51 protein-coding genes, 1 tRNA gene and 1 pseudogene (2 of these 53 running past the window's edge) are annotated in these 57340 nt (G+C 64.6%); 20 read left to right on the top strand and 33 right to left on the bottom strand.

What is annotated here, in order from left to right; all coding sequences use genetic code 11:
* Positions 1-663: the 3' portion of a nitrogen regulation protein NR(I) gene (gene ntrC, locus BRAD3257_RS20315; protein ID WP_122403283.1), read on the top strand. It extends 780 nt beyond the left edge of the window; 663 of the gene's 1443 nt are visible here — the last part of the coding sequence; the start codon falls outside the window, past its left edge; the stop codon is at positions 661-663.
* Positions 664-1145: 482 nt separating this feature from the next.
* Here ntrC and BRAD3257_RS40360 read toward each other — a convergent pair whose 3' ends face one another.
* Entirely contained in the window at positions 1146-1292 is a 147-nt protein-coding gene (locus BRAD3257_RS40360) for a hypothetical protein (protein WP_164936889.1), read from the bottom strand.
* A 178-nt stretch (positions 1293-1470) separates the two neighbouring features.
* Here BRAD3257_RS40360 and BRAD3257_RS20310 point away from each other — a divergent pair, with 178 nt between their 5' ends.
* The 5 genes and pseudogenes from BRAD3257_RS20310 to BRAD3257_RS41755 all read left to right on the top strand — a co-directional run bounded on the left by BRAD3257_RS20310 (position 1471) and on the right by BRAD3257_RS41755 (position 7285).
* Positions 1471-3822, top strand: a complete 2352-nt coding sequence (locus BRAD3257_RS20310) for a sensor histidine kinase (RefSeq protein WP_122403282.1) — start codon at positions 1471-1473, stop codon at positions 3820-3822.
* 17 nt (positions 3823-3839) lie between these two features.
* Positions 3840-5210 carry a nitrogen assimilation response regulator NtrX gene (ntrX, locus tag BRAD3257_RS20305; protein ID WP_036039494.1) on the top strand — a complete coding sequence of 457 codons (1371 nt, stop codon included), beginning with the start codon at positions 3840-3842 and terminating at the stop codon, positions 5208-5210.
* Between the two features lie 243 nt (positions 5211-5453).
* Complete coding sequence (hfq, locus tag BRAD3257_RS20300; protein WP_007591126.1) at positions 5454-5702, top strand: RNA chaperone Hfq; 249 nt, start codon at positions 5454-5456, stop codon at positions 5700-5702.
* Between the two features lie 11 nt (positions 5703-5713).
* The gene (hflX, locus tag BRAD3257_RS20295; RefSeq protein WP_162500281.1) at positions 5714-7090 is read left to right on the top strand and encodes a GTPase HflX; all 1377 of its coding nucleotides are present in this window, start codon (positions 5714-5716) and stop codon (positions 7088-7090) included.
* Between the two features lie 49 nt (positions 7091-7139).
* Positions 7140-7285 (top strand): annotated as a pseudogene (locus tag BRAD3257_RS41755) (GDCCVxC domain-containing (seleno)protein).
* Positions 7286-7296: 11 nt separating this feature from the next.
* On the opposite strand, the gene mazG reads toward BRAD3257_RS41755, so the two are convergent.
* Positions 7297-8121, bottom strand: coding sequence for a nucleoside triphosphate pyrophosphohydrolase (gene mazG, locus BRAD3257_RS20290; RefSeq protein WP_122403280.1), 825 nt, complete (start codon positions 8119-8121; stop codon positions 7297-7299).
* A 127-nt stretch (positions 8122-8248) separates the two neighbouring features.
* Here mazG and queC point away from each other — a divergent pair, with 127 nt between their 5' ends.
* A complete protein-coding gene (gene queC / locus BRAD3257_RS20285; protein WP_122403279.1) occupies positions 8249-8965 on the top strand; it encodes a 7-cyano-7-deazaguanine synthase QueC in 717 nt (238 codons plus the stop codon).
* Between the two features lie 163 nt (positions 8966-9128).
* Here the strand turns inward: queC and BRAD3257_RS20280 are convergent, their stop codons facing one another.
* From BRAD3257_RS20280 to nthA, 3 genes are read right to left on the bottom strand one after another with little or no spacing between them, the layout of a single operon-like run.
* Entirely contained in the window at positions 9129-9509 is a 381-nt protein-coding gene (locus tag BRAD3257_RS20280) for a nitrile hydratase accessory protein (protein WP_162500280.1), read from the bottom strand.
* Positions 9509-10168 (bottom strand): nitrile hydratase subunit beta, encoded by a 660-nt coding sequence (gene nthB, locus BRAD3257_RS20275; RefSeq protein WP_122403277.1) that lies wholly within the window; start codon positions 10166-10168, stop codon positions 9509-9511. Before nthB ends, BRAD3257_RS20280 begins: the two co-directional genes overlap by 1 nt.
* Entirely contained in the window at positions 10165-10791 is a 627-nt protein-coding gene (gene nthA, locus BRAD3257_RS20270; RefSeq protein ID WP_122403276.1) for a nitrile hydratase subunit alpha, read from the bottom strand. Before nthA ends, nthB begins: the two co-directional genes overlap by 4 nt.
* Before the next feature lie 62 nt (positions 10792-10853).
* On the opposite strand from nthA, the gene BRAD3257_RS20265 reads away from it, so the two are divergent.
* The 8 genes from BRAD3257_RS20265 (at position 10854) to BRAD3257_RS20230 (ending at position 20923) form a co-directional block, all read left to right on the top strand.
* A complete protein-coding gene (locus BRAD3257_RS20265) occupies positions 10854-11612 on the top strand; it encodes a hypothetical protein (protein WP_122403275.1) in 759 nt (252 codons plus the stop codon).
* 128 nt (positions 11613-11740) lie between these two features.
* A complete protein-coding gene (locus BRAD3257_RS20260) occupies positions 11741-13213 on the top strand; it encodes a DASS family sodium-coupled anion symporter (protein ID WP_122406674.1) in 1473 nt (490 codons plus the stop codon).
* A gap of 234 nt (positions 13214-13447) precedes the next feature.
* On the top strand, positions 13448-14587 hold the full coding sequence (locus BRAD3257_RS20255; RefSeq protein ID WP_174221581.1) for a methionine ABC transporter ATP-binding protein: 1140 nt from the start codon (positions 13448-13450) through the stop codon (positions 14585-14587).
* Positions 14577-15242 carry a methionine ABC transporter permease gene (locus BRAD3257_RS20250; protein ID WP_122403274.1) on the top strand — a complete coding sequence of 222 codons (666 nt, stop codon included), beginning with the start codon at positions 14577-14579 and terminating at the stop codon, positions 15240-15242. The genes BRAD3257_RS20255 and BRAD3257_RS20250 overlap by 11 nt, the downstream gene beginning before the upstream one ends.
* Before the next feature lie 518 nt (positions 15243-15760).
* Positions 15761-17749 (top strand): TonB-dependent siderophore receptor, encoded by a 1989-nt coding sequence (locus tag BRAD3257_RS20245; protein ID WP_162500600.1) that lies wholly within the window; start codon positions 15761-15763, stop codon positions 17747-17749.
* A gap of 56 nt (positions 17750-17805) precedes the next feature.
* Entirely contained in the window at positions 17806-19098 is a 1293-nt protein-coding gene (fsrB, locus tag BRAD3257_RS20240) for a siderophore utilization protein FsrB (RefSeq protein WP_122403272.1), read from the top strand.
* An 86-nt stretch (positions 19099-19184) separates the two neighbouring features.
* Positions 19185-20000 (top strand): hypothetical protein, encoded by an 816-nt coding sequence (locus BRAD3257_RS20235; RefSeq protein WP_122403271.1) that lies wholly within the window; start codon positions 19185-19187, stop codon positions 19998-20000.
* A gap of 233 nt (positions 20001-20233) precedes the next feature.
* Positions 20234-20923, top strand: coding sequence for a DUF4956 domain-containing protein (locus BRAD3257_RS20230; protein ID WP_122403270.1), 690 nt, complete (start codon positions 20234-20236; stop codon positions 20921-20923).
* A 120-nt stretch (positions 20924-21043) separates the two neighbouring features.
* Here the strand turns inward: BRAD3257_RS20230 and BRAD3257_RS20225 are convergent, their stop codons facing one another.
* A complete protein-coding gene (locus BRAD3257_RS20225) occupies positions 21044-22243 on the bottom strand; it encodes a M24 family metallopeptidase (protein WP_122403269.1) in 1200 nt (399 codons plus the stop codon).
* A gap of 452 nt (positions 22244-22695) precedes the next feature.
* On the opposite strand from BRAD3257_RS20225, the gene BRAD3257_RS20220 reads away from it, so the two are divergent.
* Genes BRAD3257_RS20220 through BRAD3257_RS20210 form a run of 3 tightly spaced genes read left to right on the top strand, consistent with a single transcriptional unit; the run spans position 22696 to position 27304 of the window.
* Entirely contained in the window at positions 22696-23727 is a 1032-nt protein-coding gene (locus tag BRAD3257_RS20220; protein ID WP_122403268.1) for a TRAP transporter substrate-binding protein, read from the top strand.
* A gap of 15 nt (positions 23728-23742) precedes the next feature.
* Complete coding sequence (locus BRAD3257_RS20215; protein ID WP_122403267.1) at positions 23743-25632, top strand: TRAP transporter large permease; 1890 nt, start codon at positions 23743-23745, stop codon at positions 25630-25632.
* Positions 25633-25654: 22 nt separating this feature from the next.
* Positions 25655-27304 carry an acyl-CoA synthetase gene (locus BRAD3257_RS20210; protein ID WP_162500278.1) on the top strand — a complete coding sequence of 550 codons (1650 nt, stop codon included), beginning with the start codon at positions 25655-25657 and terminating at the stop codon, positions 27302-27304.
* Between the two features lie 338 nt (positions 27305-27642).
* Here BRAD3257_RS20210 and BRAD3257_RS20200 read toward each other — a convergent pair whose 3' ends face one another.
* From BRAD3257_RS20200 to BRAD3257_RS20175, 6 genes are all read right to left on the bottom strand, one after another.
* Positions 27643-28440, bottom strand: a complete 798-nt coding sequence (locus BRAD3257_RS20200) for an MBL fold metallo-hydrolase (RefSeq protein WP_122403265.1) — start codon at positions 28438-28440, stop codon at positions 27643-27645.
* A 13-nt stretch (positions 28441-28453) separates the two neighbouring features.
* Positions 28454-29230, bottom strand: a complete 777-nt coding sequence (locus BRAD3257_RS20195; RefSeq protein ID WP_122403264.1) for a TatD family hydrolase — start codon at positions 29228-29230, stop codon at positions 28454-28456.
* Positions 29231-29243: 13 nt separating this feature from the next.
* Positions 29244-31217, bottom strand: coding sequence for a methionine--tRNA ligase (gene metG, locus BRAD3257_RS20190; RefSeq protein ID WP_122403263.1), 1974 nt, complete (start codon positions 31215-31217; stop codon positions 29244-29246).
* A gap of 110 nt (positions 31218-31327) precedes the next feature.
* Entirely contained in the window at positions 31328-32374 is a 1047-nt protein-coding gene (locus BRAD3257_RS20185) for a DNA polymerase III subunit delta' (RefSeq protein ID WP_122403262.1), read from the bottom strand.
* Positions 32371-33057: a dTMP kinase gene (gene tmk / locus BRAD3257_RS20180; RefSeq protein ID WP_122403261.1), complete on the bottom strand. Its 687-nt coding sequence runs from the start codon at positions 33055-33057 to the stop codon at positions 32371-32373. The genes BRAD3257_RS20185 and tmk overlap by 4 nt, the downstream gene beginning before the upstream one ends.
* Positions 33058-33059: 2 nt before the next feature.
* Positions 33060-34322, bottom strand: coding sequence for a D-alanyl-D-alanine carboxypeptidase family protein (locus BRAD3257_RS20175; protein WP_162500277.1), 1263 nt, complete (start codon positions 34320-34322; stop codon positions 33060-33062).
* Positions 34323-34475: 153 nt separating this feature from the next.
* Here BRAD3257_RS20175 and BRAD3257_RS20170 point away from each other — a divergent pair, with 153 nt between their 5' ends.
* Positions 34476-35432 (top strand): alpha/beta fold hydrolase, encoded by a 957-nt coding sequence (locus BRAD3257_RS20170; protein ID WP_122403259.1) that lies wholly within the window; start codon positions 34476-34478, stop codon positions 35430-35432.
* Here the strand turns inward: BRAD3257_RS20170 and BRAD3257_RS20165 are convergent.
* The 3 genes from BRAD3257_RS20165 to BRAD3257_RS20150 form a co-directional block, all read right to left on the bottom strand.
* Positions 35426-36352, bottom strand: coding sequence for a septal ring lytic transglycosylase RlpA family protein (locus BRAD3257_RS20165; RefSeq protein WP_122403258.1), 927 nt, complete (start codon positions 36350-36352; stop codon positions 35426-35428). The genes BRAD3257_RS20170 and BRAD3257_RS20165 overlap by 7 nt on opposite strands.
* Positions 36353-37099: 747 nt before the next feature.
* A complete protein-coding gene (locus tag BRAD3257_RS20155) occupies positions 37100-37414 on the bottom strand; it encodes a hypothetical protein (protein ID WP_376707307.1) in 315 nt (104 codons plus the stop codon).
* Positions 37415-37500: 86 nt separating this feature from the next.
* Complete coding sequence (locus BRAD3257_RS20150; RefSeq protein WP_162500276.1) at positions 37501-37821, bottom strand: DUF1476 domain-containing protein; 321 nt, start codon at positions 37819-37821, stop codon at positions 37501-37503.
* Between the two features lie 247 nt (positions 37822-38068).
* Between BRAD3257_RS20150 and BRAD3257_RS20145 the strand changes: the two genes are divergently transcribed.
* Positions 38069-38263 (top strand): hypothetical protein, encoded by a 195-nt coding sequence (locus BRAD3257_RS20145; RefSeq protein WP_122403256.1) that lies wholly within the window; start codon positions 38069-38071, stop codon positions 38261-38263.
* A 124-nt stretch (positions 38264-38387) separates the two neighbouring features.
* On the opposite strand, the gene BRAD3257_RS20140 is transcribed toward BRAD3257_RS20145, so the two are convergent.
* From BRAD3257_RS20140 to pncA, 18 genes are all read right to left on the bottom strand, one after another.
* Complete coding sequence (locus BRAD3257_RS20140; RefSeq protein WP_122403255.1) at positions 38388-38579, bottom strand: hypothetical protein; 192 nt, start codon at positions 38577-38579, stop codon at positions 38388-38390.
* Between the two features lie 212 nt (positions 38580-38791).
* Complete coding sequence (locus BRAD3257_RS20135) at positions 38792-39499, bottom strand: endonuclease/exonuclease/phosphatase family protein (RefSeq protein WP_122406671.1); 708 nt, start codon at positions 39497-39499, stop codon at positions 38792-38794.
* Positions 39499-41628 carry a VTT domain-containing protein gene (locus tag BRAD3257_RS20130; RefSeq protein ID WP_244607652.1) on the bottom strand — a complete coding sequence of 710 codons (2130 nt, stop codon included), beginning with the start codon at positions 41626-41628 and terminating at the stop codon, positions 39499-39501. Before BRAD3257_RS20130 ends, BRAD3257_RS20135 begins: the two co-directional genes overlap by 1 nt.
* A gap of 50 nt (positions 41629-41678) precedes the next feature.
* Entirely contained in the window at positions 41679-41975 is a 297-nt protein-coding gene (locus tag BRAD3257_RS20125; protein WP_122403254.1) for a hypothetical protein, read from the bottom strand.
* 721 nt (positions 41976-42696) lie between these two features.
* On the bottom strand, positions 42697-43092 hold the full coding sequence (locus BRAD3257_RS20120) for a hypothetical protein (protein ID WP_129143479.1): 396 nt from the start codon (positions 43090-43092) through the stop codon (positions 42697-42699).
* Positions 43093-43333: 241 nt separating this feature from the next.
* A tRNA-Ser gene (locus tag BRAD3257_RS20115) sits at positions 43334-43423 on the bottom strand.
* Between the two features lie 274 nt (positions 43424-43697).
* Positions 43698-44021, bottom strand: a complete 324-nt coding sequence (locus BRAD3257_RS40080) for a hypothetical protein (RefSeq protein ID WP_162500275.1) — start codon at positions 44019-44021, stop codon at positions 43698-43700.
* A 325-nt stretch (positions 44022-44346) separates the two neighbouring features.
* Positions 44347-44664: a hypothetical protein gene (locus BRAD3257_RS20105; RefSeq protein ID WP_122403251.1), complete on the bottom strand. Its 318-nt coding sequence runs from the start codon at positions 44662-44664 to the stop codon at positions 44347-44349.
* Between the two features lie 399 nt (positions 44665-45063).
* Positions 45064-46914 (bottom strand): dihydroxy-acid dehydratase, encoded by a 1851-nt coding sequence (gene ilvD, locus BRAD3257_RS20100; protein WP_122403250.1) that lies wholly within the window; start codon positions 46912-46914, stop codon positions 45064-45066.
* A 267-nt stretch (positions 46915-47181) separates the two neighbouring features.
* Complete coding sequence (locus tag BRAD3257_RS20095; RefSeq protein ID WP_122403249.1) at positions 47182-48105, bottom strand: ABC transporter permease; 924 nt, start codon at positions 48103-48105, stop codon at positions 47182-47184.
* Positions 48102-49031, bottom strand: coding sequence for an ABC transporter permease (locus BRAD3257_RS20090; protein ID WP_162500274.1), 930 nt, complete (start codon positions 49029-49031; stop codon positions 48102-48104). Before BRAD3257_RS20090 ends, BRAD3257_RS20095 begins: the two co-directional genes overlap by 4 nt.
* The gene (locus BRAD3257_RS20085) at positions 49031-50011 is read right to left on the bottom strand and encodes an ABC transporter ATP-binding protein (RefSeq protein WP_122403247.1); all 981 of its coding nucleotides are present in this window, start codon (positions 50009-50011) and stop codon (positions 49031-49033) included. Before BRAD3257_RS20085 ends, BRAD3257_RS20090 begins: the two co-directional genes overlap by 1 nt.
* Entirely contained in the window at positions 50008-50991 is a 984-nt protein-coding gene (locus BRAD3257_RS20080) for an ABC transporter ATP-binding protein (RefSeq protein WP_122403246.1), read from the bottom strand. Before BRAD3257_RS20080 ends, BRAD3257_RS20085 begins: the two co-directional genes overlap by 4 nt.
* Position 50992: 1 nt before the next feature.
* Complete coding sequence (locus BRAD3257_RS20075; RefSeq protein WP_122403245.1) at positions 50993-52630, bottom strand: ABC transporter substrate-binding protein; 1638 nt, start codon at positions 52628-52630, stop codon at positions 50993-50995.
* A 29-nt stretch (positions 52631-52659) separates the two neighbouring features.
* On the bottom strand, positions 52660-53475 hold the full coding sequence (locus BRAD3257_RS20070) for a sugar phosphate isomerase/epimerase family protein (RefSeq protein ID WP_122403244.1): 816 nt from the start codon (positions 53473-53475) through the stop codon (positions 52660-52662).
* A 528-nt stretch (positions 53476-54003) separates the two neighbouring features.
* Entirely contained in the window at positions 54004-56037 is a 2034-nt protein-coding gene (locus tag BRAD3257_RS20065; RefSeq protein ID WP_122403243.1) for an NAD(+) synthase, read from the bottom strand.
* 140 nt (positions 56038-56177) lie between these two features.
* Positions 56178-57293: an alpha/beta fold hydrolase gene (locus tag BRAD3257_RS20060; protein WP_122403242.1), complete on the bottom strand. Its 1116-nt coding sequence runs from the start codon at positions 57291-57293 to the stop codon at positions 56178-56180.
* Positions 57294-57309: 16 nt separating this feature from the next.
* Positions 57310-57340, bottom strand: partial view of a bifunctional nicotinamidase/pyrazinamidase gene (gene pncA, locus BRAD3257_RS20055; RefSeq protein ID WP_122406669.1) — the 3' end only. The gene runs 596 nt beyond the window's last position; the window shows 31 of its 627 coding nt (coding positions 597-627); its start codon lies beyond the right edge, outside the window; it ends in the stop codon at positions 57310-57312.

The following is a 57340-nucleotide window of genomic DNA, read 5'->3' as shown; positions in this document are numbered from 1 at the left end:
TACACGACGGTCGGCGGCCGCACCCCGATCAAGACCGACGTGCGCATCGTCGCCGCCTCGAACAAGGACCTGCGCGTCCTGATCCAGCAGGGCCTGTTCCGCGAAGATCTGTTCTTCCGCCTCAACGTCGTCCCGCTGCGGCTGCCGCCTTTGCGCGAGCGCATCGAGGACCTGCCCGATCTCGTGCGTCACTTCTTCACGCTGGCCGAGAAGGACGGCCTGCCGCCGAAGAAGCTGGATGCGCTGGCGCTGGAGCGGCTGAAGCAGCATCGCTGGCCCGGCAACGTGCGCGAGCTGGAAAATCTCGCCCGGCGCCTCGCAGCGCTCTATCCGCAGGACGTGATCACGGCCTCCGTCATCGACGGCGAGCTCGCGCCCCCCTCGGTCAGTCCGGGCGCTGCGGTCCAGCAGGGCGTCGACAATCTCGGCGGCGCCGTGGAAGCGTATCTGTCCTCGCACTTCCAGGGCTTTCCGAACGGTGTGCCGCCGCCCGGCCTCTATCACCGCATCCTCAAGGAGATCGAGGTGCCGCTGCTCACGGCCGCGCTCGCTGCCACCCGCGGCAACCAGATCCGCGCCGCCGACCTGCTCGGTCTCAACCGCAACACGTTGCGGAAGAAGATCCGGGACCTCGACATCCAGGTGTATCGGAGCGGGGGCTGATTCCGCTCAGAGCCGAAGCTGGGCAGACGGCCGCTCTGAAAAAATCCGCTGGGTAGCTCGGTTGCTCGCAGGCGCTGCCGGCTGCTCCAGATCGGCTTGCGTGCTTCGGGGGACCGAGCAGCAACGCGGCGATCGCGAGCTGGATTCACACCTGCGCTGGGACGGCGGAACGCGGAGACCAGCGAGGCGCTGAACGAGCGATTGGCCAGAACCAGCGAGAACAATCCGAGCGCACGGGCTTCCACCTCGGCTATGCCGCGGCCGTGCGCCGCGATGTTGATGCGAGGACGCCGAGGGCACGCTCCACGCAAGTCCGCATTGGTTTGCCCGGCGGTGGCTCAGCTCCCCCTACCAAGGCAGAGCTGAGCCTGTCCGGATCGCGCTGGCCGTTGTGGCTGACGCGCTGAGCAGAAATCCCAATCGGCCTAAATGTTCCGCTTGCGTTCAAATGGGTCGTTCGGCCGCAACGCGCGGCATGACATCTATCTGACCGTTTGGCCGGATGCCGGCATCACGCTGGCGAGATTCACCGGGACCTGCTGAAGGGCGAGGCCGTTGACCAGGAGGTCGGCGGCCACGATCAGCAGAAGAACGGCCGAAACCATCGTCGCGAGAAAGATCCTATCCATGCCGGATCAAGCCGGGACGGCGGGAATCCGTTCCCGGCCGAATGGCATGTCCCTGTGGATTGCGCCGCTCCGCGGGGGGGGCAGACGCCGCGGAATTGTCGCAATTCGGCAACAATGTGGTACGAATACATCAGTACCCGCCCGTCGCGGACCCGTTTTCAGCACCACCATTGCCGGAATGACCAGCGCAGACACCTCGGCCGCACACTTTGACACGGCCCCAGCGGAAGAGCCCCGGCGTTGGTCGGTGCGGCGCTGGCTGGCACCCGTTGCCGTGGCGCTGGCGCTGCTGTCGGCCTTCCTGACCTTCCTGGTCCTGACCGGTCTCACCAAGATCGAGCCGACGCCCGAGGTGGTCCGCACGTTCTACCTGATCAATGCGGCCACGATCCTGCTGCTGGTCGGCATCATCATCCGCGAACTCTGGCAGCTGATCCTGGCGCGGCGGCGGGGCAGGGCGGCGGCGCGTCTCCATGTCCAAATCGTCAGCCTGTTCTCGATCGTGGCGGTGCTGCCGGCGGTGCTGGTCGCGGTCGTCGCCAACGTCACCATCGAGCGTGGCCTCGACCGGCTCTTCTCCGGGCCGACCAAGGAGGTGATCCAGAACTCGCTGACGATCGCGCGGGCCTATATGCAGGATCACGCGCAGCTGATCCGTGGCGACATCATCGGCATGGCCAACGACATCGCCCATGCCCGGCCGCTCTACGACCAGGACCGCCGCTCGTTCCGCGAGATGCTGACGGCGAGCGCCGCCTCCCGGAACCTGCCGGGCGCGATGATCATCGACAAGAACACCAACATCCTGGAGTCGGCCGACACCGGCATGCGGCTGGCTTATTCGCCGCCGGCGTCGGACTTTCTCAGCAATGTCAACGAGAACGAGCCCGAGATCGCGGTGCTCCCCGATGCGAGCTTCGTCGCCGCGGTGATCCGCCTGCGCGCCTTCAACGACACCTTCCTCTATGTCGCCCGTCCGCTCGACCCGAATGTCGTCAATCAGCTCAAGCAGACCGAAGTCAGCGTCGCCGAATACGCCCAGATCGAGTCACGCCGGCTCGGCATCCAGGTCGCGTTCGCGCTGATGTTCGCGGTGATCGCGCTGACCATTTTGATGGCCTCGGTGCTGATCGGCCTCAACTTCGCCAATTCGCTGGTCTCGCCGATCCGGCGGCTGATGAACGCGGCGCACACGGTCTCGACCGGCGACCTCCACGTCCAGGTGCCCGTGCACCAGTCGGAAGGCGATCTCGCCCAGCTGGGTGAGACTTTCAACAAGATGACGCAGGAACTGCGCAGCCAGCGCGACGAGCTCGTCAACGCCAGCGATCTCATCGATAGCCGCCGCCGCTTCATCGAGGCCGTGCTGTCCTCGGCGAGCGCCGGCATCATCGGCGTCGATACGTCCGGCAGTGTCGGCATCCTCAACCGCTCCGCCGAGAAGCTGATCGGGCACTCCGAAGCGGAGACCCTCGGCCATCCGCTCTCCGACGTGCTGCCCGAGCTCGACGAGATGATGAAGGCGGCGCGCGAAGGGACCCAGCGTCTGGTGCAGGGCCAGATCACGATCACCCGCGACGGCACCGAGCGCAATCTGTCGGTCCGCGTCAGTGCCGAGAAGAACCAGCCGCACGACAGCTACATCATCACGCTCGACGATATCACCGAGCTCGTCTCGGCCCAGCGCACCTCGGCCTGGGGCGACGTCGCGCGTCGCATCGCGCACGAGATCAAGAACCCGCTGACGCCGATCCAGCTCTCGGCCGAGCGCATCCGCCGCAAGTTCGGCAAGACCATCACCGAGGACAAGGACAAGCAGATCTTCGACCAGTGCACCGACACCATCGTGCGCCAGGTCGACGACATCAGGCGCATGGTCGACGAGTTCTCGCGCTTTGCGCGGATGCCCAAGCCTGTAATGGAAGGCGAGGACGTCGCGGACACCGTGCGGCAAGCCGTGTTCCTGATGAAGGTCGCCCATCCCGAGATCGACATCGAGGCCGCGTTCAAACAGGATCCGCTGCGCGCCCAGTTCGACCGGCGGCTGATCTCGCAGGCGGTCACCAACATCATCAAGAACGCCACCGAGGCGATCGAGCAGGTCCCGCCGGAAGAACTCGGCAAAGGCCGCATCGACGTCGTGGTGTCGCGCGAGGACGAAGACGTGTTGATCGACGTCATCGATAACGGCATCGGCCTGCCCAAGGTCGCGCGCTCGCGCCTGCTCGAGCCGTACGTCACCACGCGCGCCAAGGGCACCGGGCTGGGGCTGGCCATCGTCGGCCGCGTGCTGGAAGACCATGGCGGGCGCATCGAGCTGAAGGACGCCTCCGACTTCCGCGAAGGCCAGCGCGGCGCCTGGATGCGGATGCGCTTTGCCGTCTCGGGGCAACCCGCGAAGTCCGAGATGGTCGAGCAAACGCCGGCGGCCAAGGAAGCGGCCACGGAATCCGTCAAGAGCCAGCAAACCAAAGAGCCGGCTGAAAAGACCAATGATTCAACCAAAATCGAAGCCTCAACAGGCAGCTGACAACACAGGCGCGATCCATGGCAAGTGAAATTCTGATTGTCGATGATGAGGCCGATATTCGGGATCTCGTTGCGGGCATCCTCGAGGACGAGGGCTTCGTGACCCGGACCGCACGCGACAGCGATACGGCGCTCGCCGAGATCGCCAATCGCCGGCCGCATCTCGTGTTTCTCGATATCTGGCTGCAAGGCTCCAAGCTCGACGGCTTGCAGCTCTTGGAGCAGGTCAAGAAGGACAATGCCGATCTGCCCGTCGTGATGATCTCAGGCCACGGCAACATCGAGACCGCGGTCGCCGCGATCAAGCGCGGCGCCTACGATTTCATCGAGAAACCGTTCAAGGCCGACCGGCTGATCCTGGTCGCGACCCGTGCACTGGAGAACTCGCGGCTCAAGCGCGAGGTCAAGGAGCTGAAACAGCTCGCGCCGAGTGCCAGCCAGCTGGTCGGCCGTTCGCCAAGCATGAACCAGCTGCGCCAGACCATCGAGCGCGCCGCCAAAGCCAACAGCCGTATCCTGATCGTCGGCCCCGCTGGCGCCGGCAAGGAACTGACCGCGCGCACGCTGCATACGGCCTCGGGCCGCGCCGACGGTCCTTTCGTGGTGATCAATGCCGCCGCGATCACGCCCGAGCGCATGGAGCACGAGCTGTTCGGCGTCGAGCAGTCCAATGGCGAGCAGCCGCGCAAGCCCGGCGCGCTCGAGGAAGCCCATGGCGGCACGTTGTTCATCGACGAGATCGCGGACATGCCGCGCGAGACCCAGAACAAGATCTTGCGCGTGCTGGTGGAGCAGTCATTCCAGCGCGTCGGCGGCACTGCCAAGGTGCAGGTCGACGTGCGCATCATCTCATCGACCGCGCGCAATCTCGAAGAGGAGATCGCGGCGGGCCGTTTCCGGGAGGATCTCTACCACCGGCTCTCGGTGGTGCCGATCCGCGTGCCGGCGCTGTCGGAGCGGCGCGAGGACATTCCGGAATTGATCGACTACTTCATGGAGCAGATCTCGGCCGGCAGTGGCTTGCCCAAGCGTCAGATCGGGCAGGACGCAATGGCGGTGCTGCAATCGCATGTCTGGCCCGGCAATGTGCGCCAGCTCCGCAACAACGTTGAGAGAGTCATGATTCTGGCGGCAGGCGGACCCGAAGTGATCATCACGGCCGATATGTTGCCGCAGGACGTCGGCTCCATGGTGCCGGCGATGCCGACCAGCAACAATGGCGAGCACATCATGGGCCTGCCGCTGCGCGAAGCGCGCGAAGTGTTCGAGCGCGACTATTTGATTGCGCAGATCAGCCGTTTCTCAGGAAATATTTCTCGCACGGCTGAGTTCGTTGGCATGGAACGGTCGGCGCTGCATCGGAAGTTGAAGGCGCTCGGCGTCGGCTAGCGCCGCGACACTGCAGGCCGCCCTCGGGAATAGGCGAGGAAAATCATCGATTTCCGTAATTTTTCGGGGCAATAGGGCATGGCCTGCCGCGTGAAGCGGCTTGCCTAATATCCCGACCTGTCCTCTAATTGAAACGCTGTTCCTTCCGAGGGGGATCTCATGAGGGACGGCAACCGGGAGAGGCCTCGTCACAAGAGGCCGCAACCGGCGCAATAAAAAGAAACTCAAAGCGAGAAAAAAACAATGGCGGCAGACCGCGCACAAAACCTACAGGACACCTTCCTTAATCACGTTCGCAAAACCAAGACGCCACTGACGATCTTTCTGGTCAACGGAGTGAAGCTCCAGGGCATCGTGACCTGGTTCGACAATTTCTGTTTGCTGCTGCGGCGCGACGGTCATTCGCAGCTTGTCTACAAGCATGCGATCTCGACCATCATGCCCGGCGCTCCGATTCAGCTGTTCGAAGGCGGCGAGGACCAGCCGGCTTGAGAGTGATCTGATTGGAACCCCGGAATTTCAGCGGGGATGCTGACCGTCCGCGGTCAGCGGGGGCTCATACGGGGCGGGTGCTGGTCATCGGCCCCTATTTGCGAGTGCGCGCAGGGAATGCCGACGCGCAAGCGGATGGCTATGTCCTGCGCGACGTTGAGGCCCGCCTCGACGAGGCCGCGGGCCTCGCGCGCGCGATAGATCTCGTCATTGCCGACGCCATCATCGCGCCGGTCAGCCAGATCCGGCCCGCGACCTATATCGGCAAGGGCAAGGTCGAGGAGATCGCCGGACTGATCAAGTCCCTCGAGGTCGAGCTCGTGGTGATGGATTGCGCGCTGTCGCCGATCCAACAGCGCAACCTGGAGAAGGAATGGCACGCCAAGGTGCTCGACCGCACCGGGCTCATCCTGGAAATCTTCGGCCGGCGCGCCAAGACCAGGGAGGGCTCGCTCCAGGTCGAGCTTGCGCATCTCAACTACCAGCGCTCGCGACTGGTGCGCTCCTGGACCCATCTCGAACGCCAGCGCGGCGGTTTCGGCTTCATGGGCGGCCCGGGCGAGACCCAGATCGAGGCCGACCGCCGCCTGATCCAGGAGCGCATTTCCAAGCTCGAGAGCGAGCTGAAGAAGGTGCAGGCGACGCGGCGGCTGCATCGTGCGGGACGCCAGCGCGTGCCGTACCGCGTCGTGGCGCTGGTCGGCTACACCAATGCCGGCAAGTCGACGCTGTTCAACCGCCTGACGCGCGCCGACGTGCAGGCCGCCGACATGCTGTTCGCAACGCTCGATCCGACCCTGCGCGCACTCAATCTGCCGCATGGCGGCAAGGCGATGCTGTCCGACACCGTCGGCTTCATCTCCAACCTGCCGACCCAGCTCGTGGCCGCTTTCCGCGCCACGCTGGAGGAGGTGCTGGAGGCGGACGTCATCCTGCACGTGCGCGACATCTCGCATGAGGACGCCGAGGCGCAGCAGAGCGACGTCGACGCGGTGCTGCGCCAGCTCGGCATCAATCCCGACGATTCCGGCCGCATCATCGAGGTCTGGAACAAGATCGACCGTTTCGACCCCGAGCAGCGCGAAGAGCTGCTCAATATCGCCGCGCGCAGGCCGGAGGATCATCCGGCGATGCTGGTGTCCGCCGTGTCAGGGGAGGGCGTCGACGCACTGCTTGCCGCGATCGAGGAGCGCCTGGCCGCCAAGCGCACCACGCTCGATCTCTCCATCGACGCCGCCGACGGGGCCGGCATCAGCTGGCTGCATCGCAATGCCGAGGTGCTGGCGAAAGAGCTGCACGATGGCCGCTTCGATATGACCGTGCGAGTGGACGAGACCAAGCGGGACATCGTGGTGTCGAGGTTTGATGCCGTGCCGCACGCGATGTGATGCTCGTGAAACTGGTAGTCCGGGATGTCGCTATCAGTCGGCACAGATCATGCGCCCGACGCTTGCCAGTATTTCTACATTTGCAAAGGTTGCGGCAGGCAATTGCAGCCAAAGGCCGGCGATTGCTGTGTGTTCTGCTCATACGGGACAACGCCTTGTCCACGAAAGCAGAGCGAACATCGTTGCTGCTCATAGCGGCAATTCCGTCACCGGATCTCCTCCCGCTTCGCCGCATTCCAAAGCGCGTCCATCTCCGCGAGCGAGGCGTGCTCCAGCGTGCGGCCCTGCGCTTTCAGCGCGCGCTCGATATAGGCGAAGCGGCGTTCGAATTTGGCGTTGGTGGTGCGCAGCGCGGCTTCCGGATCGGCATCAACATGACGAGCGAGGTTGACCAGCGCGAACAGGAGATCGCCGGTTTCTTCCGCCAGCTCCTGTTTGTCGTTACGGTCCAGCGCGGCCTCGATCTCGTCGGTTTCCTCACGAATCTTTTGCAGCACCGCGCGCGGGTCGTTCCAGTCGAAGCCAACGGTGGAGGCTTTGCGCTGCAACTCCATGGCGCGGGTCAGCGCCGGCTGGCCGGCCTTGACGCCTGATAGCAGCGATTTGTGCGTCGTCGTCTCCTCCGGGGGCCGGCGTGCGGCGCGCTCGGCTTTCTCTTCGGCCTTGATGCGGTCCCAGACTTCCTTGACGTGAGAGGAGGCGAGATTGCCGTCCTTGTCGGCGAAGACGTGGGGATGGCGGCGGATCATTTTGCGGGTGATGGCCTCGACCACGTCCCCAAAATCGAACGCGTTCTGCTCCGACGCCATCTGGGCGTGGAACACGACCTGGAGCAGGAGATCGCCGAGCTCCTCTCTGAGATCGTCGAGATCGCCACGGGTGATGGCGTCCACCACCTCATAGGCTTCCTCGATCGTGTAGGGCGCGATCGTCGAAAAATCCTGCTCGAGGTCCCAGGGGCAGCCGGTCACCGGCGTGCGCAGCGCCGCCATGATCTCGATCAGGCGGGAAATGTCGCGGGAAGGGGTCATTGCGGGGCAGTCTCCTAGGCTCCAAGGCCTTATGCCAAAAGCGGGCCGCCGTTCCCAGCGGGGCGCAGCGGAACAGATCGATTTCCACCGATTGGCGGCCCCGTTCCATGGTGCTAAAGCGCGGGCCATGAGTGACGCATCATCCTCCGAAACCGCGCTGGTGCTGTTCTCCGGCGGCCAGGATTCCACCACCTGCCTCACCTGGGCGCTCAGCCGCTTTGCCCGCGTGGAGACGTTGGGGTTCGACTACGGCCAGCGCCATGCCATCGAGCTCGCCTGCCGTGACCGCCTGCTCGACGGCATCAAAGCGCTGCGCGCGGATTGGGCTGCAAAACTCGGCGAGAGCCATACCCTGTCGATTCCGACGCTCGCGGCCGTCTCCGAGACCGCGCTGACACGCGACGTCGCGATCGCGATGGGCGCGGACGGCCTGCCCAATACCTTCGTGCCGGGCCGCAACCTCGTGTTCCTGACCTTCGCCGCGGCGCTGGCCTATCGACGTGGGATCAGCCACATCGTCGGCGGCATGTGCGAGACCGACTATTCCGGCTATCCCGATTGCCGCGACGAGACCATCCGCGCCATGCAGGCGGCGCTCTCACTCGGCATGGCCAAGCAGTTCGAGCTGCATACGCCTCTGATGTGGATCGACAAGGCCGCGACGTGGAAGCTGGCGCATGATCTCGGCGGCGACGGCCTGGTCGATCTCATCCGCGAGCAGTCCCACACCTGCTATCTCGGCGAACGCGGCGCACAGCACGATTGGGGCTATGGCTGCGGCGAGTGCCCGGCGTGCAGCCTGCGGGCGAAGGGATGGCGGGAGTATGTGGCGGGGCGGAAATAGCGCTCCAATCTTCGCTGTCATTCCCCGCGAAGGCGGGGAATCCAGTACGCCGCAGCTTCTCGGTATCCCACGAGCGTCTCTGGAATACTGGATCACCCGCCTTCGCGGGTGATGAGATGACAATGTTGGTTGGGGCGACAGTATCCACGCGACGCGGAGGTGATTACCCCGCAAAATCCTCGTCCCGCAGCTCGATCGGCTTGCCGTGCGGCGTGCGATCGGCCGCATGATCCCAGGCGTCGCGATAGCGATGCAGCGTCTCGATCGAGGCGACGCCCTTGCGCGCGACGAGGCCCTCAAGCGTGGCGAGCCAGTGCAGATAGTACGTCTCGCCCGTATCGGGATCGCCGGCCGCCTGCGCGCACTTGATCTCGTCGGCAAGGGCGGCGGCCCATTCGGGCCAGGTGAACACACCACGCTCGTGGAGCGTCAGCGCCATCGCGAACGCATGCGCCTCCCAGGGCGCGCGGAACACCGGGCCTTCGTCATCGCGCGGAATGCCCGGGATCGCTGCCGTCGCGGCGGCAGCGGCGCTACCACTCATCACACCGGCTCCAGATAGGGTTCGAACGCGTCGATCGAAACCTTCAACGTGGGATCACCATCCTCGCCCCAGAGATCGCGGCCCTCGAAGACGACGGTGTAGAGCCATTGCGGATTCTCGCCGCGCTCCATCGCCGCCGTGTCCGGAAACACATGGCAGCCATGGTTCAACTCGACCACGCCGACATGCCCACGCACGTAGCGCGGCAGCCGCGTATGTGTCGCCGGATGGATGCTCTTGGCGCGCACGCGATCGCCGATGCTGAATTTCGCCGGGGCCGGGGCAGGGCGAGCGAACTTTCCGCGCACCATCACGCGCTCGACGTTGGAGAGATCGAACTTGCCATGCTTGAGCGCCTTTCCTGGCTGCATCGCGTGGCCGGCGGCGACCTCCTCTCTTGTGAGGTAGCCTTTCTCGATCAGCATCTCCTCGAGCCCGAGAAACCATTTCTCGTAATAGGAGCTTGAGAGATAAACATCCGGCGGCAAGGTCTCGCGATAGAAGCGCGACGTGTCGATGTTGAAAGCGCCGGCCGCGCCCATCGCACGCACCATCGCCAGGACACGCGATTCCCAATCCGCGTGGAACATCGGCTCGTTCGGCTCGGGCTCGATCTTGCCGAACCCGTCCATGCCGCCCATGTCGTGCACGCCGTTCACGACGGCGCTCCAGGCCTGCGCGGAAAGCCGGTGCCGATCATGGAGTCGCGGGTAACGAGCTCAGCGAGCTGCTCCTCGCTCCAGCCCTCGGTGCCCTCGGGTCGCATCGGCAGCACCAGGAAGCGCGTCTCGGCGGTGGAATCCCACACCCGGATTTCGATGTCCTTGGGCAGCGCGATGCCGAAATCGGCGAGCACGCCGCGCGGATCCTTCACCGCGCGCGAGCGGTAGGGCGCCGCCTTGTACCAGACCGGCGGCAGCCCCAGCATTTCCCAGGGGTAGCAGGAGCACAGCGTGCACACGACCATGTTGTGACGCTGCGGCGTGTTCTCGACCACGACGAGATGATCGCCGACGCGGCTGACATGGCCGAGCGTGCCGATCGCCTTGCTGCCGTCCTCCAGCAGCGCCTTCCTGAAGGCCGGATCGGTCCAGGCTTTTGCGATGACGCGCGCGCCATTGTGCGGGCCGATCTTGGTCTCATAGGCCTGGATGATGGCATCGAGCGCGGCCGGTTCGACATAGCCTTTTTCGGTGAGGATCGTCTCGAGCGCGCGTACGCGCAGCTCGGTTTCGGACAGCTCGGAATGGTCGTGATCGTGGTCGTGATGATGCTCGCTCATGGCGCGAAGATAATCCCAGAATCCGGGCCTTGTCGAGGCGAAGACTCTGCTAACGTCGCGCCATGGGCTGGGCTGCACGAACCGGAATATACGCCGCAATCGCGGCTCTTGTCGCACCTGCGGCGCAGGATGCGCGCGCGGCGAATGGCGCCTATGCCGTGGATGCCGCCGATATCTCCGAGGTCGGCTCCTGCAAGGTCGAAAGCTGGCTGTCGACTGCTTCCAACACGGATTTCGCAGCAGTTGCCAATCCCTCCTGCGTCGTCGATCCCTTCACGCCGATCGAGCTGAGTATGCAGACCATTCGGGCCCGCAGCGATGGCGACTGGAGCGCGACGCTGGCTCCGAAAGCCAAGACCAACTTCATCCCGACCGGAATCGGGCGCTGGGGATTGTCGGCCTATGGCGGTGGATCATTCGATGCAGCGACCGGCGAGGCGTTGTCCGCCTTTGTGGTCATACCAGCGACCTTTCGCCTGTCCGAGACCATGCGCGTCAACGTCAACGCCGGCTGGCTCTGGGATCGCACCGTCGATCGCCACTACCTGAGCTACGGCATCGGCTTCGACTGGAAGTTCACCGACACGTTGCAGTGGACGATCGAGGCTTACGGCCAGGCCGGCGCGTCCCAGGTCGCGAGCATCGTGCAGCCGCGCTTTCAGACCGGCGTGCGCTACCGGCCAAACGAGATATTCTCCGTCGACGTGATCTACGGCCGCAACATCACCGGCGAGAACGCCAACTGGGTCACCATCGGCACAACGATCAGGTTTCCTGTCGGTGGTAGCGAGCCGGAGCACCGGCGCACCGGGCATTTGTGAGCCTCTCGGAGCGGCAGAACCCGCTTCTGGCCATTGATCGCGCCGCGGACAATCCGTATACGCCGCGATGGGACAAGAGCGGCCCGGCCAACGGACCGCTTGATTTGACGACAATCGAGGGGAGGGCCATGGCCGCTAGCTCGCAGGCGCCTGAGGCGAAGGGATTTCGCTGGAAGCTGATCGCGCCGCTCATGGTGTGGCTGGCGATCTATCTGTGGCCCGTGCCCACGGGGCTCAACGTCAATCAGTGGCACTATTTCGCCGTGTTCGCGGCCGTCATCACCGGGCTCATCCTGGAATCGATGCCGGTCGGCGCGGTCGGGCTGATCGGACTCACCGTCGCCGGCATCAGTGGCTATATCGACCCCGATCCGACCAAATCGCTGCGCTGGATGCTGGCAGGCTTTGCCGAGAGTACGGTCTGGCTGATCGTCGGCGCCTTCGTGTTCTCGATCGGCTATCGCAAGAGCCAACTCGGCCGGCGCATTGCGCTGGTGCTGGTGCAGCGGCTTGGCCGCAACACGCTCGGCCTCGGCTATGCGGTGGCGATGTCCGATTTCGTGCTCGCGCCGGCAACGCCGTCGAACACGGCACGCAGCGGCGGCATCGTCTATCCCATCATCAGCAACATCCCGCGCATCTATGGCTCCGAGCCGGGGCCGACCGCCGGCAAGATCGGCACTTATGTGATGTGGACCGCGTTCGCCGCGACTGCGGTCACGAGCTCACTGTTCTTCACCGCGCTCGCGCCCAATGCGGCGGCGCTGGCGATCGCCAAGAAGACCGTCGGGGTCGAGGTCAGCTGGGGCCAGTGGTTCCTGGGCTTTGCGCCGCTCGGAATCCTCCTGATGGTGCTCGTTCCGCTGCTCAGCTACGTGGTTTGCCGTCCCGAGGTGAAGCGCAGCCCGGAAATCTCCGAATGGGCGGCGAAGGAGCTGACGGCGATGGGACCGATGTCGCGCAACGAGTGGATCATGCTGGCGCTGATCGTGCTCGCGATGTTCCTGTGGATCGCGGGCTCGAGCCCGGACATCCACGTGCCGTTGCTCGGCTCGAACTTCGTCAACGCCACCACCGTCGTCTTCATCGTGATCTCCTTGATGCTGGTCTCCGGGGTGATCGAATTTGCCGACATCGTCGGCGAGAAGAGCGCCTGGGAGGTGTTCTTCTATTTCACCTCGCTGTTGACGCTGGCGTCGGGTCTCAACGAGATCGGCTTCATCAAATGGTTCGCGACCGAATACGCCAAGCCGCTCGCGGGCCTGTCGCCGTCGACCGCGATGATCCTTCTGGTCGCGCTGTTCTTCTGGATCCACTATTTCTTCTCGAGCATCACCTCGCATGCCGCCGCGGTGCTGCCCGTGGTGCTCGCGGTCGGCTCGGGCATCGCGGACCTGCAGGTCACGACGCTTGCCATGCTCTGCATGTATTCGCTCGGCCTGATGGGCGTGATCTCGCCTTACGCAACGGGGCCGGCGCCGATGTATTTCGGCAGCGGCTATATCGGGAAGGGGCAGTTCTGGGCTTTTGGGCTGATCTTCGGGCTGCTTTATTTCGCAGGGCTCCTGCTGATCGTGCTGCCTTGGTTGCGGGTCCACTGAGGAGGGTGGGGAGGGTGCCTCCCGCAGATGAATTTTCTTCGTACGCGAGAGATTGGGAAAACTTCGTCCAACTCCCCGCAAATATCTGATATTGCATGAAAGACCGGAAACGGCGATGGTGCGTGCTGCGGTGCAGCGCGCTCCCCTGAGCCGGCATCTCACTTTCACCCCCGTCGCTCCAGCGACCTGGTTCCCGTATGCCCCTGAGCGGCGCGGGCAAGCGAATTATTGTGCATGAAGGCCGCCTCCATGAACGCTCACCAATCGCTCGCGATCGGAAGACCGATCGAAACGCTTGAAGCGATTTCACCTGCTCCGACCGAGCCGGACGCAATGGTCCGTTTCGAAGCCATCTCAAAAACCTATCCGGCCTATCGCGGCAAGCCCGGCGTCAACGCGCTGCAAGACATCGACTTTGCGATTCCGCGCGGTTCCATCACCGGCGTGATCGGCCGCTCCGGCGCCGGCAAGTCGAGCCTGGTGCGGCTGATCAACGGGCTGGAGAAGCCGACCACGGGCCGCGTGATCGTTGACAACAGGGATATCTCGGCGCTCGCCGGCCGCGAACTACGGTTGGCGCAGCGCTCGATCGGCATGATCTTCCAGCACTTCAACCTGCTGTCCTCGCGCACGGCCGCCGGCAACATCGCGCTGCCGCTCGAGATCGCCGGCTGGACCAAGGCGGACATCAAAGCGCGCGTCGCCGAACTGCTGGCGTTGGTCGGCATCGCCGACAAGCACGATCGCTATCCGTCAGAGCTCTCCGGCGGCCAGAAGCAGCGCGTCGGCATCGCGCGGGCGCTGGCGACCCGACCGAGCGTGCTGCTGTCGGACGAGGCCACCTCGGCGCTCGATCCACAGACCACGCGGGCGATCCTCGATCTGCTCGCGAACATCAACCGCGAGCTCGGCGTGACCATCGTGCTGATTACCCACGAAATGTCCGTGGTGCGCCAGCTCGCCAGGGAAGTGGTGGTGCTCGATGGCGGCCATGTCGTGGAGCGCGGCCATGTCGCGGACATCTTCACCCACCCGAAGCATCCGATCACCCAGTCCTTCCTGGCCGAGGTGATCGGCGACAGCTTGCCCGTGTCGCTGGCGAGCCGGATGGCTTCAGAGCCGTCCGCCGGCGGGCAGGCCGTGATCCGCGTTCAGGTGCGTGGGGCAGGGGCCGGCGATACCGTGGTGGCCCGGCTCGCCCGCGACCTCGGCCTGGACGTCGCGCTGCTGTCGGCCCGCATCGACGAGATCGGCGGCCAGCATGTCGGTTCGCTCACGCTCGGAATTCCCGGTGGCGAGGACGCGGTGACGCGAACGCTCGCCTGGCTCTCTCAACACCAATTCTCGGCGGAGCGTCTCGGCTATGTCGCCTGAACTCATCAATTTGATCATCCAGGCCACGGGCGAAAGCCTGTACATGGTCGGCATCGCAGCGCTGCTCGGCACCGCCTTTGGCCTGCCGCTCGGCGTGTTCCTCGCCACCAGCCGCAAAGGCGAGTTGTTCGCGGCCCCGCTCGTCAATCGCGTGCTCGGCATCGTCGTCAATGCGACGCGGTCCACGCCCTTCATCATCCTCGTCGTCGCCATCATTCCGTTCACCCGCCTCATTGCCGGCACCTCGATCGGATCGACCGCTGCGATCGTGCCGCTGACGATCGCCTCGACGCCGTTCATCGCACGCCTGGTGGAAGCCGCGATCCGCGAGGTTGACGGCGGCCTGATCGAGACCGCGTCCTCGTTCGGCGCTTCGCCGCTTCAGATCGTGTTCAAGGTCCTGATCCCCGAGGCGCTGCCGGGTCTGCTTCTGGCGCTGACGCTCGCCGTGGTCAGTCTGCTCGGCTACTCCGCGATGGTCGGCGCGGTCGGCGGCGGAGGGCTCGGCGATCTCGGTATTCGCTACGGCTATCAGCGCTTCATGCCGGAGATGATGCTCGCCGTCGTGGTCGTGCTGATCGCGTTGGTGCAGCTCGTCCAGAGCGCCGGCGATTATCTGGCACGCCGGGTCAACCGCCGGCTGCGGCATCGCTGAGCCGTTTCCAGATGTTGCGAACAGGCAGAGTCTCGTCTGTCTGGAAACATTCCAAACTCCGAAGCACGCCTGAGCGCATTGGCCGCAGGTGCTGCGCACACGTCTGGAGAAATTCTAACACCGCTCCTATCGCACTCGAAAACCGCCTGAGTTAGGGCAGGGCATCAAAAACGATACCGGCGAAGCCGGCAGTGCGTGGGGTCTCGAAAGACGTGACCGACTTCCAACTTTCTTCGCGTGGATGCACGCGTCGTCGACAGATTCAGGTGCTTTTCCTCGGGGCGGTCAGCACATTCTCTCTCGTCGTTCCCTTCGGTTATGTGAAGGCGCAGACGCAAATTCCCGAAGTCACCGTGGAAGCGCCGGAGCAGCGCGCCCGTCCGGCGGCGCTTGCTTCGTCGCGAAGGGCTGCGGCGACACGCACCGCACGCGCCAATCGTCGCGTTCCGGCGCAGCAGGCTGCGCCAGCCCAGTCGGCGTCATCGAACGGTGTCACGGGCGAACGCGCCAATGGACCGGTGCGCGGTTTCGTCGCGACGCGGAGCGGCACCGCCACCAAGACTGATACGCCGCTGATCGAAACGCCGCAGTCGGTGTCCGTCATCACCACAGATCAGATCAGGAACCAGGGCGCCGTCTCGATCGGCGAGGCCCTGCGCTACACCGCCGGCGTCAGCGGCGACGTCAATGGCGGCTCGGACACCCGCTTCGGCGGCCTCCAGATCCGCGGCTTCGACATGACCATGCCGGGACTCTACGTCGACGGCTTGCGGATTCCCTCCAGCAACTACGTGCATTTCAACGGCCTCGATCCCTATGGCGCCGAGCGCATCGAGGTGCTCAAGGGCCCGTCCTCCGCGATGTATGGCGGCAGCGGCACCGGCGGCATCCTGAACTACGTGACCAAGCTGCCGACGGCGCAGCAGTTCGGCGAGGTCTCGATCTCCGGCGGCAGCTTCAACCGTTATCAGGGTCAGTTCGACGTGGGCGGCCCCGCCAACAAGGAAGGCACCGTGCTGTGGCGCCTGACCGGCGTCGTGCGCGACGGCGAAACCCAGGTCGATTTCAGCAAGGACAACCGCGTCTTCATCGCGCCCGCAATCACCTTCAAGCCGAACGAGGACACCACCATCACCTTGCTCGCCAACTACCAGAAGGATCGGGCAGGGTGGGGCCTTCAGTTCCTGCCGGCCTCCGGCACGGTATGGCCGAACAACGGGCGCACCATTCCGGTCTCGTTCTTCGCAGGCGTGCCGAGCTTCGACGCGTTCAATACCGAGATCGCAACCGCCGGCTACCAGCTCTCGCACGATCTCACCGACTATCTCACGTTCCGGCAGAACCTGCGCTACGCCTATCAGCACAACGAGGAAAAGGTGTTTTACGGCGGCGGCTATACCGACGAGGCCGCGGGGCAGCTCGCGCGTTATGGCAGCTACAGCAACTCCTACATCAACTCCTTTGCGATCGATAATCAGCTCCAGGGCAAGTTCAACACCGGCATTCTCAGCCACACCACATTGGTCGGTGTCGACTACCGCAACACGCGGTTTCGCGACACCGCCTTCGGCGTCACGACGTCGGCGCCCGAGATCAACGTCTTCAATCCGGTCTACAGCTACGACTGGACCATCGGTGCGATGAGCGACAACACCGGCGTCAAGCAGTCGCAGGTGGGCCTCTATGCGCAGGATCAGATCAAGCTCGGCCGGCTCTCGTTCCAGCTCGGCGGCCGTCAGGATTTCGTGACGACGCAGGTCGATAACGGCATCGTCAACACCACGGTCGCGAAGGATGCTTCGGCCTTCACCGGCCGCGCCGCCGTGATGTACAATTTCGACAACGGCGTCGCGCCCTATTTCAGCTACTCGGAATCGTTCCTGCCGGTGCTCGCGACCGGTTTTGGCGGACAGATGCTCAATCCCGAGACGGGCGTCCAGTACGAGGTCGGCGTCAAGTACCAGCCGCTCGGCTGGAACGCACTGTTCACCTTCGCCGCGTTCGACCTGACGCGCGACAACGTCGTCACCTACGTGCCTGCGGCCACCTTTGCCGAACAGACCGGGCAGGTGAAGTCGCGCGGCATCGAGCTCGAAGGCACGATGTCGCTCGCCGACGGCTGGAACCTGCGCGCGGCCTATGCCTATGTCGACGCCATGGTGACGCAGGATCCGGTGAATGTCGGTAAGGCGCCGGTCACCGTGCCGCTCAACCGCGCTTCGCTGTGGAGCGACTACACGCTGCAGAACGGGCCGCTCGCGGGCCTGCAGTTCGGCGGCGGCATCCGCTACGTGGGCGCGACCTGGGGCGATGATGCCAACACCTTCAAGGTGGGAGCCTCGACCGTGCTGGATGCGCTTTTGGCCTACACCCATGACAACTGGCGCCTGTCGCTGAACGTGACCAACCTTGCCGACACGCGCTATGTCGCTGCGTGCTACAGCCTGGCGGGCTGCTTCTATGCCGAGGGGCGCAAGGCGATCGGCAAGCTGACCTATCGCTGGTGAAATCGAAGACGGTCCGGCACTGGGGGGCCGGACCTGCTGGATGAGAGTGGAAGACGATGAGAGCGATATTCGGCAGGCTGCATCGCTGGGCGGGACTGCTCACGGCCGGATTCCTGTTCTTCTCCGGCATCACCGGCGCGATCATCTCATGGGATCACGAGATCGACGACGTCCTGAACAGCCATCTGTTCGACGTCGGCAGCAAAGGCCCGGCGATTCCCTCGATCGAGCTCGCCAACATGATCGAACAGCGCGATCCCCGTGCGCGCGTCGTTTATCTCTTCATGACGCCGGAGCAGGGCCACTCGCTGTGGTTCTTCGTCATGCCGCGTATCGATCCCGCAACCGGCAAGCGTTACCCGCTCGACTACAATCAGGTCTTCCTCGATCCCAACACCGGTGCTGAGCTTGGCCGGCGCTATTGGGGCGCAGTGTGGCCCGTCACGCGCGAGAACTTCGTCTCGTTTCTTTACAAGCTGCACTACACGATGCACATCCCGGAGTTCTGGGGCAGCGACCGCTGGGGCATGCGCGTGCTGGGCGTGATCGCCATCATCTGGACCATCGATTGCTTCGTCGGCTTCTACCTGACGCTGCCCTCGCGCCCGCGCGCCAAGGCCGCGCGGGCGCCTGAAGTCGCACGCCAGCTCGAGCGCGGCTTCTGGGCGCGTTGGGCTCCGGCTTGGACCATCAAGACCTCGGGCAGTGCGTACCGGATCAATTTCGACATCCACCGCGCCTTCAGCCTCTGGACCTGGGGCGTTCTGTTCATCATCGCCTTCACGGCGTTCTCGCTGAACCTCTATTTCGAGGTGTTCTCACCGCTGATGAAGATGGTGTCGAACTACACGCCGACGCCCTATGAGCAGCGGCCGTATCGCGATCTCGACGATCCGATCGAGCCCAAGGTCACCTTCGCCGACATCGCCGCACGCGCCGCTGCCGACGGCAAGGCGCGGGGGTGGACCACCCCGGTCGGTTCGATCAATTACGGCCCCGCCCATGGCGTCTATGCCGCCGCCTTCTTCCACCCCGGCGACGACCACGGCGCCGGCGGTGTCGGCCCGGCGCAGCTCTATTACGACAGCGAGGACGGCCGCCCCATTGGCGAGCGGCTGCCCTGGGTCGGCACCGCCGCCGACATCTTCGTACAGGCGCAGTTTCCGCTGCATTCGGGCCGTATCGTCGGACTGTTCGGCCGCATCCTGATCTCGGTCATGGGCCTCGTGGTGGCGGCGCTCTCGGTGACTGGCGTCGTGATCTGGTGGCGCAAGCGCCGCGCCCGTGTTCGCGTGCGCGAGACCGCCGCGATGCGCCTGACGCGGCAGCAACTCACGCCGGCAGAGTAGGGCACGCGCATTCCGTCAAAGGATGAACCTTCATAGCCGGCACCGGCACAAAGACTGAAGATCGTCCACAGTCTTCCGGAATTGCGATGAGATCGCTTGCCTTGCTCTGCCTGCTCGTCTTCGGGTCCTGCGCACATGCGGCTACACCCGAGCAGCACTATCTCGACCTGCGCGATCGCTACATCGTCAAATTCTCGAAGGCCAAGGAGAGCGAGGACACCTCGAAGCAGCATGACGCGGCGCTCAGAGAGCTCGCCGCTGCGCTGCGCGCACTGGTGGGCCCGGTCACGATCAAGGGGCTTCCGGCCGACGGCAAGTCGAATGTCGACACGCTGTTCAAGGGAGACATCGGCTTCGGTCATCTCGACGGCCTCGGTTTCGCCACCGAAGGCGACAAGCTGCAAGCGGTGGTGACCACGACCGGGCTGCTCGAGCACTGGCTTTCCGAGCACCGCGAGGACGGCATGCCGCAGGAGATCAGCGCGGCGCTCAGGTCGGACCGGTTCTACTATTACGCCATTCAGGACGCCGCCTTCGCGAAATATGCTGACCTGCCCATCACCAAGCCTAGCGGCGCGAGCGCCGCGGTCGCGGTGCTCGGCGTGCGTGGCAATGGCAGCCTCAAGGGGCCGCCCAGCGAGATTGGCGTGGTTGCGGTCCAGGGCGACAAGGTCTTCTACCTTGCCGCAACCGATGCCGTGAAGACCGCCGAGATCCCGCCCTGCGAGAAGATCTGGAAGCAGATGATGGCCAAGAAGACCCCGCAGGACGCTATGGCCCGCGAAGACCAGGCGATGGACGCCTACACCAAGTGCTTTGCCAAGGAAGCGCCGAGCCAGAGCTGGTTCGCGGCCGCCGTCAAGAAGGCGCAGAGCCAGCTGGATCTGCTGCCGCTGCGCTAGAGCCTGGCCGGCCCGACGTGTGGTGTCGGCCACGTGAGAATCAATTTCACGACGAAATCACGCTCGAACGATTACCAAAGCACGGTGCCGCCAGATCAGCGGGCATGGCATCGACTCAGGCTCCTGCGCGCCCTATAAAGGGTTTTTCGCCGTGCCACTTTATCGCGAGTATTTCTGAAGAACAATCATCCCCATATTGGAATCGATGCCGTCGATTGGGAGCATAAGCGGCGATGACACCACAGATCGAGTACGTTCTCGGCGCCACGGTCCTGTCGATCGCGCTTGGTCTGCTGATCGGCTTTGCTTACGCGCGCGGCTACCACGGGATGTTGCTCTCGGCCTCGTTCGTTCACGCCTGCGTCGTCATTGTGCCGCTGACAGCGTTGGTGATGCACACGATCCGCTCGGCCACGGCGTTCGACAACGCCAACCGGGCCATGGGCGAGGGGTTCGCCTTCGCGTTGATCGGCCTTCTGGGCCTCATCCGGTTTCGAACGATCGTCCGCGACACGCGAGAGTTCACCTTCGTCTTCATATCGATCGTGACGGGCGTTGGCATCGGAGGCGGCCAGTTCGTTCTGACCGCCGGCGGATGCGCATTCGTGCTGATCCTCCTGATCGTTTTGGAGCGCATAAAATTCGGCACGCCCCGCGCGCCCTCGCTGCGCGTCAGGGCGACGGGCGCCGAAGATGCATTCGCGCAGTACGAAACCGCCCTGAGCCGCGTTGCCGAACGCGTCAATTCCGTGTCTTTGCGGCACACAGCTGAGCGCGGCACGACCTACGCGTTTGAGATTGTCGCCGGCGCCGGACAAGACATCCCGACCATCGCCGCGGCCGTTCGCGTCGTACCAGGAACGTCGGAGGTCAACGTCGTTCGCCTGCAGCGTGGCAAAGGCCCGGAAGGGGATGGGGATTGATACTTGCGGAAACGTCGGCAAGTCGATCCAGACGACGCGGCCCATCCGGGCTGTGAGGGACCTCGCGTCGCGCCAAGCGGCAGGCCTGGATCGGCCGCCAGAACAGTTCGACCGGTACGGCTACGCGAGCCCGCTACCGCCGCGATTCCACCCACGGCCGCCTTCGCCAAAGATCTCGTACCCGTCCGACGTCACGGCGACTGTGTCCTCGAGCTTGATGAAGCCGCGCTTCGGATGCTTCATCGTGGTCTCGATCGAAACGACCATGCCGGGCTCGAGCGGCAGGCGGGCGTCGGTGTCGTCGTAGGGCACCGGACCCTTGGCGGTCAGGCGAGGGGCCTCGTGGCTGACGAGGCCCATGCCGTGGGCCAGGAACTCGGTGCAGTCACGCTGGGTGATCTGCGCAAGCTGCCGTTCGGCGGCGACATAGATGTCGCCTCCGAAGGCGCCCGGACGGATGGTGGCAAAGGCGGCGCGCTGGACGGCCTCGATCTCGGCCAGGTAATCCTTGAGCTCGGCGTCAGGCTCGCCCAGCACGGCCATCCGGGCGAGGTCGCCGATATAACCCTGATAATTGCCGCCGGAGTCCAGCGACAGCGCCTCACCTTGCTCCCAGCGCTGCGATGATGGCGCTCGGTTGTGGCTGCTGCCGCACGCGAGCAGGCAGTATTCGAAGGTGAGGCCGCGATTGACCTCGGCGAGGCGCAATGCATCCGACAGTTGCCGCTTGGTCGTGCCCCGACCGTGCCCGGCGATCACGGCCAGCATTGATGCGACGACAAGCTCTGACGCCGTCTTGAGCTTCGCCAATTCCTCCACCGACTTGACCGCTCGCAGCCGCTCCAGCACCAGCACCGCGTCCTTGAGCTCGGCGCCGGGCAGGACGTCGGCCAGCGCCTTCCCTGCATCCATCGGCAGGAATGGCATCTCGACCCCGACCCGCCGCAACGACACGCCCGCCTGCCGGATCAGTTCTGCAGCCCGCATGATGGCGTCCACCGAACCGTTGGATTCGGTTCGGACCTGCGGCACCCAGAGCGGCGCGACGGCGCGCTGATGGCTTTCCAGCCGGTGGCCGACATAGACGGATTTCTCGGGCGCACCCTTGGGATAGACCAGCACCGGCAGATAACGGCTAACTCCCAGGGCATCCATATAGTCGAAGAAGATCGCACGCTCGGCGCCCAGCAGGTACTGCACGTTGTGCTTGGAGGTCGCGATCAGGATATCAAGTCCGGCCGCCTCCATGAGACGGTCGAGCTTGGCGGCATCGAATGGAATGGCACGCGAGGCAGCAGCGCGGGCAACGGTCTCTTGCATGACGATCCTCCAAGGGCCGCTGCGGTTCGGTCTGCCGGCACATTCCTGTTCGCAGCCATTCGAATAACGGTCGGATGATCGGTTGGCTCCCAGCCAGGGCAAGGAGGGTCCCGTCTGCGCGCCATATCCAAAATTCGCATAAGGTATATTATGGAATATCTTTATTTCCAATTAGATCAATTGTTTAGACGAAACTCCTGCTACTGTATCTCGGCCTGAGCGCTGTGTTCGGTCCGCCTTCCGACCGCCGTCTCAGCTCTTGCCGGCTACTGTGCATGGGGTTGTTTTGCAGATTCTGCATCCAGCCCCATCTCTCCAAAAGCCGATATTGCCGTGACCTTGCCCGGCTGCAATAAGCGAGGCTTCCGCGAGATCGCAGATGACCTTAAGGCCGACCGTCCGTATAGGTTTGCATCTCAGAACAACAACAAACCTTCCGAGGAAGCAGACCCATGGTCCTTTCAACGCGCTTTTCCCGACGCACGCTTCTCAAGGCCTCCGCCGCGACCGCGGTCCTGGGCGGCCTCGGTGCGCCCCATGTGGCCCGCGCCCAGAGCGCCGAGTTCACCTACAAATACGCCAATAACCTGCCTGACACCCATCCGCTGAACGTGCGCGCCAAGGAGATGGCGGCGGCGATCAAGAGCGAGACGAACGGCAAGTTCGACCTCCAGATCTTCCCGAACAACCAACTCGGGTCCGACACCGACATGCTGAGCCAGATCCGCTCCGGCGGGGTCGAGTTCTTCACGCTGTCAGGCCTGATCCTGTCCACCCTGGTGCCGGCGGCGTCCATCAACGGCATCGGCTTCGCGTTCCCGGACTACGACACGGTCTGGAAGGCCATGGACGGCGACCTCGGCGGCCATGTCCGCGGCGAGATCAAGAAGGCCGGCCTCGAGGTCATGGACAAGATCTGGGACAATGGCTTCCGCCAGACCACGTCCTCGACCAAGCCGATCACCGGCCCTGATGACCTCAAGGGCTTCAAGATCCGCGTGCCGGTGTCGCCGCTGTGGACCTCGATGTTCAAGGCGTTCGACGCAGCGCCCGCCTCGATCAATTTCAGCGAGGTCTATTCCGCGCTGCAGACCAAGATCGTCGAGGGCCAGGAGAACCCGCTGGCGATCATCTCGACCGCGAAGCTCTACGAGGTGCAGAAGTACTGCTCGCTGACCAACCATATGTGGGACGGCTTCTGGTTCCTGGCCAACCGCAGAGCCTGGGAAAAGCTGCCCCAGGACGTGCGCACCATCGTCGCCAAGAACATCAACGCCGCCGCGGTCAAGGAGCGTGAGGACACTGCCAAGCTCAACGCCAACCTGCAGCAGGAGCTCGCGGGCAAGGGCCTGACCTTCAACCAGCCCGCGGTCGGGCCGTTCCGCGACAAGCTGCGCACCGCCGGCTTCTATGCCGAGTGGAAGGGTAAGTATGGCGATCAGGCCTGGGACCTCCTTGAAAAGGCCGTCGGCAAGCTGTCGTAACGTCTTGGGGCCGTCATGGCTCATGTCGAGATCGAGGTGATCGAAGTGACGGGCGAGGCGGCTGTTCAGTCCCCTCGCCGACGTTCGTTGCTGGCGTCACTTGAACGCGCGCTCGGTCTCCTCGTCGAAATCCCGGCGGCGATCCTGGTCGTCGCCGAGATCCTGATCCTGTTTGCCGGCGTGGTCGCGCGCTACGGTCTGCACCGGCCGCTGATCTGGTCGGACGAGCTCGCTTCGATTCTCTTCCTGTGGCTCGCGATGCTGGGCGCGGCGGTCGCATTCCGCCGCTCCGAGCACATGCGCATGACCGCGGTCGTCGCGAGCGCCAGACCCGCGATGCGGGCCTATCTCGATCTGATCGCGATCTCGGCCGCGCTGGCGTTCCTCGCACTGATCGTCTGGCCGTCCTGCGACTATGCCTACGAAGAGAGCTACATCACCACACCGGCGCTGCAGATTTCCAACATGTGGCGCGCGGCCGCGCTGCCGGCCGGCGTCGGCCTGATGGCGGCTTTTGCCGTGCTCCGGCTGCTGCGCGCGGCCGACTACCGAATGGTCGCAGCCGCCGTGCTGTCGGTTGCGGTCGTGATCGGCCTGTTCTGGCTGGCGGAGCCGCTCCTGCGGCCGCTCGGCAATCTCAACCTCGTCATCTTCTTCGTCGGCGTCGCCGGCTTCTGCGTCTTTGCCGGTGTTCCCATTGCGTTCGGGTTTGGGCTGGCGATCTTCGGCTATCTGGCGCTGACCACGCGCACGCCCGTCATGGTGCTGGTCGGGCGCATGGACGAGGGCATGAGCCACCTGATCCTGCTCTCGGTGCCGCTGTTCGTGTTCCTCGGGCTCCTGATCGAGATGACCGGCATGGCGCGGGCGATGGTGGCGTTCCTGGCGAGCCTGCTCGGGCATGTCCGCGGTGGCCTGCATTACGTGCTGGTCGGCGCGATGTACCTGGTCTCCGGCATTTCCGGCGCCAAGGCCGCCGACATGGCCGCAGTTGCGCCCGTGCTGTTTCCCGAGATGAAAGAGCGCGGCGCCAAGCCCGGCGATCTCGTCGCGCTGCTGGCGGCGACGGGAGCCCAGACCGAGACCATCCCGCCGAGCCTCGTGCTGATCACGATCGGCTCCGTCACCGGCGTCTCGATCGCAGCGCTGTTCACAGGCGGCCTGCTGCCCGGTGTCGTGCTCGCGATCACGCTGTGCATGCTGGTGTGGTGGCGCTACCGCCGCGAGGACATGAGCCATGTCCGCCGTGCCACTGCTTCCGAGATCGGCAGGACCTTCATCATCGCCCTGCCCGCGCTCGCGCTGCCCTTCGTGATCCGCTACGCCGTAGTCGAGGGCATCGCGACGGCGACCGAGGTCTCCACCATCGGCATCGTCTATGGCGCTCTCGTCGGCCTCCTCGTCTACCGTCGCTTCGACTGGCGGCGGCTGTTTCCGATGCTGGTCGAGACGGCGGCGCTGTCGGGTGCGATCCTCCTGATCATCGGCACGGCGACCGGCATGGCCTGGGGCCTGACTCAATCCGGCTTCTCGCGTTCGCTGGCCGCCGCCATGACCGGATTGCCGGGCGGGGCCGCGACCTTCATCGCCGTGTCGATCCTGGCCTTCACCATCCTCGGCAGCGTGCTGGAGGGCATACCGGCGATCGTGCTGTTCGGCCCGTTGCTGTTCCCGATCGCACGCGCCGTCGGCGTGCACGAGGTGCACTACGCCATGGTGATCATCCTCGCCATGGGTATCGGGCTATTCGCCCCGCCCTTCGGCGTCGGCTATTATGCCGCCTGCGCCATCGGACGCGTCGATCCGGCCGAAGGCATCGGGCCGATCTGGGGCTATCTGCTGGCGCTGCTGGTGGGATTGATCGTGGTCGCGATCTTCCCCTGGATATCGATCGGATTCCTTTGAGACGCATTTGAGGAGGGTGTCGATGAGTGAGCGGCAGAACCCATACAATATCGGCCTCGACAAGACTCCCGCCAACTACGTGCCCTTGAGCCCGCTGAGCTTCCTCGCGCGCAGTGCCGCGGTCTATCCCGATCACGTCAGCACCGTCTATGAGGGCCGCAGCTTCACCTGGGCAGAGACTCACGAGCGCTGCCGACGCTTTGCCTCTTATCTGGCGGGCAAGGGCATCGGCGTCGGCGACACCGTGGCGGCGATGCTGCCGAACATTCCGGCGATGAACGAGGCGCATTTTGCCGTGCCCATGGCGGGCGCCGTGCTCAACGCCCTCAACATCCGCCTCGATGCGCCCTCGATCGCATTTCAGCTCGATCATGGCGGGGCGAAGATCATCCTGGTCGATCCCGAATTTTCGGGCGTCATCACCGATGCGCTCGCGCAGATGACCGGGCCCAAGCCATTCGTGATCGATGTCGATGATACCGCATTCAAGGGCGGCAAGCGCATCGGCGAAATCGAATATGAGGCGGCTGTCGCGCAAGGCGATCCCGGCTTCAACGCCGTTCTACCGCACGACGAATGGGACGCGATCGCGCTGAGCTACACCTCGGGCACGACGGGAAATCCCAAGGGCGTCGTCACCCATCATCGCGGTGCCTACTTGAATGCGGTCAGCAATATCCTCGCCGGCAACCTCGGCCAGCATCCGGTCTATCTCTGGACACTGCCGATGTTCCACTGCAACGGCTGGTGCTTCCCCTGGACCATTGCGGCCGCTGCCGGCATCAATGTCTGCCTGCGCAAGGTCGAACCGACCAAGATCTTCGAGCTGATCAGGCAGCACGGCGTCACCCACATGTGCGGCGCGCCGATCGTCTACAACACGCTGATCAACGCACCTGACGCGCCCAAAGGCAATGCAGCCCGCCGCGTCGTCGGCCTGATCGCAGGTGCCGCGCCGCCGGTCGCCGTGCTCGAAGGCGCCGAAAGCATCGGCATCAAGCTGACGCATGTCTACGGCCTGACCGAGGTCTATGGCCCCGCCTCCGTCTGCGCCGAGCAGCCAGGCTGGGACGAGCTTCCGCCCGCAGAGCGCGCGCGCTTGAAGCGCCGGCAGGGCGTGCCCTACCCGCTCGAGGAAGCCGTAACCGTCATCGATCCGCAGACGATGCAGGAGGTGCCGCGCGACGGCGAGACCATCGGCGAGGTCATGTTCCGCGGCAACATCGTGATGAAGGGCTATCTCAAGAACGAGAAGGCAACCAAGGAAGCCTTCGAGGGCGGCTGGTTTCACACCGGCGATCTCGGCGTGCTCGACGAGCACGGCTACGTCATCATCAAGGACCGTTCCAAGGACATCATCATTTCCGGCGGCGAGAACATCTCCTCCGTCGAGGTCGAGGACATCCTCTACAAGCACCCGGCCGTGCTGTTCGCCGCTGTCGTCGCCAAGCCCGATCCGAAATGGGGCGAGGTGCCTTGCGCCTTCGTCGAGCTGAAGGACGGCGCCAGCGCAACCGAGGCCGAGATCATCGCCTTCTGCCGTTCGCAGATGAGCGGCTTCAAGACGCCGAAGGCGGTCGTGTTCGGGCCGATCCCGAAGACGTCCACGGGCAAGATCCAGAAATTCCTGCTGCGTAGCGAAGTCGGCTCGGTGAAGGCGATCTCGGCCTGAGAGCCGTCTGACTTCCGCTCGCACGCACAGCGGCAGCATCGCAAGGCCGCCGGCAAAACCGAGCTGCGGAATCCAGAGCGGAAGCGCGACGACGCCCTGTGCCACATCGTTGAAGCATCAGGAATCGTAGGTCATCTGCACGGCATAGCGGGTGAAATAGAGAATGAAGGCCGTGGCAATACCGAGCGCCACGATCTCCGCGATCTGCTTGGCCCGCCCATGCAGACGTTCCAGCAGCAGACCAAGCCCAGCGCCTGTCTTTCAGACGTTAGATCAACATGATGGGGCCGACTCAGGCAAGGAGTATGCCGGCGGATGCCGGAATTTCCATCGCAGGTTCAGCGTGTCTCCAGCCGCAGCCCATCGTAGGCCGGCACCACGCCTGCGGGCAGCGACTGCCTGATGACTTCGTAATCGACGTCGGCGGTCATATTCGTGATGACCGCGCGCTTCGGCTTGAAGCGCTCGATCCAGGACAGCGCGTCGTTGATGCTGAAATGGCTGACATGGCCGGTGTAGCGCAGCCCGTCGACGATCCAGAGGTCGAGATTTTCCAGCGCGTCCCAGCTCTCGCGCGGAATGTCGTTGAGATCCGGTGTATAGGCGGCATCCCCGATGCGGTAGCCGAGCGCGGGAATGGCGCCGTGCTGCACCAGGAAGGCCGTCATCGTCACCGCGCCGCCCTTCCCCAGGATGGTCTGGCTCTCGCCCGCCTCGATCGAATGCCGGGTCAGGATCGGCGGATAGTCGCTGCCTTCCGGCGAGATGAAGCAATAGGAGAACCGCGCCATGATGTCCTTGGCGGTGGACTGGTTGAAATAGGTCGGGATGCGCCGGCGCATGTGCATGACGACCGAGCGCAGGTCGTCCATGCCGTGAGTCTGATCGGCGTGCTCATGCGTCAGAAACACCGCGTCGATATGGTCGACATTGGTCGAGAGCAATTGCTCGCGTAAGTCCGGCGAGGTGTCGATCACGATGCGTGTCGTGCCGTGCTCGGACGTGCGTTCGACCAGCAGCGAGCAGCGGCGGCGGCGGTTCTTGGGATTGTTGGGATCACAGGCGCCCCAGCCGAGCGCCGGGCGCGGCACGCCGGCGGAGGAGCCGCAGCCCAGGATCGTCAGCGTCAGCGTCATGTGGCTCCCAGTCTCAAGCTTTCACCTTCGAGAACAGGCGGAAGAAGTTTTCGCTCGTTTGCCGCGAGATCTCGTCAAGCGAGACGCCGCGCGTCTCGGCGAGCACTTTTGCGACCTCGACCACATAAGCGGGTTCGTTGCGTTTGCCCCGGAACTTGCCCGGTGCAAGATAGGGCGAGTCCGTTTCAACCAGGATGCGATCGGATGGCAGTTCGGCCGCGAGCGCGCGCAAGGCTTCCGACTTCTTGAAGGTCAGGATTCCCGTGAAACCGATATAGAGCCCGAGCGACACTGCCTTCAGCGCCAGCTCGCGCCCGCCCGTGTAACAATGCAGCACGGCGCGAAACGATCCCTTGGCCGCCTCGTCTTCCAGAATGCGCGCGCAGTCCTCGTCGGCCTCGCGGGTGTGGATCACCAGCGGCAGGCCGGTCGTGCGGGCAGCGGCGATGTGGGCACGAAAACCCCTCGCCTGCGCCTCCGGCGAGCCGTTGTCGTAGAAATAGTCGAGCCCGGCCTCACCGAGCGCGACGACCTTGGGGTGCTCCGTCAACGCAACAAGCTCGTCCGGCGCGATGCCGTCCTCCTCGTCCGCATTGTGCGGATGGGTACCGACCGAGCAATAGACGTCGTCATAGCGTTCGGCGATCGCGAGCAGGTCCTTCAGCCGCCGCACCCGCGTCGAGATCGTGACCATGCGCGCGACGCCGGCCCCGCGCGCCCGCGACACGATCCCGTCGAGATCTTCCGCAAAGTCGGGAAAATCCAGATGACAGTGACTGTCGATCAGCATCACGCGAACGCCTTCAGGCTGCCGGCTCGACGTAGCGCGGGAACGCGGGCTTCGGCGCCGGCAGCGTCGAACCCGGCGTGATACGCTTGCTTCCGCCGAGCATTGCGAAGCTGCGCTCGCCTTCAGGGATGCCCAGGCTGTCGAGCAGCAATGCGGAGGCGGTCGGCATCGCGGGCTGGGCCAGAATCGCAATCTGGCGCACGACTTCGGCGGTAATGTAGAGCACCGTCTTCTGCCGGGCAGGATCGGTCTTGGCGAGCGCCCACGGCGCCTCGCCCGCAAAATAGCGGTTGGCCTCCGCGACCACGGCCCAGACGGCGTTGAGCCATTGATGAATCTGCTGTGTCGCCATGGCCTCACGTGACGCTGCGATCATGCCGTCGGCCATCGTCAGGATCGCCTTGTCGTTGTCGCTGAACTCGCCGGGCTCCGGCAGCACGCCGCCGAACTGCTTTGCGATCATCGACAGCGAGCGCTGCGCGAGGTTGCCGAGATCGTTGGCGAGATCGGCATTGATACGCGCCACGATGGCCTCGTGGTTATAATTGCCGTCCTGGCCGAACGGTACCTCGCGCAGGAAGAAATAGCGCATCTGATCGACGCCATACTGGTCGGCGAGGTTGAAGGGATCGACGACATTGCCGACCGACTTCGACATCTTCTCGCCCCTGTTGAACAGGAAGCCGTGGGCATAGACCCGTTTCGGCAGCGGGATCCCGGCGGACAGCAGGAAGGCCGGCCAATACACCGCATGGAAGCGGATGATGTCCTTGCCGATGATGTGCACGTCGGCTGGCCAGTAGCGCCAGTTCTTGTCGCTCTCATCGGGGAAGCCGACGCCGGTGATGTAGTTGGTCAGTGCGTCGACCCAGACATACATCACGTGCTCCTGGTCGCCGGGCACTTTCACGCCCCAATCGAAGGTGGTGCGCGAGATCGAGAGATCGCGCAGGCCGCCCTTGACGAAGCTCACCACCTCGTTCTTGCGGGATTCCGGCCCGATGAAATCAGGGTGATCCGCATAGAGCTTGAGCAGCTTGTCCTGATACGCCGAGAGGCGGAAGAAATAGCTCTTCTCCTCGACCCATTCCACCGGCGTGCCCTGCGGCCCGAGGCGCACGCCGTCCTCGTTCACGCGCGTCTCGTCCTCGGCGTAATAGGCCTCGTCACGGACCGAGTACCAGCCCGAATAGGTATCGGCATAGATGTCGCCGTTCGCTTCCATGCGCCGCCAGATCTCCTGGCTGGAGCGGTGATGCTGCTCCTCGGTGGTGCGGATGAAGCGGTCGAACGACACGTTCAGCCGCTCGTCCATCTCCTTGAAGCGGCCCGCATTGCGGGTCGCGAGCGCGGCAGCGGACATGCCTTCACTGGCCGCCGTCTGAACCATCTTCTGACCGTGCTCGTCGGTGCCGGTCAGGAAGAACACGTCCTTGCCGTCGAGCCGCGCAAAGCGCGCCAGCACGTCGGTCGCGATCGCTTCATAGGCGTGACCGATATGCGGGCTGCCGTTGGGATAGGCGATCGCCGTCGTGATGTAGAACACGTTGTCGCGTGCGGGCGCGACCGTGGGCGCGGCGGCCTGCGGAGCCGCGGCGGGGTTCGGCGCACGCGGGGTCTTGGCTTGCGATACTTTGGGCTTCACAGCCGTCGCCGGCGTGATGACAGGAGCCGGTGCGGCGGTCACGGCAGGCGCAGCCGGCTTTTTCGCAACCTTCTTCGCCGGAGCCTTCGGCTTTTTGGCAGAGGATTTTTTCGAAGCCTTCGTGGCGACGACCTGCTTCTTCGCGCCCTTCTTGGCAACCTTCTTTACGGCCTTCGCAGCCCGCTTCGTCGCGCCCTTCTTGGCGGCAGACTTCTTGGTCTTCTTGACGGCTTTGGTCGCGCGCGCCTTCACTGCTTTCCTGGCGGCTTTCTTAACGGCCTTCTTAGCAACCCTCGTCTTGCTGCTCTTACCTTTAGCGGTCTTCTTAGCTCGCGTTGCCACCACGAATTCCTTTATCGGCTTTTCCGAAATTTGGAAACGAACCTGCGTTCGGTCATTGTCTTGAGCATGATCCTTTCGGAAAATTGCTACACACTTTTCCGGATCATGCTCTAGCGCGTTGCGTCCGCCAGCCAGCCGAACACCGAGAAAACCAAGGGCTTTCGTTCCAGATTGTAGGTTTCGGTGTCGCGCGCGGCGCGGACGATCTTTTCCCATACCTCAGCTAGGCGCGCAAGGCGCGGCAGGTTCTGGTTGGCATTGGCCTCATCCGCATGCAGGCGCTCCGCGATCCAGCGGTCGATGCCATCGATGAAGGCGGCAAGCGCGACGCGGTCGCTGGTGCCGAGCGAATCGCCCAGCGTGTGCAATTCGCGCGGATCGACCTGCGGCAGGCGCGCAAGCAGCGCCGCCGTGCGCTGCTGAAGCTTCAGCGCGTCGCCACCGAGCAGCGTCAGCGCCCGCGCGACGCTTCCCTCGGAAGCATCGGCCGCCTCGCGCAGCGCCGGATCGTTCGGATCGAGCTCGGCCGCCGAAGCTGCCGCCCCGATCACATCATCCGTGGCGAGCGGCCGCAGGCGCAGCTTGCGGCAGCGCGACTGGATCGTGGCAAGCACCCGCGCGGGCGCGTGGCTCACCAAAAGGAACAGCGATTGCTGCGGCGGCTCTTCGAGAATTTTCAGGAGCGCGTTCGCCGCGTTTGGATTGAGCTCGTCGACCGTGTCGACGATGCAGACGCGCCAGCCTTCGGCCGCCGCGGTCGAGCCAAAGAACGCGATCGTCTCGCGCGTCTCGTCAACGGTGATCACGGTGCGCATCACGCCGCGATCGTTGGCGGTACGCTCCAGCGTCAGCAGCCCGCCATGCGAGCCGGCCGCCACCTGCCGCGCCACGGCGTCATCGGGATCGATGGCGAGGTCTTCGGCGCGTTGCACGGCGGGGGCCAGCGGCTGAGAATGGGCGAGCACGAAGCGCGCCATGCGATAGGCCAGCGTCGCCTTGCCGATCCCTTGCGGTCCGCCGATCAGCCAGGCATGCGGAATGCGTCCGCTGCGATAGGCCGCAAGCAGCGCGGCCTCGGCCTCGCGATGGCCGAACAGCCGCGATGTCTCGCGCGGATGCGGAATGGCGGTTTCGCGCTCGGCCTGACGCGGGCTCATGCGGAAATCACTGACGCAGGCGTGGGGAGCAGACGCTCGCGCAGCGCGGTCCAGACGCGCCCGGCGACCGTTTCGGGGTCGGAATTGGCATCGATCAGCACGCAGCGCGCGGGATCCTCCGCCGCGATCTTGCGATAGGCCTCGCGCAGGTCCTGGTGGAAGCTGAGCTTCTCGGACTCGAACCTGTCAGGCGTGCCGCTGCCGCGGCGCGCGGCGGCGCGTTGCAGGCCAATCTCGACCGGCAAGTCGAGGATGATGGTGAGATCGGGCTTGAGATCGCCGATGGTGACCCTTTGCATGGCGTTGATCAGGCCCTCGGGTACGCGGCCAAGGCTGCCCTGATAGGCCCGTGTCGAGTCGGCGAAGCGGTCGCAGAGCACCCAGGTGCCCTGATTCAGCGCAGGCTGGATCACGGTGTGGACATGGTCATCGCGCGCGGCGGCAAACAGCAGCGTCTCCGCCTCGGGGCCGAGCAGCTTGCCCATGCCCGACAGCACCAGATGACGCATGATCTCGGCGCCCGGCGAGCCGCCCGGCTCACGCGTGACCCGGACGCGCAGCTTCGCCGCCTTGAGGCGGTCAGCGAGCTTCTTGATCTGGGTCGACTTGCCCGTGCCCTCGCCGCCTTCAAAGGTGATGAAGCGTCCGCGTCCGGACGGCCGCTGTGCCGCGCTCTCACTCATGATCAGAGCTTCTCGGCGCCCGCGCGGAACATGCCGATCACGAGCTCGCTGGCGCCATCGATCGCGCGACGCATGGTCGAGCCGGTTCCGACAGATTCGGCCGCATAGACCGGCGTCTCGACCGCAATGTTGCCGCTGCGCCAAACCTTGACCACGCCGACCTGCTGGCCGGCCTCGACCGGCGCGCGCACCGGGCCGCTATAGACGATGCGCGCAATCAGCTTGTCGCTGCCATTCTTGTGCACCATCACCTTCACCGGCGTCTTCGCCACGAGCTTGACCGAGCGGCTCTCGCCGCCGAACACCTTGGCGTAGCCGACAGGCTGCTCGGCCGCGATCAGCGTGCGGGTCTCGAAATTGCGAAAACCCCATTCAAGCATCTTCTTGGCTTCGGAGGCGCGGTCATCGGCATCCTCGAGACCGTTGACGACCACGATCAATCGCGTGCCGTTCTGCACGGCCGAGCCCACCATGCCATAGCCGCCTTCCTTGGTGTAGCCGGTCTTGAGACCGTCGGCGCCTTCCATCGAATTGAGCAGCGGATTGCGGTTGGGCTGGCGGATCTTGTTCCAGGTGAACTCCTTCTCGCCGAACAGTTTGTAGAACTCGGGGTAGTCCAGAATTATGTGCCGGGCGAGGATTCCGAGCTCGCGCACCGTCATCTTGTTGCCCGGGTCGGGCAAGCCGTTGGAATTGGCGAAGGTCGATCTGGTAAGGCCGAGTTCGCGCGCACGCTTGGTCATGAAATCGGCGGCAAAGATGCGCTCATTGCCCGCCATGGCTTCGGCAAGCGCAATGCAGGCATCATTGCCGCTCTGGATGATCGCGCCGTGAAGGAGATCGTCGACGGAGACCTTGCTGTTGATGGCGGCGAACATGGTGGAGCCGCCCGAGGGCGCCCCGCCCCTGCGCCAGGCATTCTCGCTGATCCGGTACTCGTCGGTCAGCTTGATGTCCCCCTTCTTGATGGCATTGAAGACGACCTCTACCGTCATCAACTTCATCATGCTCGAGGGCGCGCGCAGCTCGTCGGCGTTCTTCTCGAACAGTACGCTGCCTGAGGAGGCTTCGATCAGGATCGAGGTCGGGGCATCGCCATCGAAGCCGGCATCTTCCGCTTTCTTGGCGCCTTGGACACTCTGATTGGCGGCATAGAGAGCCCCACCCCAGCCGATGCACGCCACCAAAACCGTCGCGATCAGCCCGCGCGCCAGCATGCTGGCGGTGGGCCAGTTGCGACGAAGCGAAGGGAGACGAAATGCCATGGCGAAGCCCTGAGAGAGGCGTTCTAACAGCTGGAACAGATGCGAACAACACGCGGTTGGACGCTGTCCCTGAGATTGCACGATTCTCGTCGCGCCCCTATCGTGGCATCTCATGTTTCTCGACCAAACCCCTGAAACAAGGCGGAAAAGCGAATGTCCTCAACTCGGATGATCAAGGCCAATGGGGTCGAGCTGTTCGTTCGCGAAGCCGGCCAAGGTCCGCTGGTGGTGCTGTGCCATGGCTGGCCGGAACTGTCCTACTCCTGGCGCCACCAGATCCCCGCGCTCGCCGGGGCCGGGTTTCACGTCGTCGCCCCCGACATGCGTGGCTACGGCCAGAGCGCAGCGCCGCCTGATGTGAACGCCTACTCGATCTTCGACACGGTCGGCGACGTCGTCGGCCTCGTCCAGGCGCTGGGCGAGACCAAGGCGATGGTGGTCGGCCACGACTGGGGCGCTCCGGTCGCCTGGCATGCGGCGCTGTTCCGTCCCGACATCTTCACCGCCGTCGCGGGCCTGAGTGTTCCGCCGCCCTTTCGCGGTCGCGCCAAACCGCTCGAATTGTTGCGCCAGGGCGGCGTCACCAACTTCTACTGGCAGTATTTCCAGGCGCCCGGCATCGCCGAGGCCGAGCTCGAGCGTGACGTCGCCCGCACCATGCGCATCGTCCTCGGCGGACGGGGCCTCGCCGATCCCACCGCGGCCATGTTCGTGCAGGAGGGCAAGGGCTTCCTCGGCCATGCGGGCGCCGAGGAGCCGCTGCCCGGCTGGCTGAGCGAGGCTGATCTGGCCTACTTCACCGAAAGCTTCCGCAAGTCCGGCTTCCGCGGCGGGCTGAACTGGTACCGCAACATCGACCGCAATTGGGAACTGACCGCGCCCTGGCAGGACGCGCAGATCCACCAGCCGTCCCTCTTTATCGCCGGCTCAAAAGACGCCGTAATCACTGGCCTGATCGGCGCCAAGCGCGTCAACGAGCTCGAACGCGTGCTGCCCAATCTCAAGGGCAAGCTGATCCTCGATGGCGCCGGCCATTGGGTGCAGCAGGAGCGGCCCGACGAGGTGAACGCGGCGCTGGTGAAATTCCTGACGGCGAGCGCGGCTCAGTAGAGCCCGCGGCCGCTCAGGATGCTGCGGGCCTCGGCGGCGCCATCGGCTGACGAGAGAGCGCTCTCGGTCGCATAGCGGCCGTCCTCGTCATAGGACACCGCGCGGGCGTTCTGGAGCGCCCGGCCCCGGCTGCGGCTCGATGCCGACATTTCCGACGTCGCGTTGAGCGAGGCCATGTCGGCCGAGCTGTTGCCGAGATTGTAGGGCCGCCCCTCCGGCAGCGGGACCTCGCCGCGAATGGCACCGCGGGTCGAGGACGGCAGCTCCGGGACGAACGGCTTGGCAGACGCGACCCGCACCATCGACGGCGACGGTGCCGGAACGCCGGTGCGCAAGGTGGCCATCAGCTGGCGGTCGTCGGAGCCTTCAAGCGGCGCCCGGCCGACATATTCGACCCGGACCCTCGCAACGCCATTGCCTTTGAATTCAAGGAGTTCGGCGGCCTTGTTCGAGACATCGATGAGGCGGTTGCCGTGATACGGCCCGCGGTCATTGACGCGGACGATCAGCGACTTGCCGTTCGAGATGTTGGTCACCCGCGCGTAGGACGGCATCGGCAGGGTCGGATGCGCCGCGGTCAGCGAGGCCATGTCGAACACTTCGCCATTGGCGGTCAGGCGGCCATGGAAATCATCGCCGTACCAGGACGCCAAGCCCTCGGCGCGGTAGTTGACGTCCTCCTCGGGCACGTAGGTCTTACCCGCCACGACATAAGGTTTGCCGACGCGGTAGGTGCCGCCGCCCTTCGGGACCGGATCGCCCCAGGCCACCACCCGGGGGCTCGACGACACGCCGTATTTCGGATCGACGCGGCTGGCGAACTTGTTCGAGGAGGCGCAATTGGCCAGCACAACGCAAGTTGCGACCGCCGCAACACCGCGCGCGGCTCGCAAAACCGAATCTGACCGTTGGATCCCCATGCGCCCCAAATACCACTTCGCCGGAGACGTGCCCAACCCGCTTTGGCCACGGGGAGCGCTGTCCGGCCCTCTGTTTCCGAAACGGCCCACCACCGCGTCCGAAGTGGTAAGGATAACGCAACCCGAACACGGCGGAAATGGGGAGCCCACAGCGATCACGTCAGGATGGTAAACGCCACGTTCGCTTCTTCCCGTCGGTCTACGGAGCTGAGGCGCCCTTCTCTGTGCCACTCCTGGAGTGCCACTCCTGGACATTCTGTTGCGCCAAATCCTCACTCCACCCCCATTGTCACGCCGCTCACCGAAATTCTTTTGACTGTGCAAGGCTGCACGCGTTCTCTCGGATGTAAGGGCGGGTTTTGGAATTTGACGATGATCGAGACTGTTTCGGCACTGATGGGTCTAGTAAGCGCGGGGATCTTCCTGGCCCATGCGTTTGAAGGTTACCGCACGAGGGCCTGAAGGCACTCGCGCGGGCGGCAAGCATCACCTCTTTCAAGGCGGCGCGTTCGGACGAGTTTGACCGATCCGACCGCGCATCGAAGACGGGAGCGGCAGGTGTCCCATGCGCAACCATGACCTCGTATCCAATGGCTTCCTGGCCTTGACCGCCGGCGGCTTGGTGCTGCTGTGCTCGAGTCTCGTCGCTCTTGCGTTTGCCTGAGTCACCTCTCTGATCTCCAGCCAAGCCATCGCGACACAGCACACAGCTTCGTCAGTTGACCGCGAGCTCCGGGGACGCGCCGCTCAGCGCAGGCCCAACAGCGAACGGCGATAGAAGCTGTCGCCGGCCTCGCGCAGGCAAACGAAGCTGCCGTCGAAGCCCTGGCCGTAGCGCTTCTGACCCTTGCGGTAGTAGATGCCCTTCCTGAAATCGAGCCAGACCACCCTGTCGTGCGGGCAATGACGCTGCGCCTGAGCCTCGTAGCGAAACGGCGTCAGCGGCGTCGCCGAGACCTCGGCGCCGCCTGCACCAACCAGCATGATGCCCGCGCATGTGACCGCACCGGACCACTTGCCAAAACAGTTTCCAGACACGCCCCACCTCCGGTTCGTCGCCATCGCAAGACCGCCGATCGCGACGGTAGCACGAAACAGCACCGCCCATGGAAGGCGGCAACCGCATCGCGTCTTCCGCCGGCCATCTCTCACTGCTTGTCCGCTTCGAGCTGCGCCAGCGCCTGGTGCAGACACTCCTGAAGCTTCTGAGCGACCTGCTCACGCGCGACGCCTTTGTCTGCGAGATCACCCGACACCTTGCCGACGACATCGTCGATCGTCCGGCTCTCCAGATGATCCGTCACCAGCGCGGTTGCGTAGCGTGCCGCAGCATCGCCGCTGAGCCCGAGCTGGCCTGCGGCCCACAGCCCGAGCAGCTTGTTGGACCGCGCGGTCGCCTTGAACATGAATTCCTCGTCGCGGGCGAATTTGGCCTCAAAGCCCTGCTCGCGCTTGTCGAACGTGGTCATGGTCAGCTCCATCTGATTTCGCTGATGAGGATCGGACCTGCTGGGAGCGAACGTCTCCGCGGTTCACGTCAGTTTAGGATCATTTGAAGCTTCCTCCCGGAAGCCGAACGCCGTCAAGCCTGGCGATGCGCCCCAGGCCGGGTGCACGGGAAGCCCCGCGCCAGTCAATTCGCTCAAGGCTCGGAATGCTTACAACTCGTTAAGCAGATTCAGCGCCGCATGGCGCGGAGACATCGAGAGCTGACGCATGAAGAGAGAGCTGCGGGAGTTTCGACGGCTTGAACGGGTCTGCCTGGAGCAGGCCGCCCTCTCCACCCTGGATCGCGTACGAAGCGGGCTGCCGAAGGTCGCCGACGATTGTCGCGCCGCGGCCGAAGCGATCGAGGCACAATCACCCCGCGGGGCGTTTGCAGAAGCCGTCCAGGCGCTCAAGGTGGCCTGAGGCCAAGGAGCACGTCCAAGGGGCACGTCCAAGGGGCACGTTCAAGGGGCACGTCCAAGCGGCACTGGCCGCCGGAACCCAGTCGGGTGAAGCGATTCAGAGATCGGGCGGCGTGCGCGTTCGCTCAGCCTTTCGCTGCCGCTGCTTCGCGGGCCAGCCGCTCGGCCTTCAGCCGTTCCTTGTTGGCGTAAAACGCCTTCTGCGCCGCTTCATAATCGCGCATGGCCTTCTCCGCCTCGATCCGGCGTGCCGCATCGCGCGCGTGGCGCTGTTCGGGGGTCAGGGGTTTGCGTCGGAAGGAAAGGTCTTCAGTCATGCCAAATCAACGTAGCGGCAAGGAAAAAGTTCCGCTTGGCGAGCTGAGGGGCCCTTGAGCGCAGACGCAATAACTCGCAAAACAACCCCATGCACAGTAGCTAAGTCCTGCTGCGACAACACCTTTTGCATCCGCGCAAATGGCGGTCGAGCCGTCGGGCCAAACAGTCCGTACTGCCGTCTTCGGAAAATCACCAGGACAGCCGATCGGTCTCACGAAGGTCCTCTTCCGTCAGCCGACGACATCTCCATCTCGATGTCTGCAAGCACAGGCAAATGGTCGGAATAAGCCCTTGCCTCTCGGTCGGTCCAAACGTTCCCAAACCGGCTGTCGGGCGTTGCATAGATCCTGTCGAGCCGTAGAAGGGGCAGACGCGCCGGGAAGGTTCGAAGCCGCGTACGGTTTGGACAGACCTGCGCGAGCACGCGCCGCACCGACTTCACCCAGAACCAGTCGTTGAAGTCGCCGAGGACGACGGTCCTTCCAGGTTTCACCAGGCTCGCCAGAGCCCGAGCCTGCGCATAGCGCTCGTGGACACTGAGGCCGAGATGAGTGGCCACCACGCGCACATCGCCAAAAGGTGTCAGCAGTCCCGTGGCAATCGCTCTGCGTGGTTCCCGCTCCCGATACGATACGTCGACGATCTCGGGCACGCTGGAGAACGGAAAGCGGCTCAGGAGCATCTGACCGTACTCGCCATCCCGAGTGACGATCGACTTGGCGTGAACGCGATGATCGCCGACGACACTCGCCAGCTTCGCAAACGGATCGTCGGACCGCGATCGCGAATCCACCTCCTGAAGCGCCACGACATCCGGCGACCACTTGCGAATGATGCAGCAAACCCCCTCCAGATCGAATGTCGGATTGAGATTGAACGTGCCGTGCACATTCCAGGTCATGAAGCGCATCGGCGCCATCAGCGCCTCCCAGCGAGCCACGTCGCGACGAATTGTGCGCCCGCGCAGATCCCGAGCCAGCCCAGAAATGCCAGGGCCAGCAGCAAAATGTTGCTCCAGGAGGCATTCCTGGCCAGATCCGCGATCTGAGCGCCCAGAACGGCCATGGCGAGAATTCCGGGCATCATGCCCAGCAGAGTTCCAACCAGGAAGTCGCGCAGCGGCAGCGTGCTCGCTCCGGCCACGACATTCACCAACGAGAATGGTGCGACGGGAATCATCCGGATCACGACGACAGCCAGAATGCCCTCGCCCACGACACGTTCCTGGATGCGCCCCGCACGTCGGCCGAGCAACTTCTGGAGGCGTTCTCGGCCAAGTGACCGCCCGATCACAAAAAGAACGAAAGCGCTGAGCAAGACGCCGGCCATTGCGGTGACGAAGCCCAGCCATGGCCCGAGTGCGGCAGCAGTAGCTGCAATGAGCACGAGAACCGGAAACACGACCAGCCCGCCGACGACAAACGCGGTGATCGCGAACAGTGGACCCCAGATGGACTGCGAGTAGGCAGACAGTAGAGCCGAGATATGCGCGGCGTCGGCAAAATCAGTCAATGACGTGTACGACCAAGCCATTCCCAGTCCGAAAAGCCCCACCGCTATCGACGCAATGCCAATTATGGTCTTCGTGCGCCACATGCGCGATGCCGCCCGTTCCAGATGAAGAGGCCGCTCAGGATCCGCCACGGGCTGAACCATTGTGGCCAGCGTACTGGTCAGGACCGAGCACTCCACGTCCCGCAGCGTCTTCGCCCCATCGGCGCTCGCCACGTCGTCCAGCACAGCGAAAAGACGATCCTCGTTTTGCCCTATGATCTGTTCGTCGAGACCACAGAAATGGGCGATCAGGCGGCGGCGGACCGACGCGATGAAATCCCGATGCTCCTCGGTTGCGGCTTCAAAAATCAGGTCACATTCGCTGTCGGCCCCCATCGACCGATTGTTCAGGTTGGCCGAGCCGATCCTCAAGATCCTGTTATCGACGATGATGAGCTTGCTGTGCACCATCACGGCAGCGTCCGTGTCCCCGCTGCGTGAGACCGGGTAGACGAAGCGGATGCGATCCGCGATACCCGCCGTGCCGAAGCAATCGATGAAAGCTCCGCGGCCGTTTTGCATGGCCTGGGATTCCAGCCATGAGGAGTGCAGCTTGGGCGCGACCACCAGTACCCGAAGCGAAGGCACGCGAAGCATCTGCTCCACCAGTTCACGCGCGATCTTGATGGCGCTGGTGAACTGGTTCTCGATGTAAATGAAACTCGTCGCGGACCGGATCGCTGCAATCAACGAGCGTTCGACCTCATTGATGCTCGAGCCTGCAGGACAGACGACCTCGGTCCTGGCGATGCCGACCGGCATATGCTCGGCCTCGATCGGTACATTCGCCGGCCAGCGACTGCTCCTCGGCGCGCGCCGGTCGTGCGCCTTTCCCCCTGCCGCACGCCATCGCCCTTCCGCAATGTCGAGGAGCGAGGCCGCAGCCTCCCCGTCGACCATGCATTGAACATCATGAAAGGGCGGGTATGGCTTACCCTCGGGATCGCAGCGCAATTCGTGAACGGCACGATGCTCGCTCGTGTCCCAGCGCCTGATCGTCAGATCGAGCCCGCCGACGAACGCCAGTGAACCGTCGATACAGACGATCTTCTGGTGTTGCGCCGATCCAAACGGAAGCGTGGCATCCAGATGAAACCGGACGCGGCCATATGTTTCGGCGGTAAATTTCGCTGCAGAGTTCCATTCCCTTTCGGAGGCGTAAAACGAGACGAAGTCCCAGACGAGGATGTCGATCCGCAAGGTCGGGCGGCGATGAACGAGCGCGCGCAGGAAGGCGCCGAGTTGTTCGGGCAAGCCGTCATCTGCGCGCCCGGAAGCGCCGACCAGCCTGGTTTCACTATGGATATCCCATCCGATGATATAGACGAGATCTTGCGCTTCCAGCAGCGCTTGCCGGAGGGCCGCGAAATAAACGGCAGCATCATTCAGAACCGCCACACGCTGCGCTTCACACCGCCGCCAGACGGTGTCGCCGGGCATCAGGGTCGATGAACTCTGAAGCAGGTGGACCTCGCAATTCGCGTTTTCGTCCAAACGCGCCGGACGCTCAAGGGGTTCCACGTCTTCAGTGCGTGCGAATGCCGTTACCTGGTATGCACGCTCTTTGCACCCGCGCTCCTCAAGACATCTGCGATCTTCTCGGGCGCATCGCCGTGAAAATCCACGGAGACCTCGATCGGACCTTCCAGCTTCTGCCGCCCCTCCGGCGCGGGCGACGCCTTGACGTCGCTACCTGCCGGACGGGTCCCCACCGTGTTGGTGCCGCCGGCGGCTTGAACGAACACATCGCTTCGCGGCACGCCGCATTCCTGCACGACATGCTCAACTGCGAGCTCGGCGCCGCGGCGCGTATCGAATTCCCCGATGATCGTACTTTCCACAAGCGCTCTCCATGAATGGGTCGAGAGTGCGAACAACAGGCGAGCCAAGGCCAGGTTCCTGCAAGCTTCGGGATGTGTTTCTCCGTCGTTGGAGCATCGGCTTGGTTGGAGCATCGACTTGGTTGAAGCATCGACTTGGTTGAAGCATCGACTTGGACCACGCGCTGGCGCTTAGAATCGAATGATCCCGAACAGGAACAGAAGTGCGACAGTGACCAGGCCGGAGATCAGCAGCGAGCCGAGACATCCCAGCCGGTTCGAGAAAAAGAAGAACATGCGTGGCCCGCTGTGAAACTTCCTGTCGGGCTAATCTCTGACGTTCGAGGGCGTTCCTGCCCCGCTGTCGTTCGTCGTTATGGCGAGGCGCGCCGGCGCTTCGGACCACAAGGCCTGGCGCGAGGCTGCAGACAAATTCCGCGAGGCCACGGGCAAGGTGGCCGCGGCCCGCACCGCGGACGTCGATGCCGCGCTCATTCTACGCCGTACACGGATATTCCGTGGAGCACTGGTATCACTGATGAGCTGGGCATCTAAGATCAAGGCGCACTGGCACAACAAGCGCCCACGTGGCGATGCCTGGAGATCGACGGGGAGGTTTTCGGCGGCGTGGATGGGAGCGATCCCGAGCCGGTGGTCGCTTCACTCCTGCGGGACCTCCAGCAGATGATGGAAGGCCGCCCAGCCTGAAGTCTCCTCGGCCCGCCGGTTCACGCTGGCGGGCTCAATAATAGCGATAATATCGGCGTCGGGGACCGCGATCGTAGTAGTCACCGCCGTAGTACCCTCGGCCCTGCTGAAACTGCGGGGGTACCGTTCCGTTTGGATAGCATTGTCCATCTCGGATATCGACGTCGGCGCCATGGCCGCAGGGCACCGGATATCTGCCATGGCCGTAGCCGCCCCCGCGATAATAGTACTGCCTCGCGGCCTGTTCTTGAGGAGGAAGGTATCCGTTTGGATAGCACATGCCGTCACGGGCGCTGACGTCCCAGCCGTCGCCGCACGGCGGAGGGTGCCTGGGGACGCCATACTGGACCTGCTGGATGGGCTGGTGAGTCTCCATCGCCGGCAAAGCCTGACCCGTGAGTAGCGCTGCGACGAGCCCGATAATAATCATCCGACAACCTCCACAAGGCGCAGGGTGCTTCAGCCGGTATGACCCCCCCGTGAATGGTTCGGTTCACGCTGGCGGGCCTCTCTGTTTGAGGCGGCATGCGATAAGCCGAACGGCGACGGCGCCAGCAAGATTGCCACGCCCAATGAGGTGAAGACGTCTGGGTCTAAGCCACGGTCGATTGCACGTTCGTTTGTGTACAGCCGCGCCCAATAGAGATAATAAATTGATTTTGCTTAGCTTTTGGCGGAAGGGGTGGGATTCGAACCCACGGTACCCTTGCGGGCACGCCGGTTTTCAAGACCGGTGCCTTAAACCACTCGGCCACCCTTCCTGAGCTTGGAATGGCTGTCGCTTAACCCAGTCGACTGCGCAAGGCAACGCGAAGTTGGGCGCCCTCGCCTCCCAGCTCCTTGTCAGGCAAGCGTCAGCCTGTTGCCTTAGGCTGCACGCCTAGCAATCCCGATACCGGCGACATCTCCCAGGGCGTCGCAGGTTGCGAGGCCCGGGTTGGATTGGTCTCCATGCCCGGGCCTCGTTTTGCTGCTCGCAAACGAAACCGGCGCCCCAGGAGGAGCGCCGCTCGAAGCCGGTTCTGTTACGTGGCATCAGTAGCCGCAGGACGCGCAGCCCATCTGCACCGGGGCGTAGTAGGAATAGCCTGGCGAGACCATCTCGACGCGTTGGCGCGTGGCGTATTGCGGCGGGATGCGTTCGTACTGGACGCTCGGGGGCGCCACCATCACGGTCTGCGGCACCATCACGGTGCGATACTGCGCCGGCGTGCGGTGCGCGACGACGGCGCCGGGCGAGACCATCACGGTCTCGTCGACGGTACGGTATTGCGGCGGCACATATTGCTGCTGATAGCAGGTCGTGCACGACGGCGGCGCATAGCAATTGTAGCAGCCTGCGGAGGCTGCGTCCGTCATGGACATCGCGGCGACGGCAGTGGAAAAAACAACGGCGAGAGTACGAGACATTGCAGTGGTGCCCCAATTGCCCGAAATGGATTTGCGAAGTGTCGCGGGAGTATACGCCGCAAGACCTTGCCTGGCCGAACTTCGTCGGGGCATCCTTAACGCGAACGGCTGATCGCGGCGAACCGGTAAGAACTCATTGACCACGCGCATTGGCGCGCGATGGGCGTCTGCTCCGAAGTCCGCATGACGAGCGAGAGCGTGATCGCTGCTCCGGCAATTCGACATCGCCGCGGTACTCGTTCGAGCGGAAGTTTCTTCCGCCGATGGTCGAGCCTCAACGCCTCGCGGCTCTTTCCAGGAACTCCAGCAGCGAGGGATCGGTCTCCTCGAGTTCGACGAAGCGGCGGCGCAGCTCGTCGGCGATTTCGGCGGTGGCATCCCGCGACCATCCCTCCGCGGTATTGAAGGCCACGATGCGTGTGGGATGCAGATACTGCCCTTCGGCGAGATGTCTGAGCAGGGTCGCGCGATTGGCATCCTCCTCGGCAGTTTCACACCAGGCGCGGCCCAGCCGGCGGCCGAAATCATCGAGCACGAGATAGACGTCCTGGTCTGTCGTAATTTGCGGCACGAGTGATGGAGAATGACTCATGGCTAGCTCCGCTAGTGGCAATCCGGAGCGTTGCGGACGGATCTCGATATGGTGACCGCCTCGGCCGGATTCGGAAAACATGAATTTCGGCGATGTTTCTCAGGATGGCACGATTAAATCGAAAATAAAATAAAAAATAATAAGAATTAAATAGCGAGGTGTGGACAAATGCACTAAGTTGACCGGGCCTGGCGGGCGAGCCCGCGCGTCGGGTGCCCACTTCGCAAACGGCTCCCGCTCCCACCCCCAACAGCCCACGCCCCGGGAAGCGGGGGCCGTTCTTTCCGAATCTTCTCTTCGGCTCCGTGTTTCCCGCAACGGCGCATCCGCGCGCTCGCGTGGAGCCGCGAGCCGTTCCGGAAGACCGTCGATCCAGCCTGTGACGTGCCGATCAGGCGCCTATCTCGAGCGCCGCTTCACCTCGCGCACCGCGCCGCGCGCGGCGCTGGTGGTGAGCGCGGCATAGGCCTGAAGCGCGGTCGAGACGTTGCGCTTGCGGCTCTGCGGCTGCCAGGCGGCATCGCCCTTCGCCTCCTCCGCAGCGCGGCGCTTGGCGAGCTCCTCGTCGGAGACTTCCAGGCTGATGCTGCGGTTCGGGATGTCGATGGCGATTAGGTCGCCGTCGCGCACGAGACCGATGGTGCCGCCTTCGGCAGCTTCCGGCGACAGATGGCCGATCGACAGGCCCGAGGAGCCGCCGGAGAAACGGCCGTCGGTAACGAGCGCACAGGCTTTGCCGAGGCCCATCGATTTCAGATAGCTCGTCGGATACAGCATCTCCTGCATGCCGGGGCCGCCGCGCGGGCCTTCATAGCGCACGACGACGACGTCACCGGCGACGACCTTGCCGCCCAAAATGCCTTCGACCGCGGCGTCCTGGCTCTCGAACACGCGCGCGGGGCCGGAGAATTTCAGGATCGAGGCGTCGACGCCGGCGGTCTTCACGATGCAGCCGTCCTGCGCGAGGTTGCCGTAGAGCACGGCGAGACCGCCGTCCTTGCTGAAGGCATGTTCGAGATCGCGCACGACGCCCTTCTCGCGGTCGGCATCGAGCTCGTCATAGCGGCGCTCCTGGCTGAACGCGACCTGGGTCGGGATGCCGCCGGGCGAGGCGCGATAGAAGGTGCGCACCTGTTCGCTCTTGGTGCGCTTGATGTCCCAGCGCTCCAATGCCTCGTTCATGGTCGGCGCGTGCACGGTCGAGACCGAAGTGTCGATCAGCCCGGCGCGGTCGAGCTCGCCGAGAATGCCCATGATGCCGCCGGCGCGGTGCACGTCCTCGACGTGCACGTCAGCCACTGACGGCGCGACCTTGCAGAGCACGGGCACCCGGCGCGACAGCCGGTCGATGTCGCGCATGGTGAACTCGACCTGGCCTTCATGGGCGGCGGCGAGCAGATGCAGCACGGTGTTGGTAGAGCCGCCCATCGCGATGTCGAGCGTCATGGCGTTCTCGAACGCCTTGAAGTTCGCGATGTTGCGCGGCAGGACCGAAGCATCGTCCTGCTCGTAGTAGCGGCGGACGAGATCGACGATGGTGTGGCCGGCCTCGACGAACAGGCGCTTGCGGTCGGCATGGGTTGCGACCACCGAGCCGTTGCCGGGCAGCGCGAGGCCAAGCGCCTCGGTGAGGCAGTTCATGGAATTGGCGGTGAACATGCCCGAGCAGGAGCCGCAGGTCGGACAGGCCGAGCGCTCGATCACCTTGACGTCGTCGTCGCTGACCTTGGAGTCGGCGGCGGCCACCATGGCGTCGATGAGGTCGACGGCCCTGGTCTTGCCCTCGAGCTTGACCTTGCCGGCCTCCATCGGGCCGCCCGAGACGAACACGGCGGGGATGTTGAGCCGCAGCGCGGCCATCAGCATGCCGGGCGTGATCTTGTCGCAGTTGGAGATGCAGACGAGTCCGTCGGCGCAGTGCGCGTTGGCCATGTACTCGACGCTGTCGGCGATCAACTCGCGAGAGGGCAGGCTGTAGAGCATGCCGTCATGGCCCATGGCGATGCCGTCGTCGACTGCGATGGTGTTGAACTCTTTCGCCACGCCGCCGGCCTGCTCGATCTCGCGCGCCACCAGCTGGCCGAGATCCTTGAGATGGACGTGGCCGGGCACGAACTGGGTGAAGGAGTTGACGACCGCGATGATCGGCTTGCCGAAATCGCCGTCCTTCATGCCCGTCGCACGCCAGAGGCCGCGGGCGCCCGCCATGTTGCGGCCGTGGGTGGTGGTGCGGGAGCGATAGGCTGGCATGGCGGTTTCCGTCCTCGATTGGCTTGGGCCGGGCAGAAAATGAAAGCCGCCTCAGGCCTTTCCGGCCGGATAGCGCACGGACCCGGCGGGCGCAACGGGAACTTGCCGCGAAACGGCCCGGATCGGCCCCGTGCAGGCCTCCCCTGCTCCCGGCGCGTGGGCGCAGGCGGTCTCAGTCGTCATGGGGCTTGTCCCGGGCATCCACGTTCTTGGTTCTGCGCGGCAAAGACGTGGATGGCCGGGACAAGCCCGGCCATGACGGAGCACTTACTGCAGCGTCGGATCGAGCCGGTCGCGCAGCCAGTCGCCGATTACTGACACCGCCAGCGTGGTGACGACGATGGTGGTCGCCGGCGCCAGCATGATCCAGGGTGCCCGGGTGAGGTATTCGCGGCCATAGCCGACCATGTTGCCGAGGCTGGTCATCGGCGGCTGCACGCCGAGACCGAGGAACGACAGGCCGGATTCCGTCAGGATCACCTCTGGGAAGACCAGCGTGGTCGAGACGATCAGGGTGGAGGCGATGTTGGGCAGGATGTGTCGGAGATAGATCCGCGACGGCGTTGCGCCAAGCTGGCGGACGGCGACGGCGTAGCCTTGCGCATTGGCGGAGATCGCAAGGCCGCGCGCGATGCGGGCGTAGCGCTCCCAGCCGAACAGGCCCATCAGGCCGATCAAGAGCGGCAGCGAGTTGCCGAAAAAGGCGAGCACCGCCAGCGCCATGATCAGGAAGGGCATGCTGGCCTGGAAGTCGGACAGCATCAGCACGAGCTGCTCCACCAGCCCTCGGAAATGCGCGGCGAGGAAGCCGAGCGTGGTGCCGACCATCGCCGAGATCGCGGTGGCGCCGAAGGCGATCAGCAGCGAGATGCGGATGGAGACGAGCAACCGCGACAACACGTCCCGGCCGAGCTCGTCGGTACCCAGCCAGTGCGCGGCATTGCCGGGCGCCGAGAGCCGGTTGCGCAGGTCGAGCTGGGTGAAGCCGTAAGGTGCGATCTTCTCCGCGAAAGCCGCAATGACGAGCATCGCCACGATCCAGGAGATCGCGAGCGCAACCGAGACAGGAATCGCCGGCAGGCTGATGCGGCGGCGGACGCTAGATCCTAGTCTTGACGCGTTTTCTTTACGCGAGACGGAATCCACGTCGCTTGAAAACGCCTTGGTGTCCTTCAGCGTCGCGTCGGTCATGCGTGCGCTCCTTTGCTGCGCAGCCGCGGATCGAGGAAGCCGTAGAGGAAGTCGACGACCAGGTTGGACGTCACCATGGTCATGGCAACCAGCAGAAGGATGCATTGCACGACCGCGAGGTCGCGGTTGGCGACCGCGACGACGAGCAGGCGCCCTACTCCCGGCCAGGCAAACACGCTCTCGACCACGACCGCGCCGGCCATCAGCGTACCCACCATGAAGCCGAGAATGGTGACAGTCGGGATCGCCGCGTTCGGCAGCGCATGCGAGGTCACCACCTTGCGCCACGGCACGCCTTTGGCCGAGGCGGTGCGGATGTAGGGTTGGCCCAGCACTTCGAGCATTGCGCTGCGGGTGAAGCGCGCCAGCACAGCAGCTCCGCCGAGGCTCAGCGTTGCGATCGGCAGGATGGCGTGGCGCCAACTGTCTTGCCCGCCTGAGGGCAGCCAGCCGAGCTGCACGGCGAAGACGAGCACCAGCACCAGCGCGAGCACGAAGCTCGGTACCGTGAAACCAGCCACCGCCGTCATCATCACGGCACGGTCGATGCCCGAGCCGCGATGCAGCGCGGCGTAGATGCCGGCGGGAATGCCGAGCGCGACCTTGAAGACGAAGGCCGGCAAGGTCAGCGCCAGCGTCGCCGGAATCCGCTCCAGCACCAGCTCGATCGCGGGCCGGCCGTCGCGCATGGAGCGGCCGAGCTCGCCCCTGGCGATGGCGCCGAAATAGTCGAGATACTGAAACCAGATGGGATCATCGAGGCCCCAGGCCTTGCGAAACGCCGCGAGCACCTCAGGCGGCGCCTCGGGTCCCAGGATCATCAGCGCGGGATCGCCCGAGAGACGCAGCACGACGAACGCGAAGGTGACGACGAGCACGATCGTCAGCGCCGCGCGTCCGATCCGAATGGCGAAATAGCGTCCCATCACGCCGCGTCCCGCGCCGGCGTGCCCGTGACGAGATGGCACGCGACCCGTCTGTCACCGCTGATGGCCGCGAGCGTCGGCACCTCACTCGCACAGCGTGCAATCGCGCGCGGGCAGCGCGGATGGAAGGCGCAGCCTTGCGGGCGCGCCGCCGGGTTCGGCGGATCGCCTGACAGCACGATCCGGCCGGCGCTGCGGCGGCCCGGCGCGGGCGAGGCCGAGACCAGTGCCTCCGTATAGGGGTGCTCGGGGCGCGCAAAGAGATCGTCGGCGCTGCCGATCTCGACGATGCGGCCGAGATACATCACGGCGACGACATTGCTGATCTGCCTGACGACGCGCAGGTCGTGGCTGATGAACAGCAGCGTCAGCGACAGCTGGGCCTGGAGATCGGCGAGCAGGTTCACCACCTGCGCCTGGATCGAGACGTCGAGCGCGCTGACCGGCTCGTCGCAGACGAGAAAATCGGGCTTGGTCGCCAGCGCCCGCGCCAGCACGATACGCTGGCGCTGGCCGCCGGACAGCGCGCCCGCATAGCGCTGCGCCGGTGTCAGCTCGACCGCGCGCAGCAATTCGCGCACGCGCTCCTCGCGCATCGCGGGCGTGCCGAGGCCGTGGATGTCGAGCGGCTCGCGGATCTGCGTTGCGACCGGCAGGCGCCGGTCCAGCGCCCCCAGCGGGTCCTGGAAGATCATCTGCATGCGCGCGCGCTGGGCGCGCCACACGGCTGTTCCCGGCGCGGCCATGGGCTTGCCGCCAAACCGCACCTCGCCGCTATCGGACGGCTCGAGGCCGAGCACGATCCGCCCCGTGGTCGACTTGCCCGAGCCGGACTCTCCGACAAGGCCCAGCGTTTGGCCTCTGGCAATCGTGAGCGACACGGCGTCGACGGCATGCACAGCCGTCGCTCGGCCGAACATTCCGGAGCGCATCGAATAGGTGCGCGAGATCGCGGAGACCTCGACGAGCGGCGCGCTCATTCGGCGGCGATCCCGAGCAGCGCGCGGCGCGAAGCCTCGGCGCGGATGCAGGCGACGCTGCGGTCGTTCGCGATTGGCGCCAGGCTCGGCGCGGCCAGGCCGCACGGTTCGGCTGCCAGCGCGCAGCGCGGCGCGAAAGCGCAGCCGCTTGGCATCTGCGCGGGATCGGGCACCGTTCCAGGAATAGCGGTGAGACGCCGCCGCGGTCCGTCGAGCGGCGGCAGTGCGCCGATCAGGCCCTGCGCGTAGGGATGCACGGGATCGGCGAACAGCTGGTTGCTCGGGGCGTCCTCGACGATGCGGCCGGCATACATCACCGCGACACGGTCGCAATTCTCCGCGACGACGCCGAGATCGTGGCTGATCAGCACCATCGCGATGCCGAGCTCGCGGCGGACCGTAGAGAGCAGCTCCAGGATCTGGGCCTGGATGGTGGCGTCGAGCGCCGTGGTCGGCTCGTCCGCGATCAGGAGATCGGGATTTCCGGCCAGCGCCATCGCGATCATGATGCGCTGGATCTGCCCGCCGGAGAATTCGTGCGGATAGGCCTCTAACCGCCGCGCCGCATCGGGAATGCCGACGAGTTCGAGCAGCCGCCGTGCTTCCGTCTTCACGGCGCTGCCTTGGAGATCACGATGCAGCGCCAGTGCTTCGCAGAGCTGCTTGCGAATGGTCAGCACCGGATTGAGCGCGCTCGCCGGATCCTGGAAGATCATGGCGATGCGCCCGCCCCTGACATGATCGAGCTCGGCTGCCGGCGCGCCGAGGATCTCTCGTCCCTCGAGCTGCACCGAGCCTGTGACATGCGCATGCCGGGGCAACAGACCGAGCGCGGCCAGCCACGTCACCGACTTGCCGGAGCCGGACTCCCCGACGAGGCCGAGGGCCTCGCCCCTCTGCAAGACAATGTCGACGCCGCGCAGGACCGGCACGCCGTTGAAGGCGACGCGCAAGTCCCGGATGCTGACCAGCGGCGGCACGTCAGGCTTCGAAATTGCCGGCGCGGAAATCCATCGCGAAGGCGGGCGCCGCCTTCCACTTGATCGACTTCGGCTTGGCCGTGAAGGTCGCGTTCTGGTGCAGCACCGTGTAGGCGGGATCTTCGCGCTCGGCGATCTCGAGCATGCGGTGGAATGCCTTCCTGCGGGCGGCGCGGTCGGTCGAGGTCTCCAGGAACTCCGAGAGCTTGTTGAGCTCGACATTGGTCCATTCGCCGATCTGCTGCTGCTGGCCGTTCGGGCCGTGCTGGGCGACCAGCGAGGACACCGGATCGTTGAACGCGGCCGAGTTCGACCAGTCGCGCACGGCGCGGGTCGGCGCACGCTCCATGATCTGCGACCAGTTCTCCTTGGTCTCGATCTGCACGTTGAGCCCGACCGACTTCCACATCTCGACCAGGATCTGCGCGGTCGCGACCTGGTTGGTGTAGTAGTTGTTGAGCAGGCGATAGGGAATCGGATCGCCCTTGTAGCCCGCCTGCTTCAACAGATCCTGCGCGAGCTTGGGATCGTAGGCCGGCACGTTCCAGTCGGCATTGAACATGTCGCCGTAGAATTCCCACTGCAGCCCCTTCGGCACGCGGGTGCGGCCGGCCCACAGGCTGTCGACGATGGCCTGGCGGTCGATCGCGTGGGTGAAGGCACGCCTGACAAGCGGGTTGGCGAGCACGGCGTGGTTCTTGTCGAACACGGTCAGCCGGTGATTGAGGATGGTGCCGCCCTGCACTTCGAACGCGGCGTTCTTCTCGATGCCGGCGATCTGGTCCGGTGGGATGTCGCAGGCGAACTGGTATTCGCCCGACAAGAGACCGTTGATGCGGCTCGCGACTTCAGGCACTTCGAGGAAACGGATGCGCTTGAGCGGCGGGCGGCCGCCCCAATATTCGTCATGCGCTTCGAGGGTCAGCGACACGTCGGGCTTGAGCTCGACGACCCTGTACGGACCCGTCGTGATCGGCTTGCGCGCCCAGTCGAGATAGCTGGCGGACTCTTCCCAGGCGCGGCGGTTCATGATGTCGGAGCCGTAGCGCGACAGCCGGCCCTCGATCGTGACATCGGGCGTCGCGTTGTAGAAGCGCACGGTGTACTTGTCGACGGCATCGACGCGCACGAGGTCGGGCCAGATCCGGCGGGCGACGGCCGGCACATCCGGCGGCAGCTCCTTGCCCGGGCGCGGCGTCGGGATTTTCTCAAAGGCCTGGATGGTGGAGCGGCTCTTGGCCTCGGTCTCGCCGAACATGCGCTCGCGGCTGAAGGTGAAGACGACGTCTTCCGCCGTCAGCTCGTCGCCGTTGTGGAATTTAACGCCCTGTCGCAGTTTCACCTCGACGGTCTGATCGTCGATGCGGTGCCATTCGGTCGCAAGGCCAGGCACGGCTTCCAGATTGCCGCGCCAATTCTTGGAGATCAGGCCTTCCCAGATCGAGGAGAAGAACACGCGCTCGCCGACATTGGATTGCTCGCGCAGCACGTCGAGCACGTTCGCATTGGTAACCTTCTGCACGGCGATCGTCACCGACGGACGGTTGTCGCCTTGCGCGATCGCAAAGCGCGGCAGCAGCAATGTGCCGGCGGCGGCACCACCGGACGTCAGGATGGTGCGACGGGTGAGCTTGCTCATGATGATGACCCCTGCCCTTTCCGATCCGACTATTCAGCGAGACCGAGCGCGGCGAGATGCGCGGCGCCCTTCCGGATGTCGTCGTGGTTACGGAGCTCGAGGATGAGCCGCGGGTTGGACGTCAGCCGGCCAAGGGCGCGGAACACGGCGATCCAGGGGATATTGCCTTCGCCCGGCGCCCAGTGCCGGTCGGCAAAGCCGTCGGTGTCCTGCAGGTGCACATGCGTCAGCATGTCGCCGGCGGTCTCGACGTAATAGTCGACCGGCGGCGCTCCGGTGGAGACATGCGCGTAATTGGCGTGGCCGGTGTCGAGCGAGACGCGGACCTTGCTGCTTTCGAGCGCCTTGGCAAGGCGCACGCGGTCGCGCGGATCCTTGTCCTCGATGTTCTCGATGACGATTTCGCAGCCGATGGTTTCGGCGCGCGCGATCACCTCGGCGAGCGTCGCCTTGACGCGTTCGACGAGATTGCCGCGATTGTCGGGATAGAGATCGAGATTGTTGTGGTCCCAGGTCGTGAACGGCGAATGGATCACCATCTGCGTTGCGCCGAGGAACTCGGCGGCGTCCAGCCCCTGGAGCAGGCGCTTGGTCACCGCCTGACGGATCATGGGATCATGGCTGTCGATCTTGAAGCCCCAGAACGGGCCATGGATGCCGAGCCGGCCGGTGTAACCGGCGAGCATCTGCTTGATCTCGCCGGCGGTCGCGCGCCAGTCGCTCTCGAGCAGATCGGCACGGAAGAAGTCCTGGATTTCCAGATCGCGCTGCCGTTCGAGAAGCCAATCGCGATGCGCGGGGATCGATTTGATGGATAATGCGGCGCCCAACACCGGCTTCGACATGGCATGCTCCCTGGCCGTGATGACGGCAGCAGCGCTAGACCACTTCAATGACAGGCCCGTGAAATGCAGGTTGCGAGGTCCCGATGGGATGTGGACATCCCGTCGGTCGCGCGCTGCAGATCTGCGATGGCGACCGACGCAGAATGAACAGATGGCAAGCGGTATTCATGTCCGTAGTGATCCGGGATGGAATCCTAACCGGCCTTCGCGTACATCGCGCGACATCGATCGGCGGCCACTCCACGGGCATCACCTCCGATCGCGCAACATGGGGTTGGGGGACCACATGGGGCGGGGATTGAAGGCTGGGGCAAGGTGACGAGGTCCGGACTCCTAGGCACTCCGGACCTCGCGCTTTCCATCAGCACGGGGCGTCCCAGCATATGCCTCAGCCCACATGCCTGCCATGAAGCAGCTCGAGATGAGCGTCAGCTCACATCGCATCCTTCAGCGTCAGCCGCGCCATGAACGTCACGCTGATCTTTTCCCCGGCGGATGTCAGATCGTCCCTCCTCCAACGCCGCCCGATCAGTTCGGAACGTTCCGCTCCAGATCCTCGAGCCAAGCGGCCGCACTCGAATCCGACGGCGCGCGCCAGTCGCCGCGCGGCGACAGTGAGCCGCCGGCCGAGACCTTCGGCCCGTTCGGCATGGCCGAGCGCTTGAACTGGCTGAAGGCGAAGAAGCGGCGCAGGAACACTTCCAGCCAGCGGCGGATCTCCGGCAGATCATAGGCCCTGCGCCGGTCGCTCGGAAAAGCCGGCGGCCATTCGCCCTTCTCGGCGTCCTTCCACGCCTGTAGCGCCATGAAGGCGATCTTGGACGGCCGCATGCCGAAGCGCAGCGTATAGAACAGGTTGAAATCCTGCAGCTCGTAAGGCCCAACGGACGCTTCCGTGCTCTGCGGTTTCTCGCCGGGCTGCACCGGCACGAGCTCGGGCGAGATTTCAGCGGCCAGGATCGAGCCAAGCGTCCGGTTGACGTCGTCACTGAACTGCTTCGAGGAGATCACCCAACGGATCAGATGCTGGATCAGCGTCTTCGGCACGCCGGCATTGACGTTGTAGTGCGCCATCTGGTCGCCGACGCCATAGGTGCACCAGCCGAGCGCGAGCTCGGAGAGATCGCCGGTTCCGATGACGATGCCGCCGTGATGGTTGGCAAGCCGGAACAAATAGTCCGTGCGAAGGCCCGCCTGCACGTTCTCGAACGTGACATCATAGACCTTCTCGCCCTTGCCGAAGGGGTGGCCGATGTCCTTCAGCATCTGGGTCGCGGTGGTCCGGATGTCGAGCTCCTGCCAGCTCGTGTGCAGCGCCTGCATCAGCGCCAGAGCGTTGGTCTTGCTCTCGCTGCCGGTGGCAAAGCCGGGCATGGTGTAGGCAAGGATGTTCTCACGCGGCAGGCCGAGCAGGTCGATCGCCTTGGCGGCGACGATCAACGCGTGGGTGGAATCGAGGCCACCGGATACGCCGATCACGACGCGCTTGGTACCGGTCGCGCGCATGCGCTGCACGAGTCCGGCGACCTGGATGTTGTAGGCCTCGTAGCAATCCTGCTCGAGCAGGCTCTCGTCGCTCGGCACGAAAGGGAATCGCTCGACCTTGCGCAGGAAGCCGATATCGGCCGCCGGCGGATTCAGGGCAAATGTCACCTTGCGGAAAAACGCCTCGCGCTGCCGACGGTTGTCGTCGAACGTTCCCATCAGCGCGCGTTCCTGCCTGAGCAGGTCGAGATCGACATCGGCATATGTGATCTGGCCGCCCTGCCGGAATCGCTCGCCCTCGGCCAGCAGCACGCCATTCTCGTAGATCGAGGTCTGGCCGTCCCAGGCGAGATCGGTGGTGGATTCCCCTGCCCCGGCGGCGGAATAGACGTAGGCCGCGAGGCAGCGCGCCGACGTCGATTGGCACAGCAGCGCGCGCGAGCGGGCCCGGCCGATCGTGATCGGACTGCCCGAAAGATTGATCAGCACGCTTGCGCCCGCGAGTGCGAGCTCGGAGGCCGGCGTCACCGGGATCCACATGTCCTCGCAGATCTCGACGCCGATGGTGAGGCCCGGAACGTCCTCAGCGGCGAACAGGAGATCCACGCCGAACGGCGCGTGCAGGCCGGCGAAGGCGATCGTCTCTCCGGCGATGCCGGCGCCGGAGGCGAAATGCCGTCCCTCGTAGAACTCGCGATAGGTCGGCAGGTAGCTCTTGGGCACCACACCGAGGATGTTGCCGCGGTGAATAACGACGGCGCAATTGTAGATGCGATGACCAAAGCGTAGCGGCGCCCCGACGATCAGCACCGTCATCAGCCCGGCGGAGGCCTCAACAATCGCGGCGAGCCCGCGCTCGACCGCATCGAGCAGCGAATCCTGCTTCACAAGATCTTCGATCGCATAGCCGGACAGGCAGAGCTCAGGAAAAACGGCAACTGCCACCGACTGCTCGTGGCAGGCATCGGCGGCGGCCAGGACAGCCTTGGCGTTGGCCGTGGGATCGGCGACATGGGACGTGGTGACACAGGCCGCCACGCGCGCAAATCCGTGAGCGTAGATCGAATGGAAAGTCATCGAGCGCAGTACCCTTGAATCTCTTCGCTGCCGAAGCCGTCAGCTCCGGACCATATGTAGCCCATCGACAGGGTCCCGTGCGAGCCATCCGCCGTCATGCATACCGGATTTGCAAGACGGCCTGTCCAGCGCTGGCGAGCTCAGGCGCTGCGGGCCAGCACACCGGACAGATCCTCGCGCAGCCATTCGGCGATCCGGGGCCAGGCATGCGCGTGGGTGCGCGCGCCCATGAACAGGCCGAGATGGTTGCTCGGCTCGGAAGCCGCCGCAATGAAGGCCGGCGGCGTGCCGACAAGCCGGGCGGTGGCAAGCGCTTGCGTCGCCGGCACCACTTCGTCGTCGAGCCCGGCGAGCAGGAAGATCGGCGACTTGACGTCCTTCAGACGAACCGGGCGGCCGAGTGCGACGAAATCGTCGCGGGCAATCATGTTCTCCCGGAAAATCCCATTGACGATCTCGAGATAGTAGGTGCCCGGCAGATTGAGCGTCTCGGCATTCCAGCGGTCGAAGCGCGCGAGCAGCGCCGTTCCCTGCTCATCCGAGAGATCCCGCTGCAAGGCCGCTACGATGTCGTCGTCATCAGGCGCTTTGGACCAGAAGCGCAGCATCTCCTCGCCGCTGACATTGCCGCCGCCGCGCGCGACGAGCTGGTCGTAGACCATCCCGGGCGCGTTGCGGGCGAGCCGGGAGAGCGAGGAATCGATCGACAGGTCCACGGGAGCGCCGACCAGGACCAGCCGCCGCACCTTGGCCGGAAAGCGCGCCGCGTAGAGCAGCGACAGCCATCCGCCTTGGCAGAGCCCGACGAGATCGACCGGCGCGCCGATCTCGTCGACGGCGACGTTGAGATCGCCGAGATAGCTGTCGATCGAGAGATAGCGCATGTCTGATGTCGCCGACCGCCAGTCGGTGAGATAGACCCGGTCGATACCGCCATTCTGCAATGACTGCACCACGCTGTGGCCCGGGGCGAAATCGGCGATCAGGGCCCGATGCAGCGCATAGGGCGCGCAGACCAGCGCCGGCTGGCCGGACCGAATCTGCGAGCAATCGCGCAGCTGCATTGTTGCGAGCTCCAATGCAACGCTGTTGGGTGTCGTCCATGCCAGGCTGCTGTCACGCGGCTCCGCGGGTCCACGATCCAGCCACCAGAAGCAGGCGTCCATGGCAAGCTGCGCTGCCGCAAACGGCCACAGCCGCGGATCATCAGCAGCATGCCCTGATCCGCGTGTCTGTTTGGCGGTCTTTTCCACCATGGCTACCTCGATGTCCTCACAGGAAAGCCTCGAGGCTGACGACGGCG

Source organism: Bradyrhizobium vignae (assembly GCF_900324035.1).
GTDB lineage: Bacteria > Pseudomonadota > Alphaproteobacteria > Rhizobiales > Xanthobacteraceae > Bradyrhizobium > Bradyrhizobium vignae.
The sequence above is the reverse complement of the archived record's forward strand: the minus strand, read 5'-3'. Positions and strand labels throughout refer to the sequence as shown.

Coding starts and splice junctions, on each gene's coding strand:
- BRAD3257_RS20265 (WP_122403275.1), top strand. CDS start 10,854: ATGGGCTGGGCTGCACGAACCGGAATATACGCCGCAATCGCGGCTCTT.
- tmk (WP_122403261.1), bottom strand. CDS start 33,057: ATGAGTGAGAGCGCGGCACAGCGGCCGTCCGGACGCGGACGCTTCATC.
- BRAD3257_RS20075 (WP_122403245.1), bottom strand. CDS start 52,630: ATGAGCAAGCTCACCCGTCGCACCATCCTGACGTCCGGTGGTGCCGCC.
- BRAD3257_RS40360 (WP_164936889.1), bottom strand. CDS start 1,292: ATGGATAGGATCTTTCTCGCGACGATGGTTTCGGCCGTTCTTCTGCTG.
- BRAD3257_RS20280 (WP_162500280.1), bottom strand. CDS start 9,509: ATGAGTGGTAGCGCCGCTGCCGCCGCGACGGCAGCGATCCCGGGCATT.
- BRAD3257_RS20220 (WP_122403268.1), top strand. CDS start 22,696: ATGGTCCTTTCAACGCGCTTTTCCCGACGCACGCTTCTCAAGGCCTCC.
- BRAD3257_RS20065 (WP_122403243.1), bottom strand. CDS start 56,037: ATGACTTTCCATTCGATCTACGCTCACGGATTTGCGCGCGTGGCGGCC.
- BRAD3257_RS20260 (WP_122406674.1), top strand. CDS start 11,741: ATGGCCGCTAGCTCGCAGGCGCCTGAGGCGAAGGGATTTCGCTGGAAG.
- BRAD3257_RS20175 (WP_162500277.1), bottom strand. CDS start 34,322: ATGGCATTTCGTCTCCCTTCGCTTCGTCGCAACTGGCCCACCGCCAGC.
- BRAD3257_RS20090 (WP_162500274.1), bottom strand. CDS start 49,031: ATGGGACGCTATTTCGCCATTCGGATCGGACGCGCGGCGCTGACGATC.
- BRAD3257_RS20170 (WP_122403259.1), top strand. CDS start 34,476: ATGTCCTCAACTCGGATGATCAAGGCCAATGGGGTCGAGCTGTTCGTT.
- BRAD3257_RS20200 (WP_122403265.1), bottom strand. CDS start 28,440: ATGACGCTGACGCTGACGATCCTGGGCTGCGGCTCCTCCGCCGGCGTG.
- fsrB (WP_122403272.1), top strand. CDS start 17,806: ATGAGAGCGATATTCGGCAGGCTGCATCGCTGGGCGGGACTGCTCACG.
- mazG (WP_122403280.1), bottom strand. CDS start 8,121: ATGACCCCTTCCCGCGACATTTCCCGCCTGATCGAGATCATGGCGGCG.
- BRAD3257_RS20135 (WP_122406671.1), bottom strand. CDS start 39,499: ATGGCGCCGATGCGCTTCATGACCTGGAATGTGCACGGCACGTTCAAT.
- BRAD3257_RS20155 (WP_376707307.1), bottom strand. CDS start 37,414: ATGGCGACGAACCGGAGGTGGGGCGTGTCTGGAAACTGTTTTGGCAAG.
- BRAD3257_RS20310 (WP_122403282.1), top strand. CDS start 1,471: ATGACCAGCGCAGACACCTCGGCCGCACACTTTGACACGGCCCCAGCG.
- BRAD3257_RS40080 (WP_162500275.1), bottom strand. CDS start 44,021: ATGACGGACGCAGCCTCCGCAGGCTGCTACAATTGCTATGCGCCGCCG.
- BRAD3257_RS20230 (WP_122403270.1), top strand. CDS start 20,234: ATGACACCACAGATCGAGTACGTTCTCGGCGCCACGGTCCTGTCGATC.
- BRAD3257_RS20095 (WP_122403249.1), bottom strand. CDS start 48,105: ATGACCGACGCGACGCTGAAGGACACCAAGGCGTTTTCAAGCGACGTG.
- BRAD3257_RS20185 (WP_122403262.1), bottom strand. CDS start 32,374: ATGAGCCCGCGTCAGGCCGAGCGCGAAACCGCCATTCCGCATCCGCGC.
- BRAD3257_RS20225 (WP_122403269.1), bottom strand. CDS start 22,243: ATGCAAGAGACCGTTGCCCGCGCTGCTGCCTCGCGTGCCATTCCATTC.
- BRAD3257_RS20165 (WP_122403258.1), bottom strand. CDS start 36,352: ATGGGGATCCAACGGTCAGATTCGGTTTTGCGAGCCGCGCGCGGTGTT.
- BRAD3257_RS20210 (WP_162500278.1), top strand. CDS start 25,655: ATGAGTGAGCGGCAGAACCCATACAATATCGGCCTCGACAAGACTCCC.
- queC (WP_122403279.1), top strand. CDS start 8,249: ATGAGTGACGCATCATCCTCCGAAACCGCGCTGGTGCTGTTCTCCGGC.
- BRAD3257_RS20255 (WP_174221581.1), top strand. CDS start 13,448: ATGAAGGCCGCCTCCATGAACGCTCACCAATCGCTCGCGATCGGAAGA.
- ntrX (WP_036039494.1), top strand. CDS start 3,840: ATGGCAAGTGAAATTCTGATTGTCGATGATGAGGCCGATATTCGGGAT.
- BRAD3257_RS20120 (WP_129143479.1), bottom strand. CDS start 43,092: ATGATTATTATCGGGCTCGTCGCAGCGCTACTCACGGGTCAGGCTTTG.
- BRAD3257_RS20250 (WP_122403274.1), top strand. CDS start 14,577: ATGTCGCCTGAACTCATCAATTTGATCATCCAGGCCACGGGCGAAAGC.
- BRAD3257_RS20145 (WP_122403256.1), top strand. CDS start 38,069: ATGAAGAGAGAGCTGCGGGAGTTTCGACGGCTTGAACGGGTCTGCCTG.
- ilvD (WP_122403250.1), bottom strand. CDS start 46,914: ATGCCAGCCTATCGCTCCCGCACCACCACCCACGGCCGCAACATGGCG.
- BRAD3257_RS20150 (WP_162500276.1), bottom strand. CDS start 37,821: ATGACCACGTTCGACAAGCGCGAGCAGGGCTTTGAGGCCAAATTCGCC.
- nthA (WP_122403276.1), bottom strand. CDS start 10,791: ATGAGCGAGCATCATCACGACCACGATCACGACCATTCCGAGCTGTCC.
- BRAD3257_RS20060 (WP_122403242.1), bottom strand. CDS start 57,293: ATGGTGGAAAAGACCGCCAAACAGACACGCGGATCAGGGCATGCTGCT.
- BRAD3257_RS20085 (WP_122403247.1), bottom strand. CDS start 50,011: ATGAGCGCGCCGCTCGTCGAGGTCTCCGCGATCTCGCGCACCTATTCG.
- BRAD3257_RS20195 (WP_122403264.1), bottom strand. CDS start 29,230: ATGCTGATCGACAGTCACTGTCATCTGGATTTTCCCGACTTTGCGGAA.
- BRAD3257_RS20105 (WP_122403251.1), bottom strand. CDS start 44,664: ATGAGTCATTCTCCATCACTCGTGCCGCAAATTACGACAGACCAGGAC.
- BRAD3257_RS20215 (WP_122403267.1), top strand. CDS start 23,743: ATGGCTCATGTCGAGATCGAGGTGATCGAAGTGACGGGCGAGGCGGCT.
- BRAD3257_RS20070 (WP_122403244.1), bottom strand. CDS start 53,475: ATGTCGAAGCCGGTGTTGGGCGCCGCATTATCCATCAAATCGATCCCC.
- hfq (WP_007591126.1), top strand. CDS start 5,454: ATGGCGGCAGACCGCGCACAAAACCTACAGGACACCTTCCTTAATCAC.
- BRAD3257_RS20140 (WP_122403255.1), bottom strand. CDS start 38,579: ATGACTGAAGACCTTTCCTTCCGACGCAAACCCCTGACCCCCGAACAG.
- BRAD3257_RS20235 (WP_122403271.1), top strand. CDS start 19,185: ATGAGATCGCTTGCCTTGCTCTGCCTGCTCGTCTTCGGGTCCTGCGCA.